The 53,303-nt window shown below is 65.4% G+C and carries 61 protein-coding genes (1 of these 61 running past the window's edge); 34 read left to right on the forward strand and 27 right to left on the reverse strand.

Going from position 1 to position 53,303, the window contains the following annotated elements:
* The 3 genes from VB672_RS00005 to mbfA form a co-directional block, all read right to left on the reverse strand.
* A partial coding sequence (locus VB672_RS00005) for a DUF4142 domain-containing protein (RefSeq protein ID WP_329782109.1) occupies nucleotides 1-381 on the reverse strand: 381 nt, incomplete at its 3' end.
* A gap of 284 nt (nucleotides 382-665) precedes the next feature.
* Nucleotides 666-1,580 carry a metallophosphoesterase family protein gene (locus VB672_RS00010; protein ID WP_329782110.1) on the reverse strand — a complete coding sequence of 305 codons (915 nt, stop codon included), beginning with the start codon at nucleotides 1,578-1,580 and terminating at the stop codon, nucleotides 666-668.
* A gap of 54 nt (nucleotides 1,581-1,634) precedes the next feature.
* Nucleotides 1,635-2,606: an iron exporter MbfA gene (mbfA, locus tag VB672_RS00015; protein WP_329782111.1), complete on the reverse strand. Its 972-nt coding sequence runs from the start codon at nucleotides 2,604-2,606 to the stop codon at nucleotides 1,635-1,637.
* Nucleotides 2,607-2,941: 335 nt separating this feature from the next.
* Here mbfA and VB672_RS00020 point away from each other — a divergent pair, with 335 nt between their 5' ends.
* Both VB672_RS00020 and VB672_RS00025 read left to right on the forward strand, forming a co-directional pair.
* A complete protein-coding gene (locus tag VB672_RS00020; RefSeq protein ID WP_329782112.1) occupies nucleotides 2,942-3,421 on the forward strand; it encodes an NUDIX domain-containing protein in 480 nt (159 codons plus the stop codon).
* Nucleotides 3,422-3,580: 159 nt separating this feature from the next.
* Complete coding sequence (locus tag VB672_RS00025) at nucleotides 3,581-4,090, forward strand: GNAT family N-acetyltransferase (RefSeq protein WP_329782113.1); 510 nt, start codon at nucleotides 3,581-3,583, stop codon at nucleotides 4,088-4,090.
* Here VB672_RS00025 and VB672_RS00030 read toward each other — a convergent pair whose 3' ends face one another.
* The 4 genes from VB672_RS00030 to VB672_RS00045 are packed head-to-tail and all read right to left on the reverse strand — an operon-like array spanning nucleotide 4,091 to nucleotide 10,937.
* Nucleotides 4,091-6,163, reverse strand: a complete 2,073-nt coding sequence (locus tag VB672_RS00030; protein ID WP_329782114.1) for a hypothetical protein — start codon at nucleotides 6,161-6,163, stop codon at nucleotides 4,091-4,093. It lies immediately after the preceding gene.
* Nucleotides 6,164-6,175: 12 nt separating this feature from the next.
* A complete protein-coding gene (locus VB672_RS00035) occupies nucleotides 6,176-8,980 on the reverse strand; it encodes a DUF4159 domain-containing protein (RefSeq protein ID WP_329782115.1) in 2,805 nt (934 codons plus the stop codon).
* Nucleotides 8,981-8,983: 3 nt separating this feature from the next.
* Complete coding sequence (locus tag VB672_RS00040) at nucleotides 8,984-9,910, reverse strand: DUF58 domain-containing protein (RefSeq protein ID WP_329782116.1); 927 nt, start codon at nucleotides 9,908-9,910, stop codon at nucleotides 8,984-8,986.
* Between the two features lie 10 nt (nucleotides 9,911-9,920).
* Complete coding sequence (locus tag VB672_RS00045) at nucleotides 9,921-10,937, reverse strand: AAA family ATPase (RefSeq protein WP_329782117.1); 1,017 nt, start codon at nucleotides 10,935-10,937, stop codon at nucleotides 9,921-9,923.
* A 200-nt stretch (nucleotides 10,938-11,137) separates the two neighbouring features.
* Here VB672_RS00045 and VB672_RS00050 point away from each other — a divergent pair, with 200 nt between their 5' ends.
* Genes VB672_RS00050 through VB672_RS00065 form a run of 4 tightly spaced genes read left to right on the forward strand, consistent with a single transcriptional unit; the run spans nucleotide 11,138 to nucleotide 13,873 of the window.
* Entirely contained in the window at nucleotides 11,138-11,737 is a 600-nt protein-coding gene (locus VB672_RS00050) for a DUF1285 domain-containing protein (RefSeq protein ID WP_329782118.1), read from the forward strand.
* Nucleotides 11,737-12,375, forward strand: a complete 639-nt coding sequence (locus VB672_RS00055) for a CoA pyrophosphatase (RefSeq protein WP_329782119.1) — start codon at nucleotides 11,737-11,739, stop codon at nucleotides 12,373-12,375. The genes VB672_RS00050 and VB672_RS00055 overlap by 1 nt, the downstream gene beginning before the upstream one ends.
* Entirely contained in the window at nucleotides 12,372-12,629 is a 258-nt protein-coding gene (locus VB672_RS00060) for a DUF6111 family protein (RefSeq protein WP_329782120.1), read from the forward strand. The genes VB672_RS00055 and VB672_RS00060 overlap by 4 nt, the downstream gene beginning before the upstream one ends.
* On the forward strand, nucleotides 12,626-13,873 hold the full coding sequence (locus tag VB672_RS00065; protein WP_329782121.1) for a CCA tRNA nucleotidyltransferase: 1,248 nt from the start codon (nucleotides 12,626-12,628) through the stop codon (nucleotides 13,871-13,873). The genes VB672_RS00060 and VB672_RS00065 overlap by 4 nt, the downstream gene beginning before the upstream one ends.
* On the opposite strand, the gene hemF is transcribed toward VB672_RS00065, so the two are convergent.
* Together hemF and VB672_RS00075 are read right to left on the reverse strand one after the other, a co-directional pair.
* Nucleotides 13,870-14,766 carry an oxygen-dependent coproporphyrinogen oxidase gene (hemF, locus tag VB672_RS00070; RefSeq protein ID WP_329782122.1) on the reverse strand — a complete coding sequence of 299 codons (897 nt, stop codon included), beginning with the start codon at nucleotides 14,764-14,766 and terminating at the stop codon, nucleotides 13,870-13,872. The two genes, VB672_RS00065 and hemF, sit on opposite strands and share 4 nt — an antisense overlap.
* 12 nt (nucleotides 14,767-14,778) lie before the next feature.
* On the reverse strand, nucleotides 14,779-15,258 hold the full coding sequence (locus tag VB672_RS00075) for a tRNA (cytidine(34)-2'-O)-methyltransferase (protein ID WP_329782123.1): 480 nt from the start codon (nucleotides 15,256-15,258) through the stop codon (nucleotides 14,779-14,781).
* A gap of 262 nt (nucleotides 15,259-15,520) precedes the next feature.
* Here VB672_RS00075 and petA point away from each other — a divergent pair, with 262 nt between their 5' ends.
* From petA to VB672_RS00095, 4 genes are all read left to right on the forward strand, one after another.
* Nucleotides 15,521-16,084, forward strand: coding sequence for a ubiquinol-cytochrome c reductase iron-sulfur subunit (gene petA, locus VB672_RS00080; protein ID WP_329782124.1), 564 nt, complete (start codon nucleotides 15,521-15,523; stop codon nucleotides 16,082-16,084).
* A 25-nt stretch (nucleotides 16,085-16,109) separates the two neighbouring features.
* Nucleotides 16,110-17,390: a cytochrome b gene (locus tag VB672_RS00085; RefSeq protein WP_329782125.1), complete on the forward strand. Its 1,281-nt coding sequence runs from the start codon at nucleotides 16,110-16,112 to the stop codon at nucleotides 17,388-17,390.
* 24 nt (nucleotides 17,391-17,414) lie between these two features.
* Nucleotides 17,415-18,299, forward strand: a complete 885-nt coding sequence (locus VB672_RS00090; RefSeq protein ID WP_329782126.1) for a cytochrome c1 — start codon at nucleotides 17,415-17,417, stop codon at nucleotides 18,297-18,299.
* Between the two features lie 76 nt (nucleotides 18,300-18,375).
* Complete coding sequence (locus VB672_RS00095) at nucleotides 18,376-18,984, forward strand: hypothetical protein (RefSeq protein WP_329782127.1); 609 nt, start codon at nucleotides 18,376-18,378, stop codon at nucleotides 18,982-18,984.
* On the opposite strand, the gene VB672_RS00100 is transcribed toward VB672_RS00095, so the two are convergent.
* The gene (locus tag VB672_RS00100) at nucleotides 18,985-19,485 is read right to left on the reverse strand and encodes a cupin domain-containing protein (RefSeq protein WP_329782128.1); all 501 of its coding nucleotides are present in this window, start codon (nucleotides 19,483-19,485) and stop codon (nucleotides 18,985-18,987) included. It abuts the gene before it with no gap.
* 170 nt (nucleotides 19,486-19,655) lie between these two features.
* Here VB672_RS00100 and VB672_RS00105 point away from each other — a divergent pair, with 170 nt between their 5' ends.
* The 3 genes from VB672_RS00105 (at nucleotide 19,656) to VB672_RS00115 (ending at nucleotide 21,740) form a co-directional block, all read left to right on the forward strand.
* Nucleotides 19,656-20,531: an S-methyl-5'-thioadenosine phosphorylase gene (locus VB672_RS00105; RefSeq protein WP_329782129.1), complete on the forward strand. Its 876-nt coding sequence runs from the start codon at nucleotides 19,656-19,658 to the stop codon at nucleotides 20,529-20,531.
* 75 nt (nucleotides 20,532-20,606) lie between these two features.
* Nucleotides 20,607-21,152 (forward strand): adenine phosphoribosyltransferase, encoded by a 546-nt coding sequence (locus tag VB672_RS00110; RefSeq protein ID WP_329782130.1) that lies wholly within the window; start codon nucleotides 20,607-20,609, stop codon nucleotides 21,150-21,152.
* Between the two features lie 12 nt (nucleotides 21,153-21,164).
* A complete protein-coding gene (locus VB672_RS00115) occupies nucleotides 21,165-21,740 on the forward strand; it encodes an HD domain-containing protein (RefSeq protein WP_329782131.1) in 576 nt (191 codons plus the stop codon).
* Here VB672_RS00115 and VB672_RS00120 read toward each other — a convergent pair.
* Both VB672_RS00120 and nfi read right to left on the reverse strand, forming a co-directional pair.
* A complete protein-coding gene (locus VB672_RS00120) occupies nucleotides 21,737-22,747 on the reverse strand; it encodes a MaoC family dehydratase (RefSeq protein ID WP_329782132.1) in 1,011 nt (336 codons plus the stop codon). The two genes, VB672_RS00115 and VB672_RS00120, sit on opposite strands and share 4 nt — an antisense overlap.
* Before the next feature lie 132 nt (nucleotides 22,748-22,879).
* On the reverse strand, nucleotides 22,880-23,548 hold the full coding sequence (gene nfi / locus VB672_RS00125; RefSeq protein ID WP_329782133.1) for a deoxyribonuclease V: 669 nt from the start codon (nucleotides 23,546-23,548) through the stop codon (nucleotides 22,880-22,882).
* A 214-nt stretch (nucleotides 23,549-23,762) separates the two neighbouring features.
* On the opposite strand from nfi, the gene VB672_RS00130 reads away from it, so the two are divergent.
* The gene (locus tag VB672_RS00130; RefSeq protein ID WP_329782134.1) at nucleotides 23,763-24,977 is read left to right on the forward strand and encodes a hypothetical protein; all 1,215 of its coding nucleotides are present in this window, start codon (nucleotides 23,763-23,765) and stop codon (nucleotides 24,975-24,977) included.
* A gap of 111 nt (nucleotides 24,978-25,088) precedes the next feature.
* Complete coding sequence (locus tag VB672_RS00135) at nucleotides 25,089-25,514, forward strand: group III truncated hemoglobin (protein WP_329782135.1); 426 nt, start codon at nucleotides 25,089-25,091, stop codon at nucleotides 25,512-25,514.
* Here VB672_RS00135 and VB672_RS00140 read toward each other — a convergent pair.
* From VB672_RS00140 to VB672_RS00170, 7 genes are all read right to left on the reverse strand, one after another.
* Nucleotides 25,511-25,663, reverse strand: coding sequence for a hypothetical protein (locus VB672_RS00140; protein ID WP_329782136.1), 153 nt, complete (start codon nucleotides 25,661-25,663; stop codon nucleotides 25,511-25,513). The genes VB672_RS00135 and VB672_RS00140 overlap by 4 nt on opposite strands.
* A 74-nt stretch (nucleotides 25,664-25,737) precedes the next feature.
* Nucleotides 25,738-26,835, reverse strand: a complete 1,098-nt coding sequence (ychF, locus tag VB672_RS00145; RefSeq protein ID WP_329782137.1) for a redox-regulated ATPase YchF — start codon at nucleotides 26,833-26,835, stop codon at nucleotides 25,738-25,740.
* A 47-nt stretch (nucleotides 26,836-26,882) separates the two neighbouring features.
* On the reverse strand, nucleotides 26,883-27,494 hold the full coding sequence (gene pth, locus VB672_RS00150; protein WP_329782138.1) for an aminoacyl-tRNA hydrolase: 612 nt from the start codon (nucleotides 27,492-27,494) through the stop codon (nucleotides 26,883-26,885).
* 87 nt (nucleotides 27,495-27,581) lie between these two features.
* Nucleotides 27,582-28,199: a 50S ribosomal protein L25/general stress protein Ctc gene (locus tag VB672_RS00155; protein ID WP_329782139.1), complete on the reverse strand. Its 618-nt coding sequence runs from the start codon at nucleotides 28,197-28,199 to the stop codon at nucleotides 27,582-27,584.
* A 159-nt stretch (nucleotides 28,200-28,358) separates the two neighbouring features.
* A complete protein-coding gene (locus VB672_RS00160) occupies nucleotides 28,359-29,291 on the reverse strand; it encodes a ribose-phosphate pyrophosphokinase (protein ID WP_329782140.1) in 933 nt (310 codons plus the stop codon).
* Between the two features lie 154 nt (nucleotides 29,292-29,445).
* Nucleotides 29,446-29,979 (reverse strand): hypothetical protein, encoded by a 534-nt coding sequence (locus VB672_RS00165; RefSeq protein WP_329782141.1) that lies wholly within the window; start codon nucleotides 29,977-29,979, stop codon nucleotides 29,446-29,448.
* Nucleotides 29,980-30,041: 62 nt separating this feature from the next.
* Nucleotides 30,042-31,202, reverse strand: coding sequence for a benzoate/H(+) symporter BenE family transporter (locus VB672_RS00170; protein ID WP_329782142.1), 1,161 nt, complete (start codon nucleotides 31,200-31,202; stop codon nucleotides 30,042-30,044).
* Nucleotides 31,203-31,312: 110 nt separating this feature from the next.
* Between VB672_RS00170 and uvrC the strand changes: the two genes are divergently transcribed.
* From uvrC to VB672_RS00220, 10 genes are all read left to right on the forward strand, one after another.
* Nucleotides 31,313-33,316 (forward strand): excinuclease ABC subunit UvrC, encoded by a 2,004-nt coding sequence (gene uvrC / locus VB672_RS00175; protein WP_329782143.1) that lies wholly within the window; start codon nucleotides 31,313-31,315, stop codon nucleotides 33,314-33,316.
* 94 nt (nucleotides 33,317-33,410) lie between these two features.
* Entirely contained in the window at nucleotides 33,411-34,025 is a 615-nt protein-coding gene (pgsA, locus tag VB672_RS00180; RefSeq protein WP_329782144.1) for a CDP-diacylglycerol--glycerol-3-phosphate 3-phosphatidyltransferase, read from the forward strand.
* 5 nt (nucleotides 34,026-34,030) lie between these two features.
* Nucleotides 34,031-34,282 carry a molybdopterin converting factor subunit 1 gene (moaD, locus tag VB672_RS00185; protein WP_329782145.1) on the forward strand — a complete coding sequence of 84 codons (252 nt, stop codon included), beginning with the start codon at nucleotides 34,031-34,033 and terminating at the stop codon, nucleotides 34,280-34,282.
* A 20-nt stretch (nucleotides 34,283-34,302) separates the two neighbouring features.
* Nucleotides 34,303-34,758: a molybdenum cofactor biosynthesis protein MoaE gene (locus VB672_RS00190; protein ID WP_329782146.1), complete on the forward strand. Its 456-nt coding sequence runs from the start codon at nucleotides 34,303-34,305 to the stop codon at nucleotides 34,756-34,758.
* Between the two features lie 65 nt (nucleotides 34,759-34,823).
* Nucleotides 34,824-35,078, forward strand: a complete 255-nt coding sequence (locus VB672_RS00195) for a hypothetical protein (protein ID WP_329782147.1) — start codon at nucleotides 34,824-34,826, stop codon at nucleotides 35,076-35,078.
* Nucleotides 35,079-35,577: 499 nt separating this feature from the next.
* Nucleotides 35,578-36,618, forward strand: a complete 1,041-nt coding sequence (locus VB672_RS00200) for an extensin-like domain-containing protein (protein WP_329782148.1) — start codon at nucleotides 35,578-35,580, stop codon at nucleotides 36,616-36,618.
* Nucleotides 36,619-36,700: 82 nt separating this feature from the next.
* Nucleotides 36,701-37,132, forward strand: coding sequence for a hypothetical protein (locus VB672_RS00205; RefSeq protein ID WP_329782149.1), 432 nt, complete (start codon nucleotides 36,701-36,703; stop codon nucleotides 37,130-37,132).
* A 113-nt stretch (nucleotides 37,133-37,245) separates the two neighbouring features.
* Entirely contained in the window at nucleotides 37,246-37,926 is a 681-nt protein-coding gene (locus VB672_RS00210) for a ribonuclease T2 family protein (RefSeq protein WP_442931890.1), read from the forward strand.
* Between the two features lie 88 nt (nucleotides 37,927-38,014).
* Nucleotides 38,015-38,863 carry a 23S rRNA (adenine(2030)-N(6))-methyltransferase RlmJ gene (locus VB672_RS00215; RefSeq protein ID WP_329782151.1) on the forward strand — a complete coding sequence of 283 codons (849 nt, stop codon included), beginning with the start codon at nucleotides 38,015-38,017 and terminating at the stop codon, nucleotides 38,861-38,863.
* A gap of 64 nt (nucleotides 38,864-38,927) precedes the next feature.
* Nucleotides 38,928-39,533, forward strand: a complete 606-nt coding sequence (locus tag VB672_RS00220) for a glutathione S-transferase family protein (protein WP_329782152.1) — start codon at nucleotides 38,928-38,930, stop codon at nucleotides 39,531-39,533.
* A 55-nt stretch (nucleotides 39,534-39,588) separates the two neighbouring features.
* Here the strand turns inward: VB672_RS00220 and VB672_RS00225 are convergent, their stop codons facing one another.
* Entirely contained in the window at nucleotides 39,589-40,245 is a 657-nt protein-coding gene (locus VB672_RS00225; protein ID WP_329782153.1) for an outer membrane protein, read from the reverse strand.
* 294 nt (nucleotides 40,246-40,539) lie between these two features.
* Here VB672_RS00225 and VB672_RS00230 point away from each other — a divergent pair, with 294 nt between their 5' ends.
* Nucleotides 40,540-41,295, forward strand: a complete 756-nt coding sequence (locus VB672_RS00230) for an SDR family oxidoreductase (protein ID WP_329782154.1) — start codon at nucleotides 40,540-40,542, stop codon at nucleotides 41,293-41,295.
* On the opposite strand, the gene pgeF is transcribed toward VB672_RS00230, so the two are convergent.
* From pgeF to lgt, 3 genes are read right to left on the reverse strand one after another with little or no spacing between them, the layout of a single operon-like run.
* On the reverse strand, nucleotides 41,285-42,052 hold the full coding sequence (gene pgeF, locus VB672_RS00235; RefSeq protein ID WP_329782155.1) for a peptidoglycan editing factor PgeF: 768 nt from the start codon (nucleotides 42,050-42,052) through the stop codon (nucleotides 41,285-41,287). The two genes, VB672_RS00230 and pgeF, sit on opposite strands and share 11 nt — an antisense overlap.
* A 9-nt stretch (nucleotides 42,053-42,061) precedes the next feature.
* Nucleotides 42,062-43,138 carry a class I SAM-dependent methyltransferase gene (locus VB672_RS00240; protein WP_329782156.1) on the reverse strand — a complete coding sequence of 359 codons (1,077 nt, stop codon included), beginning with the start codon at nucleotides 43,136-43,138 and terminating at the stop codon, nucleotides 42,062-42,064.
* On the reverse strand, nucleotides 43,135-43,992 hold the full coding sequence (lgt, locus tag VB672_RS00245; protein WP_329782157.1) for a prolipoprotein diacylglyceryl transferase: 858 nt from the start codon (nucleotides 43,990-43,992) through the stop codon (nucleotides 43,135-43,137). Before lgt ends, VB672_RS00240 begins: the two co-directional genes overlap by 4 nt.
* 137 nt (nucleotides 43,993-44,129) lie before the next feature.
* Between lgt and VB672_RS00250 the strand changes: the two genes are divergently transcribed.
* The 5 genes from VB672_RS00250 to VB672_RS00270 all read left to right on the forward strand — a co-directional run bounded on the left by VB672_RS00250 (nucleotide 44,130) and on the right by VB672_RS00270 (nucleotide 47,204).
* Nucleotides 44,130-44,408: an accessory factor UbiK family protein gene (locus tag VB672_RS00250; protein ID WP_329782158.1), complete on the forward strand. Its 279-nt coding sequence runs from the start codon at nucleotides 44,130-44,132 to the stop codon at nucleotides 44,406-44,408.
* 243 nt (nucleotides 44,409-44,651) lie between these two features.
* Nucleotides 44,652-45,152, forward strand: a complete 501-nt coding sequence (locus tag VB672_RS00255) for a YbjN domain-containing protein (RefSeq protein ID WP_173946152.1) — start codon at nucleotides 44,652-44,654, stop codon at nucleotides 45,150-45,152.
* 72 nt (nucleotides 45,153-45,224) lie between these two features.
* Entirely contained in the window at nucleotides 45,225-46,052 is an 828-nt protein-coding gene (gene proC / locus VB672_RS00260) for a pyrroline-5-carboxylate reductase (protein ID WP_329782159.1), read from the forward strand.
* 115 nt (nucleotides 46,053-46,167) lie between these two features.
* Entirely contained in the window at nucleotides 46,168-46,824 is a 657-nt protein-coding gene (locus tag VB672_RS00265; RefSeq protein WP_329782559.1) for a TetR/AcrR family transcriptional regulator, read from the forward strand.
* 20 nt (nucleotides 46,825-46,844) lie between these two features.
* Entirely contained in the window at nucleotides 46,845-47,204 is a 360-nt protein-coding gene (locus VB672_RS00270) for a tRNA-binding protein (protein WP_329782160.1), read from the forward strand.
* Nucleotides 47,205-47,233: 29 nt separating this feature from the next.
* Here VB672_RS00270 and VB672_RS00275 read toward each other — a convergent pair whose 3' ends face one another.
* The 3 genes from VB672_RS00275 to VB672_RS00285 are packed head-to-tail and all read right to left on the reverse strand — an operon-like array spanning nucleotide 47,234 to nucleotide 49,881.
* Nucleotides 47,234-48,601 (reverse strand): ATP-binding protein, encoded by a 1,368-nt coding sequence (locus VB672_RS00275; protein ID WP_329782161.1) that lies wholly within the window; start codon nucleotides 48,599-48,601, stop codon nucleotides 47,234-47,236.
* Nucleotides 48,598-49,314, reverse strand: a complete 717-nt coding sequence (locus VB672_RS00280; RefSeq protein ID WP_329782162.1) for a response regulator — start codon at nucleotides 49,312-49,314, stop codon at nucleotides 48,598-48,600. The genes VB672_RS00275 and VB672_RS00280 overlap by 4 nt, the downstream gene beginning before the upstream one ends.
* A gap of 33 nt (nucleotides 49,315-49,347) precedes the next feature.
* Nucleotides 49,348-49,881: a MarR family winged helix-turn-helix transcriptional regulator gene (locus tag VB672_RS00285; RefSeq protein ID WP_329782163.1), complete on the reverse strand. Its 534-nt coding sequence runs from the start codon at nucleotides 49,879-49,881 to the stop codon at nucleotides 49,348-49,350.
* Between the two features lie 162 nt (nucleotides 49,882-50,043).
* Between VB672_RS00285 and VB672_RS00290 the strand changes: the two genes are divergently transcribed.
* Nucleotides 50,044-50,931 carry a branched-chain amino acid aminotransferase gene (locus VB672_RS00290; protein WP_329782164.1) on the forward strand — a complete coding sequence of 296 codons (888 nt, stop codon included), beginning with the start codon at nucleotides 50,044-50,046 and terminating at the stop codon, nucleotides 50,929-50,931.
* Nucleotides 50,932-51,005: 74 nt separating this feature from the next.
* Here the strand turns inward: VB672_RS00290 and VB672_RS00295 are convergent, their stop codons facing one another.
* Complete coding sequence (locus VB672_RS00295; protein WP_329782165.1) at nucleotides 51,006-52,250, reverse strand: Y-family DNA polymerase; 1,245 nt, start codon at nucleotides 52,248-52,250, stop codon at nucleotides 51,006-51,008.
* Nucleotides 52,251-52,430: 180 nt separating this feature from the next.
* Between VB672_RS00295 and VB672_RS00300 the strand changes: the two genes are divergently transcribed.
* Both VB672_RS00300 and VB672_RS00305 read left to right on the forward strand, forming a co-directional pair.
* The gene (locus tag VB672_RS00300; RefSeq protein WP_329782166.1) at nucleotides 52,431-52,706 is read left to right on the forward strand and encodes a DUF3072 domain-containing protein; all 276 of its coding nucleotides are present in this window, start codon (nucleotides 52,431-52,433) and stop codon (nucleotides 52,704-52,706) included.
* A 235-nt stretch (nucleotides 52,707-52,941) separates the two neighbouring features.
* Nucleotides 52,942-53,303, forward strand: the start of a protein-coding gene (locus VB672_RS00305) for a Tim44 domain-containing protein (protein ID WP_329782167.1). The gene runs 673 nt beyond the window's last position; only the first 362 of its 1,035 coding nucleotides appear in the window; the start codon lies at nucleotides 52,942-52,944; its stop codon lies off the right edge, out of view.

Genomic DNA, 53,303 nt, shown 5'->3' on the forward strand with positions numbered 1-53,303 from the left:
CGCACCGGCCGTAGCGCCAGCCGTCGCGCCGACGCCGGCGCCGACCGCCGCACCGACCGGGCCGCCGACGATGGCGCCGATACCGGCACCGGCGAGCGTGCCGCCCAGGGAGCCGCCGATGAACTGGCCGGACGCGGTATAGACCGGGCGGCCGCCGTTCAGGGCCTGGCTGGTCATGCCGTGGTCACGGATCATGTTCTCGGCGTAGCGGCGCACGGCGGGATTGCGCGAGCGCTCGAGGGCGAGCTGGCTCGAAGCGATCTCGAAAGCATCCGATTGAGCCGCCATCATGCGGTAGGTCTGGCTGTCCATGATCTGGGCAGAGGCCGGGACGGCCGAAACGGATGCAAGCAAGGCCGCAAGGGGAAGATACTTCTTCATGAGACGAACTCCTGTGTACGGGATCGCAGGACACCGCGCGAAGCCCAACAGGCTTGCAACGTTCATGGGTGGCTGCTGCACCCCTTCAACGGCAAACGATCTAAGCGGTTCCAGAAAAGCGAGGTCCAATCCAGCACAAATTCCACAACGGCGGCCGAAGCTTAGCGGCTGTCATGCAGAAGCGCAGTAGAGGATTAACTTAAGACAACGGACAAGGCGGGATCGTCTTCATAGCCAGGCCCTCGCCCGGGCTTGATGCTTGAGCAGGAGCAAGGCAGGCCTCGTCAGGACTTCGCCTCGGGCTCGCGTATGCGCGCGAGGGAGAGCATGCCCATCCCACCGACCGTACCGTCAGGCTTCAGGCCTCGAAGCTCGGCGGTGAGGAAGAAGCCTGTTTCGTCCTGCCCGATATTGAAGAGATGGTAGCCGGCCTTGTGGGTGAGCGTCCCGCCCCGTGCCGAGGCCGAGGGCGCTCCGATGACGGGAATAGGACCGCGGGGGCCGTCGAGATGGGCGAGCGAGCCCACATGGTTGTGCCCGTGCAGCACGAGTTCCGCGCCGACCCGGCAGAGCATCTTCTCGAACCGGGACGCGTCGGTGAGATTGCGGCCCGCCTCCGCGCCGCCGACGTGCGGCGGGTGGTGGATCAGCACGATCCGGAAGCAGCCCGGAACGCGCCCCAGCTCGCCGAGGATCTGCTCGGCGGCCTTCATCTGCCGCGACCCCACCCGGCCCGAGGCGACGAAGGGCAGGGTCGGGATGGCTGAGGACAGGCCGACCATGGCGATCGGCCCATAGCGGCGCAGATAGGGGAACATGCCTTCACGGCCGTCATCGCCCCGGGTCCAGGGCGAGATCTCCCGCAGCAGCCCTTCGAGGGAGCCGCGCACATAGGCATCGTGATTGCCCGGCACGAAGGTGACACGGGATGGATCGCCCAGGCTTTCGAGAAAGACGCGTGACGTCTTCCATTCGTCCGGCAGGCCGATATTGCAGGTGTCGCCCGTGCAGGTGATGTGGTCGGGTTTCTGCGCATGGATGTCGGCGACGAGTTCCGCCAGGAGTTCCATGTCGTGAAGATCCTGCCGGCTGCTGTGCCAGTTGTACCAGCCGGTCAGGCGCTTGCTCAGAAGCTGCTTGAGGCGCGGCCGGGGAAGGGGTCCCACATGGGGATCGGTCAGATGAGCGATGCGGAACATGGCGGCCGGTTTGGTGCGACAGGAAGCGAGAGTTCGCGCGCAGGACCACTCACGTCAAGCGCTGCCGATGAAGATCCCGGCGAGAAGCACCAGAACGCCGCCAACGATGACCTGATAGGTGGCGCTCCAGAACGGCGTCTCCATGTAGCGCGTGCGGATCCACGAGATCGCGACCAGTTCCACCGCCACCACGAGCGCCGCGATGCTCGTCGCCAGAAGGAAGGCATTGGGCCAGGAATCGGGCACGAGATAGGGCAGGGTGTGGCCGATGCCGCCCGCGGCCGTCATGAGGCCGCAGACCAGCCCGCGCAGCCAGGGCGAACCGCGGCCGGTGATCTCGCCGTCGTCGGAGAGCGCTTCCGTCAGGCCCATGCTGATACCGGCGCCCACGGAGGCCGCGAGCCCGACGAGGAAGGTCTCCCAGTTGTTCTGGGTGGCGAAGGCCGCAGCGAACAGGGGCGCGAGGGTCGAGACCGAGCCGTCGATGAGCCCGGCGAGCCCCGGCTGCACGTATTGCAGCACGAAGAGGCGGCGGCGGGCGTGCTCCTCGGCGGCCTCGGCGTTCTCGTTCAGGTGGGCGGCGTGCAACTCGCCGGCCCTGCGCTCGTGGCCGCGCTCGACTTCGGCCAGCGTCGTGAACAATTCGCGCACGGACACGTCGAGTGTCTGCTGTGCGGCCTTTTCATAGAAGTTTGCCGCTTGCAGCTCCATCACCTCCGCCTCGCGACGCATGCGGTCGAGATCGAGATGGGGGCTCCACCACACGGCCCGGCGTTTCAGGAAGCCGCGCACGTCCTCCCGGCGGATAGGCGGGAGGTGCTCGCCGAAGCGGTCACGGTAGAAGCCGTAGAGGGAGTTGCGATGGGACCGCTCCTCCTCGGCCATGCCGTCGAAGATCTCGGAGGAGGCAGGGAAATCGCCACGGAGGCGGTCCGCGAAATGCTGGTAGATCCGCGAATCTTCCTCTTCGTTGGCGATGGCGAGCGCGATGACCTCGCGCTCGGAGAGTTCAGACAGAGACTTCATGGGCGCTCCTGTTTAGAAATATTCTAAACAGCGAAAGGGCCCGTCGCCAAGTCTGCCGTTCAGGCAGAGGCGGGATGGAAGCTCAGTACTGAGCGCCCGGGATCAGGGTCGAGTAGATCGAGCGGTCCTCGAGGTTAAGCGCCGGGGACCAGGAGAAGCGGGCGGAACGGTTGAGACGGGACAGGATCAGGGCGAGAAACATTGGAACACCTTTGGTTGGCCCTGTCTTAGACCTTCGTATAATGCGGGTCACGTGCCGAATTGCGGGAACAGCTATGCAATTGATGAATGACTACATTCATCCTCCGGTAATCTTGTTGTGATGGGGTGGGCCGATGTCCGACTCCCAGCCGCCCCGGTCGTCGCGCCTCATTTCCCGGGCTCTTCACACCTATTGGCGCTTCTCCCGCGGCATGACGCTCGGGGTCCGCGCCGTGGTCCTCGACGACCGGAACCAGGTCTTCCTCATCAGACACACCTACGTTCCCGGCTGGCACCTGCCGGGAGGCGGCGTCGAGACCGGCGAGACGGCCCTCGATGCCCTCGGGCGCGAGCTTCGGGAGGAGGCCTGCATCGCGATGGACGAGACGCCCGACCTGTTCGGCGTCTTCTTCAACAACAGGATCTCGCGCCGCGATCACGTGCTGGTCTATGTGATCCGGCGCTTCACGGTGCTCTCCGTCAAGCAGCCCGACCGGGAGATCGCCGAGGCGGGCTTCTTCCCTCTCGACCGGCTGCCCGAGGGCACGACCATGGCCACCCGCAACCGCCTGGCCGAAATCCTCGAGGGACGGCCCCTCTCCACGAACTGGTGAGAGAGCATTTGCGCCGCGTTCCCGACGCTGCTATGGCCTGGAACACCTGAGGATACGCCGAGCCCCATGAGCATCACCCGGATTCTGCGACGACGACACGGCTGAGATTCAGTCCAGACGCCCTTTCCGTTTCGTCCCTCGCGCGCTTTGAGTCCGTTCATGACCGAGCTCTCGCTCCAGATCCGCACCGAACAACCCATCGATTCCGAGGCCATCGAGCGCCTGCACGAGCGCGCCTTCGGCCCGGGCCGCTTCGCCCGCACCGCCTCCCGCCTGAGGGAAGGGGCGTCCCATCTGCTCGATCTGTCCTTCACGGCCATGGTCGGGACGCTCCTCGTCGGCTCGGTGCGCATGACGCCGGTGAAGGCCGGCACCGTGCCGGCCCTCATGCTGGGGCCGCTCACCGTGGAACCCGCCTTCGAGAGCCGCGGCATCGGGGCGGCCCTGATGCGCCGCTCGCTCGATGCCGCCAGGGCGAAGGGCCATACCCTGGTGCTGCTCGTGGGCGACGAGCCCTATTACAGCCGCTTCGGCTTCAAGCGCATCCCGCCGCAGCAATTGCAGCTTCCGGGCCCGGTCAATCCCGCCCGCTTCCTGGCCCTCGAACTGGTCGAGGGCGCCATGGCTGAGGCCAAGGGGCTGGTGAGCCCGCTGCCGCAGGAATCCTGATCAGGCCCGGCGGCGTCCCTCGATCAGCCAGGCGGCGAGCGTCGAGCCGATCAGCAGCACCAGGCCGACGAAGCCCAGCGCCATCGGGAAGACGGAGACGCCGCGCACGATGGCGCTGTCGCTGGGCTTGATCCCGATCCAGTCGCCGCCGGAAAAGCGCGTCCCGGAATGCACCGCGAGGATGCGCGGCACCGTGATGCCCTGATCGCCCGCGATGGCGACCCGCCGCACCGATCCGCCCGTCGCCTCGGCGATCGAACCCAAGGCCTCCGTGGTGCTGAACACGTCCATCAGCTCGCGCGGGTTCGCCGGGCCGATGCTGACGAAGGTGATGAGATCCCCCGAGCGGATCGTGTGCAGCCCGAGTTCGCGGCTGGCCACCTGAGCGGTGAAGAGGCCGGGACGCGTCTCGGTGAGCGGAACGCTGCTCTCGGCGCCGCTCGGCGCGATGAGGGTCGCGGCATCGGCGGTCTCCGCCATGGTCTGCCGCTCGATGCGGATGTCGCGCCCTTGCGCGCTGGCGCGCAGCGCTTCCTCTTCCAGGGCCGGTTCCTTCATGAGCCAGTGGGCGAGGCGGCGTAGCAGGTCGAGATGCGGTCCGCCGTCCTGGTAGCCGCGGGCCCAGAGCCACGCATGATCGGACAGGAGCAGCGCGACACGTCCCTTGTCCTCCCGACGCAGAACGAGGAGCGGCAGCTCGTTGGCCCCCGACATGAGCGTGTCGCCTGACTGCACCTGCGAGCCGATGATGCGCAGCCACTCGCCCCAGGCCGGGGGCGATTGCTCCGAGCCCGGCAAGTCGCGGGTGACGGGATGGCGGTCGCCGGTATTGGTGATCTGCGCCTTGTAGGGCTGCTCGACGATGCTGCCGTTGGGCTGGCCCGGAATGATCGGCGCGAGCCGCGTCTGGGCGAGGCTGCCGTAGCTTGCAAATTCGGGGCCTGCCGCCACGAGGATCGCGCCGCCCTCGCGCACATAGCGCACGATGTTCTCGAAATAGCTCGACGGCAGGATGCTCTGGTTCGCGTAGCGGTCGAAGATGATCAGGTCGAATTCCTTGATCTTCTGCTGGAACAGCTCGCGGGTCGGGAAGGCGATCAGCGAGAGCTCGTTGATCGGCGTTCCGTCCTGCTTCTCCGGCGGGCGCAGGATGGTGAAATGGACGAGGTCCACATTGGCGTCGGATTTGAGGAGATTGCGCCAGGTGCGCTCGCCCGCATGCGGCTCGCCGGAAACCAGCAGCACGCGCAGCTTCTCGCGGATGCCCTCGATCGGCACGACGGCGCGGTTGTTGGCCTGCGTCAGCTCGTTAGGCAGGCCCTCCACTTCGAGCTCGACCACGTTGGTGCCGCCATGCTCGATGCGCACGTCGAGGGAGAAGGGCGTGTCGGCCCGCACCTGCTGACGGGTGAGAACCTGTCCGTCCCGGCGCACGGTCACGAGGGCGGATCCCGTGCCGCCGCGTTCCATGATCTGCGCCCGGATGGTCTGGTCCTTGCCGACGATGCCGAAGCGGGGTGCCTCTAAAAGTTTGATCTGCCGGTCGCGCTCGTCGGGGCGGCCGGTGATGAGCGCGTGAAGCGGCGCCCGGAAGCCGAGGCCCTCCACGGAGGTCGGAATGTCGTGCACCACGCCGTCGGTAACGAAGACGACGCCGGCGAGCCGGTCCGGCGGCACGTCGGCCAATCCGTTCGACAGAGCGGCGAACAGACGCGTGCCGTCGTCCCCGTTGCCGTCATCCGCTTCGATGAAGCGGGGATCCACATCGGCGAGCGAGCCGAAGCGGCGCTCCAGCTCGGCGCGCACCTGATCGGTCATGGCGGAGCGGTCGCCCAGCGTCTGCGAGCTGGAGCGGTCGAGAACCACCGCCACGATGTCCTTCACCTTCTCCCGGTCCTCCTGCACGAGGGCCGGGTTGGCGAGAGCCAGCAGAACGAGCCCGAGCGCGACGGCTCTGAGGACGGCCACGGGTCCGCGGGAGATCAGCGCAAGGATCGCCAGCAGGGCGACGACCGCGCCCAGCGCCCAGAGGGCGTAAGTCGGGATGAGGGGGGAGAAGCTGACGGAAAGCAAAAGACCTCTCCCTTACTGCCCGAGGCGTTCGAGCAGGGCCGGCACGTGCACCTGATCGGCTTTGTAGTTCCCGGTCAGCGCATACATGACGATGTTGACGCCGCTGCGGTACGAGAATTCCCGCTGCCGCTGGTCGCTGCCGACGACCGGGTAGATCCATTCGCCCCGTGCGCCCACGGCCCAGGCGGCGGCGAGATCGTTCGACGTGATGATGATCGGCGAGACGCCGTCGCCCGAGCGGGCGGGGCGGCTCGCCTCGCCCTCAGGCGCCGGCGGCAGGGCCTCGACCCAGGTCTGTCCCGTGGCATAGCGGCCGGGGAAGGTGTCGAGGATGTAGAAGGTCTTGGTCAGGACGTGATCGGCAGGCACGGGCTCGAGCTCGGGGATGTCGAGGCTCGCCAGCATCCGGCGCAGGTACTGCCCCTCAGCGGTGGGAGCTCCATCGGGACGATTGCCGAAGGCGTCGCGGGTGTCGAAGATCACCGTGCCGCCGCCCTTCATGAAGGCGTCGAGGCGCCGGATCGCTGCCTCGGACGGCATGGGCCGCGAGGCTACGACGGGCCAGTAGATCAGGGGATAGAACGCGATCTCGTCCCGCGAGAGATCGATGCCGATGGGCTCGCCCGGCGACAATGCGGTCCGCTGGCTCAGCACCTGCGTCAGTCCGGTCAGTCCCGCCTTGCTCGTCTCGTCGACCTGCGGGTCTCCCGTGATGACATAGGCCAATCGTGTCACGAGTGCGGGATTGCTGCTCTCCATCGTCATGGACGAGCGGCGTTCCTGCGCGTTGGCGTCGGAGACCGGATTGAGAACAACCGCTGCCCCGAGCACGATGGCGGCCGCAGCCCCCGCACGGCGCAGGCGGCCGGTGAGGTTCGACAGGTGACCGCCGAGCCACAGGGACGCGAGGGTGTCGATCAGCAGAAGCACAAGGGCCAGCATGAAGAGCGGCATGCGCAGATCGATGGTCTGCGCGCCGGCGAGCGGCGCGATCCGCGCATTGAGCGGCGCGTAGTTGAGCGGGGCGAGCCGGTCGCCAGGCAGAAGCGCGTTCACGGCGAGGCTCGAATCCACCGGTCCATAGAAGCCCGGGGGGTGCTCCAGGGTCGCGCGCTCGGCGTAATTGCGCGCCACCGCACGGGCATTGGCCGGTGGCGAGGTGTAGATGCCGTAGCCGTCGAGGGTCAATCGTGGAGCCACGGTCTCGTTCTCCGCATTGCGCGCTTCCGCATTCGCATCGCTCGGCGCACCGGCAAGCGCCGTGGTCCTGCGCAGCATGTCGACGAAGAGGCCCGACAGGGGCAGGTTCGACCAGGTGGTGTCGGCGGTGACGTGGAAGAGCACGATCATGCCGTCACCGCGCTTGTCCGCTGTGACGATGGGCGTGCCGTCGGCGAGTGACGCCCAGGTTCGCGCCGGCAGGTCGCCGTCCGGCTCGGCGAGGATCTGGCGGCGGATGCCGATCTCTTCCGGCACCGCGAGGCCGAAATAGGGGCTTTCGCGCGTGAACGGTGCGAAGGTCTTCGGCGTGTCCCAGGACAGGGTGCCGCCGAGGCTGCGGCCGCCCCGGCGCAGGCGGACCGGCACGAGTTCGTCGTTGCCGGCGGCAAGCCTCGAACCGGCGAAACGCAGCAGCATGCCGCCCTGTTCGACGAAGGCCGTCACCTTGCCGAGGGTCTCCCGGTCGAGTCCGCCCACATCGGCCAGCACGAGAATGGACACCTGCTCGTCGATGAGCTGGTTCACCGCATCGGCCACGGCGCCGCGCCCGTTGCGGATCTCCGAATAGGGCGAGAGCGCCCGCTCGATGTAGTAGAGCGGCGAGAGAAGGGGCTGGGCCTGATCGGAGGTGCCGCCGAACACGAGGCCGACGCGGCGGCGTTTGCCGCGCTCGTCGAGAAGATGCACCGCTCCGGCGGAGCCTTCGCCCAGGATTTCGATGCGCGCGATGGCGTTGCGGATCTCGGTCGGCAGGTCGAAGGCGACAGTCGTTTCGGTGGCGTTCGGATCGAAGGAGAAGCGCATGTCGGCGAGCGGCAGGCTCTTCAGATCGAGCACGCGCACTGTGCCGGTATCGCGTCCGTTCGACTCGGGACGCACCAGCCTGACATTGAGCTGGCCGCTGGCATTCTCCACCCCGGCAACGGCCAGCGCAGGAGCGCGCTCCGCTTTCAGAACGGTGATCCGCTGCCCGTTCGCCATTTGCGCCAAGCCGTCGATGAAGCCCTGGCCGTCAACGCCGGCCACCCCGTCGCTGATCCAGACGATATTGGCCTCGGGCATGGTTTCCATGAACCGCCGGATGGAATCGAGATGGGCTTGGCGGTCCTGCAGGTGCGGCAGAGGCTTGAGGGACCGCAACCGCTCCAGGGCCGTTGCAGGACTGGCCGGCTCGATCGCCGCGGGAGCCTCCGCCGTTGCCACAAGGGCGACCGTGCGTCCGTCGCGTCCTGCCGCTTCGATGCGCTCGGCTGCAAGGTTCATGCGGTCGCGCCAGTCGTGTGCTGCGGCAAAGCCGTTGTCGAGCATGATCAGCAGCGGCGAGCGGTTGTTGTCCTCCGCGAGCGGATTCCAGATCGGACCGGCCGCCGCGAGGATGAGGAACGCGGCGAGCAGCAGGCGCAGCAGCAGGAGCCACCAGGGCGTGCGGGCCGGCGTTTCCTGCTCGGGCCGCAGATCGGCCAGGATCTTCAGGGGCGGAAAGTCCACGCGCCTGGGCTGCGGCGGCGTGATGCGCAGGAGCAGCCAGATCGCCGGCAGGGCCGCAAGCGCCGTCAGGACGAGCGGTACCGCGAAGGTGAGGGGAAGGCCCAGCATCGCTCAACGCCCTCCCACGCCGGTGCCGCGCGTGGTCGACACGAGCGTCATGATGCGCAAGGCCGCTTCGCTCGCGGGACGGTCGGTGCGATGGATCGTCAGTGTCCAGCCGCGGCGGCGGGCGAGCTCCTGAAGCGCCGCCCGGTGCTCCTCGATCCGCAGGCGGTAGGCCTGGCCCCAGGAGATCGCATCGCCGATCCGGAGCGAAAGGCCGTCCTCGAGATCGTGCAGGACCGCCTGCCCTTGGAAGGGGAAGGTCTCCTCGACGGGATCGACGATCATCACCAGATGCCCGCGCGCTCCGCGCGACGAGATGCCCTCGACCATGGCGGTGACGTCGCGCACGGGCGAGAGGAAATCGCTGATCAGGACGGCCTCGTGCTGGGGCGCGACGGGAGCCTGCGGCGGCAGGTCTTCCTCCAGCGAGGAGCGGTCCGTCACCAGGGTCTGGGCCATGGTTTCGGCAATGCGCCGGGTCGCCCGCGGCGGCATCAGGCCCAGCATGCCGACCCGCTCCCCGGATTCGACGAAGCAATCCGCGAGCGCAAGGCCCAGCACGACGGCGCGCTCGATCTTGGACGCCTGCGCCAGGTCCGAGACGTAGCCCATGGAGGCGGAGCGGTCGATCCAGAACCAGACGGTCTGGGCGGTTTCCCACTCGCGCTCGCGCACATAGAGCCGGTCGTCCCGGGCGGAGCGGCGCCAGTCGATGCGCTGCGCGGCTTCTCCGGCCACGAAGGGGCGGAACTGCCAGAAGGTCTCTCCCGTGCCGGCACGGCGGCGCCCGTGGATTCCGTGAGCGAGGTTTGCGGCGACGCGCCTCGCCTCGAGCACGAGATGCGGCATGCGGTCGGCCAGGGAGAGCGCGCTCTCGGTTTCACGGCGTCCCGGCGAACGGGCGCTTTCGGGGAGGACCCGGACACGGGCCATGGCGGAAATCCTAGCCTGCCAGCCGCGAGGTGAGCCGGCCGACGACGCTCTTGATCGTCTCTCCGTCGGCCCGGGCGGAGAAGGTCAGCGCCATGCGGTGCTTGAGCACCGGCTCGGCGAGCGCCACCACGTCGGCGATGGAGGGGGCGACCCGGCCCTCGATCAGCGCGCGGGCGCGCACCGCCAGCATCAGGGCCTGGCTCGCGCGGGGGCCTGGCCCCCACAGGATCCTGTCGGTCACGCCCTCGATCCCATTCCCTTCAGGCCGCGCCGAGCGCACGAGATCGAGGATCGCCTCGACTACGCTCTCGCCGACCGGCAGGCGGCGGACCAGCCGCTGGGCGTTCATCAGCGCCTCGGCATTCATGACCGCCTGCGGCTTGTGCTCGTCGGCGCCTGTCGTCTCGATCAGGATGCGCCGTTCGGCGTCGCGGGTCGGATAGCCCACGTCGATCTCGAGCAGGAAGCGGTCGAGCTGGGCCTCGGGGAGGGGATAGGTGCCTTCCTGCTCGATCGGGTTCTGGGTGGCGAGCACGTGGAAGGGCTGGGGCAGATCGTGCCGCTCGCCGCCCACGGAAACGTGATGCTCCTGCATGGCCTGGAGCAGGGCGGATTGGGTGCGCGGGCTTGCGCGGTTGATCTCGTCGGCCATCAGGAGCTGCGCGAAGACCGGGCCCTTTACGAAGCGGAAGGATCGGCGGCGGTCGGCGCCCTCGTCGAGAATTTCGGAGCCGAGGATGTCGGAGGGCATCAGGTCCGGGGTGAACTGGATGCGGCGGGCATCGAGCCCGAGCACGGTGCCCAGCGTTTCCACGAGCTTCGTCTTGGCGAGGCCGGGAACGCCGACGAGCAGGCCGTGGCCGCCGGCGAGAAGCGTAATGAGGGTGAGGTCGACCACGTCTTCCTGGCCGAAGATGACCGTGTGAATGGCCTCGCGGGCCCGGCCGACAGTCTCAAGGGTCGCCTCCGCGTTGCGGATGATCGCGTCGTCCAAGGCGGTGGGCGCTTGAGCAATGCTGGCCGTCATGAGGTCTCTCTCCCTCTCACTCGCAATTGCCCCCGGTAGCTAGTCTGCCTTCGATCCGTGTCGAGATGCAAGGGTCGTTGCGCCGCAGCATGGGAAGGAACGGAGTGGACGAGACAGCCGAGGACTCTATGCTCTAGGAAGTAACCATCGACGGCCGTTCGTCGATCCATAAAGTTCAAAATCCTGTTCACGCTTGCGTCATGACCGATTCCTCATCCCCCACTCCCGGGAACGCCCTGGCCCGCCTCACGGAGGCGCTCGGCTCCGATGCCAGGCGGAAAGGACCGCCGCCGGTCGAGCGCTGGAACCCGGCCTATTGCGGCGAGATCGACATGCGCATCGCGGCCGACGGGACGTGGCATTACATGGGCACGCCCATCAACCGGACCGCTCTCGTCAAATTGTTCTCGACTGTTCTGCGCAAGGATCCGGAGCGCTACGTGCTCGTGACGCCCGTCGAGAGGGTCGGGATCACGGTGGAGGACGCGCCATTCCTTGCGGTCGAGATGGCCGTGGAGGGCGATGGCAGCAGTCGCCAGATCGCCTTCCGGACCAATGTGGACGATCTCGTGCAGGTGGGGCCCGATCACCCCCTGCGTTTCGAGCAGGATGCGAATGGTGGGGTGAAGCCTTACGTGAAGGTTCGGGCAGATCTATGGGCGCTGGTGACGCGATCCCTGGCGCTGGATCTGATCGCCCTGGGCGAAGAAAGGGACGTGGAAGGCGTTGCCGCCTTCGGTGTCACGGCAGGTGACATGTTCTTCCACATCGCTTCGATCAGCGATTGGGGCTCGCCCTGATGCGTCTTGCACCCTGTGACGCGCCGGATTTCCTGACGCTGGCGACGGCGCGCCTGCGGCCCGAGCCGCCGCATCCGGAGGAGGCGCTGGCCAACCCGCGGGGCGACCACAGCCTCGACAACGTGCCCCTGATCCATCCCCTAACGCCGAAGCCGGCCGCGGTTCTCGTTCCGGTCGTCATGCGCGAGGAACCGATGCTGCTCCTGACCGAGCGCTCTGCGCATCTGCGCCAGCATTCGGGGCAGATCGCCTTTCCAGGCGGCCGGGTCGACCCGGAGGATGCCTCCGTCCTGGCGGCGGCCTGCCGCGAGGCGATGGAGGAAATCGGCCTCGACAGCCGCTACATCAGCCCGCTCGGCTATCTCGACGCGTACTTGTCCACCACCAATTATCTCGTCATGCCGGTGGTGGCGCGGGTGGCTCCGTCCTATACCCTCAACCTCAATCACGACGAGGTTGCGGATACCTTCGAGGTGCCGCTCAGCTTCCTCATGGATCCCGCCCGCCACGAGCTCCATTCCCGCGAATGGAAGGGGAGAGTGCGCCGCTACTATGCAATGCCCTACGAGGGGCGCTACATCTGGGGCGTGACGGCAGGCATCATCCGCAATCTTTACGAGAGGCTCTACGGTTCATGACGCGGGCAGTTGTTCAGGGATTGGTTCTGTTTCTTCTGCCGTTCGTCCTTTTCGCCGTGTATCTCGTCATCCGTCGCCGCAATCCTTTGATCTGGTCACATTGGAGCGATCAGTCGCTCTGGCTTGCCATAGCGGGCTTGAGCTTCGTGATCGTCTCGCTGGTCGCCACGGGCCTCTTGGCCGAACGCCAGACCGGCACCTACGTACCGACCCATGTGGAAAACGGACGCGTCGTTCCGGGACATTTCGAATGACGGAAGTCCTCGATCGACAGGCTCTGCTGAGCCTTCTTGAGCGCCCGGCGCTGCGCCGCCTCCTGGGGGCCTTCAACGACGATGCCGAGGAGACGCGCATCGTGGGCGGAGCCGTGCGCAACGCCCTTCTCGGGCGACCGGTGACCGAGGTGGATTGCACCACCACCATGTTGCCCGAAGTCATTGTCGAGCGCGCGAAGGCCGCCGGGTTCAAGGCAGTGCCGACCGGAATCGAGCACGGCACGATCACCGTGATCGTCGACGGCGAGCCCTACGAGATCACCACCCTACGTGAGGATGTGGAAACCGACGGGCGCCATGCTGTCGTGCATTTCGGCCGCGACTTCGCGCTCGATGCCAGACGGCGCGATTTCACCATCAATGCCCTTTCGCTGGGCCTCGACGGACGCCTCTACGACTATACCGACGGCGTGGCCGATCTGGCGGACCGGCGCGTCCGCTTCATCGGCGACGCGCATACCCGCATCCGCGAGGATTATTTGCGCATCATGCGCTTCTTCCGTTTCCACGCGGAATATGCGCAGGTCGATCCTGATCCGGAGGGGCTCGCCGCCGCGGGGGCCGAGCGGCAGGGCCTGGCGATCCTCTCGAAGGAGCGGATTCGGCATGAACTGCTCAAGCTGCTGGTGGCCCGGCGGGCGGAGGATACGATCCGCATCCTGGCCGATCACGGCTTCCTCCCGTGGCTCCTGGGGGGAGCTGCCGAATTCGGGCGCCTCAGCCGGGTGGCGGCTCATGATAAGGATGATCCGGACCCGATATGGCGCCTGGCGGCGCTCGCCGTCACGGTCGAGGAGGATGCCGACCGGCTGCGGGAGCGCCTGCGGCTCTCCAACGACGAGCACAGAAAGCTCGCCGCCTATGCCAGGCTCCTGAGCCTCCTCAAGACCTGGGCCTTGCCTTTGGATGCGATGGTCGTTCGCCGTCTTGCCGCCGACCACGATGTCGAGGCGCTCGGCACTGTCCTGGCCGCGACGGCCGGCGAGCCGTTCCCCATCGTCCATGCCGACGCCCGTGAGGCTCTCGACCGCCTGCGAAGCGGCGCCGAGCCGGTGCCGATCCTGCCTTTGCGCGGCGCCGATCTCGTCGAGGGCGGCGTTCCGAAGGGCCCCAGGATCGGCGAGTTGCTCGCCCAGGCCCGACAGGCTTGGCTGGCGGAGGGCTGCCTGACCGATGAGGCCTATGCGAAGGATTTGCTCAGACGGGTCCTGGAGCAGGCTTAGGGCCACCGCACCGTCGGCGGCATGGAGGAGAGGATCGACGCGATGTTGCCGCCGGTCTTCAGCCCGAAGATCGTGCCCCGGTCGTAGAGCAGGTTGAACTCCACGTAGCGCCCGCGCCGCACCTGCTGCTCGATGCGATCATCCTCCGTCCAGGCCTTGGTGACGTTGCGACGGACGATCTCGGGATAGACCTTAAGGAAGGCCTCGCCCACATGGCGAGTGAAGGCGAAGTCCTCGTCCGGGCTACCGGTCCAATGGTAGTCGTAGAAGATGCCGCCGATTCCGCGCGGTTCGTTGCGGTGCTTGAGGAAGAAGTACTCGTCGCACCATGTCTTGTACTTCTCGTAGGAGCCTTCCGGGGCATGGGTTCGGCAGGCCTCTTCCATGGCCTGGTGGAAGGCAACCGTATCGGGATCGTCCTGCGTGCGCCGCCGGTCGAGCACGGGGGTGAGGTCGGCTCCGCCGCCGAACCAGGGCTTCGTGGTCACCACGAAGCGGGTGTTCATGTGCACCGTTGGAACATTCGGGTTCCAGGGATGCGCGATCAGCGAGATGCCGCCGGCCCAGAAGCGCGGGTCCTGGTCCGAGCCCGGAATCTGGCCGCGGAACTCCGGGGCGAATTCTCCATGCACCGTCGAGACATGCACGCCCACCTTCTCGAAAACCCGGCCGCGCATCATGGACATGACGCCTCCGCCACCGGGAACGCCGCTATGGTCCTTCCGCTCCCAGGGCGTGCGCTCGAACCGGCCGGGCTCTGACGCTTCCCGGGGGAGGGGAGCCGTCACCTCGTCCTCGAGGGCCTCGAATGCGGCGCAGATCCGGTCGCGAAGCAGGGTAAACCAGATCGGAGCCTCGGTCTGCAGGCGCTCGACTGCATTCTTGTCGGTCATGATGGTATCGCTTCAGGTTTCAGGAGGAGCCGGATGGGGAAACGCGTTCGTCTGCCGCAGGGCCTCGCCGAGGATCATGGCGGCGGTCACCGCGACGTTGAGGGAACGCATGCCGGGCTGCATGGGAATGACGACCCTGGCGTCCGCCGCCTGATGGACCTCCTCCGGCACGCCGGCGGATTCGCGGCCGACCAGGATGATGTCGTCCGGCCGGTAGATGAAATCGGTGTAGGCGGCGGCGCCCTTCGTGGTCGTCAGGATCAGGCGGCTCCCACCCTCCTGCCGCCAGGCTTCGAAGGCGCGCCAGGAGATATGTCGCATGATCGTGACATGGTTGAGATAGTCCATGCCGGAGCGGCGCAGGTTGCGGTCGGACACGTCGAAGGCCGCAGGTTCGATGATCTCCACCGGAACACCGAGGCACGCGGCCAAACGCAGCATGGTGCCGGTGTTCTGCGGAATGTCCGGCTGGTAGATGGCAAGACGGGGCATGGATCCGTCATCGGGGGAACGGGCCCTGCCGTCAAGAGAGCGCTCATGGCCCGGCGGGCCGGCGGCATTTGCGCCACAGGCTGGAACAACTCCAATCCGGCTATGGACAGGCGGGCTTGGCCGTGCCAAAGAGCCACCGCGCGGCGACTCCCAGTCGCATTGCGCGCGCGTCGACGCGCATGCTTGTTCCATTTTGGACCTCGTGTGCCAAATGCCTTGGTTCCCAAGGAATTGCCGATGCGCGGTTCTCGTTTTTTGATCAATGCTGGAGAGCCAAGTGGCCGAGACCACCACTCATGTCGCTGAGCCGACACGGCGCGATTTCCTCTACATCGCCACGGGCGCAGCTGCCGTCGTCGGCGGAGCCACCCTGGTATGGCCCTTCGTCCAGTCCCTGGCGCCCGACGCGGCGACGGTGGCTGCCGGCGCCCCCGTCGAGGTCGACCTGACCCCCATCGCCGAAGGGCAGATCGTCAAGGTTTTCTGGCGCGGCAAGCTGATCTTCATCCGTCACCGGACGGCCGAGGAGATCAAGGCCGCCGAGGACGTCAACGTCGCCTCCCTGCGCGACCCGCAGCCCGACTCGGCTCGCGTGAAGGAGGGACATGCCCAATGGCTCATCGTGTACGGCAACTGCACCCATCTGGGCTGCGTGCCGCTCGGCCAGCAGGGTGAGTATCATGGCTGGTTCTGCCCCTGCCACGGCTCGGTGTTCGACACCTCCGGCCGCGTCCGCGGCGGTCCGGCGCCGATCAACCTGCCGATCCCGCCCTACACCTTCGCGTCCGACACGAAGATCGTGATCGGCCAAGAGGCCACGGCGTAACCCTCCGCGACGATCAGGCGATATCATGAGCGACCATCCCACAACTTACGTTCCCAAGAGCGCCTTCGGTAAGTGGTTCGAGAGCCGTTTGCCCATCGCAGGCCTCATTCACTCGTCCTTCATCGCGTTCCCGGTTCCGCGGAACCTGACCTATTTCTGGACCTTCGGCGCCATCCTGGTGTTCATGCTCGTCGCCCAGATCGTGACCGGCGTGTTCCTGGCGATGTACTACACCCCGAACGCCGGCATGGCGTTCCAGTCCGTCGAGCACATCATGCGCGACGTGAACTACGGCTGGCTGATCCGCTACCTGCACGCGAACGGCGCGTCGATGTTCTTCGTCGCCGTCTACATCCACATTTTCCGGAACTTCTACTACGGCTCCTACAAGGCACCCCGCGAGGTTCTGTACATCCTCGGCGTGATCATCTTCATCCTGATGATGGCCACCGCCTTCATGGGCTACGTGCTTCCCTGGGGCCAGATGAGCTTCTGGGGCGCCACCGTGATCACGAACCTCTTCTCGGCGATCCCGGTCGTCGGCGAGACCATCGTCAGCTACCTCTGGGGCGGCTACTCGGTGGGTAACCCGACCCTGAACCGCTTCTTCTCCCTGCACTACCTGCTGCCCTTCATGATCGCGGGCGTCGTGATCCTGCACATCTGGGCGCTGCACGTGCCGGGCCAGAACAACCCGACCGGCATTCCGATTAAGTCGGGCAAGGACGCGGTTCCGTTCACTCCCTATGCAACGATCAAGGACCTCTTCGCCGTCGTCGTGTTCATGATCTTCTTCGCCTACTGGGTGTTCTACATGCCCAACTACCTGGGCCATGCGGACAACTACATCCCGGCGAACCCGGCCGTGACGCCGGCGCACATCGTTCCGGAATGGTACTTCCTGCCGTTCTACGCGATTCTGCGCGCCATCCCCGACAAGCTCGGCGGCGTCATCGCCATGGGTGCGGCCATCGTGATCTGGGTCTTCATGCCCTGGCTTGACACCTCCAAGGTCCGCTCCACGGCCTACCGTCCGCTCTACAAGCAGTTCTTCTGGATCTTTGTGATCGTGTGCTTCCTGCTCGGCTGGCTGGGTTCCCGCCCGGCCGAGGGCTGGTACGTGATCGCGTCCCAGATCTGCACGGCCTACTACTTCGCCCACTTCCTGATCGTGCTGCCGGTGCTCGGCTTCGTCGAGCGTCCGCTGCCGCTGCCGAATTCGATCCTCGAATCCGTCATGGGCGTGCAGAAGGGCGGGGCTGGCATTCCGGCCGGCGCCAATGCCGAGCCGCAATCCAAGGGCTGATGCGAGGGTAGAGGAAACAGAACAATGATGAAGCGTACTCTTCTCATCGCAGCCGCCGTTCTCGGGCTTTCGGCTCCGGCCTTCGCGGCCGGCGAGACCCCGATCCCGCCGCAGCTCAAGTGGAGCTTCCAGGGTCCGTTCGGCACCTTCGACCGGGCTCAGCTCCAGCGCGGCTTCAAGGTCTACCGGGAGGTCTGCGCCTCCTGCCACGGCCTGAGCTACGTTGCTTTCCGCAACCTGTCGCAGCCCGGCGGCCCGGAATTCTCCGAGGCGCAGGTCCGTGCCCTGGCGGCGGAGTACAAGATCCAGGACGGCCCGAACGAGGCCGGCGACATGTTCGAGCGCCCCGGCCGTCCGGCGGACCATTTCCCGTCCCCGTTTCCGAACGAGAACGCCGCCGCGGCGGCGAACGGCGGCAAGGCCCCGCCGGACCTGTCCCTGATGCCCAAGGCCCGCACCTACGAGCGCGGCTTCCCCTGGTTCATCACCGACGTGTTCCGCCAGTACTCGGAGAACGGCGCGGATTATCTCGTGGCGCTGCTCAACGGTTACCATGAGGCTCCGCAGGGCTTCACGGTCCCCGAGGGTGGTCATTACAACCACTACTATCCGGGCCACATCATTGCGATGCCGAAGCCGCTCAGCGACGGCCAGGTCGAGTATCCGAAGAACGAGGCCGGCCAACCCCAGGTGCCGGAGACGGTCGACCAATACGCCCGCGATTTGACGGCCTTCCTCACTTGGACGGCGGAACCGCACCTCGAGGCCCGCAAGCGCCTCGGCTTCCAGGTCATCCTGTTCCTTCTGGTGCTCTCGGGCCTGCTCTACTTCACCAAGAAGAAGGTCTGGGCCCGGGTGGGCGGCGAGGTCGAAGGCCACGCCACGCCTCCGATGACGCACAACCCGTAAACGTCAATGGCCCCGGTTTCCGGGGCCTTTTTCTTTTCAGGTGACTTTGCTCGAGGAGGCCTCTAAGCCGGCCGTCATGCTGCAGACCATCGCCGACGACATCTGGGGCAAGGAGTGCCTTGCCTACCATGTTCAACCCAGCCTGGAGCCTGAGACCCGGGACGCCTTCGAGGAGGTGCAGCGGGCCTTCGCCGGGCACTGGCCGGAGCCCCTGCATGTCGGACCCAAGCATGGTCTGCACGTCACCATCTATCCCCTGGTGACGGTGAAGGGCGGCTTCGACAAGGACGCCTACTGGCAGACCATTGCCGAGCCAAGCCAGAAGCTCCTGGAGGAGCTCTGCACGGGACGCCGGACCCTGGAGCTGCGCTTCTCCCGCCTCAAGGTCACCGACACGGCCATCATCGCGACGGCCACCGAGGAAACCGGCTTGATCGAAGCCATCCGGGAGAGGATCGTCCGCGAGATCCCGCCCCCGCCGGGGGCGAGCCCGATCATCTACGATCTGATCCACTCGACCCTGGCGCGCTACCGGACGAAGGCCTCCGTTCCCGACGTCGTGGTCGAGCGGATCGAGCGCCTGCCGGTTTCCATCACGGCTCCGGTGCGGCAGATCAGGCTCGTGCGCGAGACGCTGTTCCCCTGCCTCGTGACGGATGAGATCGCGGCCATTCCCTTGCGCTAATCATTCGGGCCGGCGCGGCCTGCCGTCATGAGGCCCGAGCGGGCGTACGGGTGCATCGTCCCACCAGTCCGTGCGGAGAGCTCGCAATTCCGGATTGACCGGATAGACGATCCGGTTCTCGTCCTTGTTCGCTTCGCCGACCACCAGAAGCCGAACCGGTTCGTCGGTGTTGTTGAGGAAGCTGTGCGCGATCCCGGTTCCCGCCGGGAAGCCGACGCCGTCGCCGGGTGCGAGGCGGAAGAGTTCTCCGTCGATCCACACGTCCGGCGTGCCTTCGATGACGTAGACGAATTCCTCCTCGGCGCTTTCCGCGTGCGGAAACGACGTGCGGCGGCCCGGCGGCAGCAGCTCGTGGTGAATGCCGAGCTTCGTGAGGCCCAGGGCCGCGGAGAAGGGCGAATTGATGCTCCGCAGCTCGTTAGTGCCGCGAAAGACCGCGGTGCCGTCGATCTGGAGTTCCCGGTAGTGCCGAATGAAGGAGGGACGTTTGGCCTCGGACATGGACGATCTGCCTCTTGATGGGTGAGCCAGGGGTCAAACGAGCATAGCCGCCACGTAGGAATTCTGTCGACCGGCAATCCCGAGGTTTCGAGCGCCGGGCTTGGGAAAGGCCTCGCCATCGGCTATGAGACAGCACTGAGATCCGGGGTCTTTCAACAGGCGGGAACAGGATGGCGAAGGCGGTTCTAGGCATCATCGGCGGATCGGGAGTCTACGACCTGCCGGGGCTCGAGGACATGCGCGAGGAGCGGATCGCTTCCCCCTGGGGCGAGCCCTCGGACGTGCTGCGCATCGGGCGCATCGGCGCGACCGAGATCGCCTTCCTGCCCCGCCATGGGCGAGGCCATCGCCTGTCCCCGTCCGACATCAACTATCGGGCCAATATCGACGTGATGAAGCGGGCCGGCGTCACCGATCTGATCTCGGTCTCGGCCTGCGGTTCGTTCAAGGACGAGTTCTATCCTGGCTTCTTTGTGCTGGTGGACCAGTACGTGGACCGCACGCACAAGCGTGAGGGCTCGTTCTTCGGCCGGGGCTGCGTCGCCCATGTGCCCATGGCCCATCCGGTCGGCCCGGTGCTGCGCCAGCGCATCGCCGATGCGGCAGTGGCCGAGAAGATCCCATTCACCCTGGGCGGAACTCTGGTGTGCATCGAAGGCCCGCAATTCTCAACTTATGCGGAGTCGATGACTTACAAGCGTCTCGGTTACGACGTGATCGGCATGACGGCCATGCCCGAGGCCAAGCTCGCCCGCGAGGCGGAGATCACCTATGCGACCGTCGCCATGGTGACCGATTACGATTGCTGGCACCCGGAGCACGACAATGTGGACGTGGCCTCCGTCGTCGCCGTCGCGCACCAGAACGCCGCGAAGGTGTCCCGCCTGATCGCGCACGTGGCGAGGGATTTCCCGGCCGAGCACGAGCCGTGCCCGGCAGGCTCCGACCGGGCGCTCGACGGCGCCATCATGACGGCTCCCTCGGCCCGCGATCCGGAGCTTCTGAAAAAGTTGGATGCGGTGGCCGGGCGGGTGCTAAACCCTTGAGCGCGTGATACGCGGGTTTCTTGCGCGCACGGCGTTCGCGGACCCATTTTTCAATATCCAGGCAGGCTTGACCCCATGGACCAGCGTCTCCTCACCGACCTGAAGGCCGCGATCCGCTCGATCCCGGACTACCCGAAGCCCGGCATCGTGTTCCGGGACATCACGACCCTGTTGGGCGATGCGCGCGCCTTCCGTCGCTCCGTGGACGAGCTCGTCCATCCCTTCGCGGGCGGGCGCGTCGACAAGGTTGCGGGCATCGAGGCGCGCGGCTTCATCCTCGGCGGCGCCATCGCGCATCAGCTCTCCTCGGGCTTCGTGCCGATCCGCAAGAAGGGCAAGCTGCCCCACGAGACGGTGCGCATCGCCTATTCGCTCGAATACGGGGTCGACGAGATGGAGATCCACACAGACGCCATCGGCCAGGGCGAGTGGGTGATCCTCGTGGACGACCTCATCGCCACCGGCGGTACGGCGGTCGCGGCGACCCAGCTCCTGCGCCAGATGGGCGCCAACATCGTGGCCGCCTGCTTCATCATCGACCTGCCCGATCTCGGCGGCGCCTCGAGGCTGCGCGATCTCGGCGTCGAGGTGCGCAGCCTCGTGAGCTTCGAGGGACATTGAGGAGCATCATTGATGTCGGGCGACCGACTTTCCGGAGCGCTGGACTTCCTGCGCGAAGCGGAGAGGCTCAAGAGCACCCTGCGCAGCGGCTACACGTCCACGGGCCGGCCTGAGAGCACGGCCGAGCATACGTGGCGTCTGTGCCTCATGGCGCTGGTGTTCTCGGAGGAGTTCGGGGATATCGATCCCTTACGCCTCATCAAGCTCTGCATCGTCCATGATCTCGGCGAGGCCTTGAGCGGCGACATTCCCGCCGTGCTGCAGACGGAGGGTTTCGACAAATCCGCCCGGGAGAGGGCCGATCTGGAGGTGCTGACCAAAGCCCTTCATCCGACGAAGCGAGCCGAGATCCTGGCCCTGTGGGAGGAATACGAGGCCGCCTCGTCGCCCGAGGCCGTCCTCGCCAAAGGGCTCGACAAGCTGGAGACGATCCTCCAGCACAATCAGGGGCAAAACCCTGCGGATTTCGACTATGCCTTCAATCTCGACTACGGGCGCAAGCAGACATCGGCGCATCCGTTCCTCGCCGAGATCCGCGCCCTGCTGGACGAGGAGACCCGCGAGCGGGCCGAAGGCTCGAAGGGTTAGGCCCGCCTTTCCCAGAAAACCATCCCGTCGAAGGCGAACACCTCTTCCCCATGCTGGTTCGTGCCGGTGTTGTGGTGGAACACCAGGCCCCAGCCGGGGCGGGATGCGGACGCGCGCTTGGCCGTGACGGTGGAGCGGTAGGTGATCGTATCGCCCGCGTAGACGGGCTTGAGCCATTTCAGGTTGGAGAAGCCCGGGGAGGGGCCGAGCCGGGCGGGCCGTTGGCCATGGCTCAGCGCGTAGGCGCGGATCCGGTCGCGGTGGCCGACCATGTGCTTCATCCATACGCTCGCCGTATGCCACCCGGAGGCGCAGAGCGCGCCGAACAGGCTGTCCTTGGCAGCCTCCGCATCCACATGGAAGCGCTGCGGATCGAACTGGCGGGCGAAGCCGACGATATCCTCCGGCGTGAAGGTGTAGGAGCCCAGCTCCTCGGTCTCGCCGATGACGAGATCCTCGAAGAAGGGGTTGGCCGAGATCGGCGGAATCTCCCGCTGCGGCGCGGAGCCGGGCAGGGCGCCCGCCGCAGCCGTCTGGACGTTGCCGTCACCGCCTTTGAACGGCTCCGCATCCTTGGTGGCGAACATGATCCAGTTGGTCTGGCTCAGGACCGTCTCGTCGCCCTGGTTCATCATGTCGAAGTGGAATCGGACCAGACCGAGGGAGGGCCTGCTCTTGGAGATGCGGCTTTCCAGAACGCTCATTCGCGAGCGCAGGGTGTCGCCGGGCCGCACGGGCTTCAGCCATTTCACCTCCTCGATGCCCGGGGATCCCATGGAGGAGGAATCCAGGATCAGTCCGTCGGCGAGGAGGCGCATGTTCAGGCTGCAGCTATGCCAGCCGGAGGCGATCAGGGTGCCGATGAAGCTGTCCTTGGCGGCGACCTCGTCCACGTGGAAGGGCTGCGGGTCGTATTCCCGCGCGAAGGCCAGGATGTCGTCCTTCGACACGGTGAGCGGGCCGAGGGTCTGGGTCAGGCCCGGAGGAAGATCTTCGAACGTGCGCATGAGCAATCCCTTGTCGGGGTTGCCCTAGCACAACGAGCCACGCGAGGGGAGATCCGCCGCCGCAAGCGTGGTCTGACATCCGGGCGGTCCTCGAACCGCTCCACGGGAGTGCTTTCAGATCGCCGATCCGGCTCAGGGCGAAAACTGGCCGGCCGCGTTGTGCGCGAGCCGGATCGGCTCGGGCAGGCGGTATTTCGGGGAACAGCGCAGGACGAGTTCGGCGGCTGTCGGAATGTCGGCCAAGTGGCCGGGCGAGATGAACATGGGATTCTTGGCCGTGCGGGTGCGGAGCGCCACGCCGATGGTTTCCTTGCGGTCGGTAAGGGGAGCGGCGGAACCCTTCTCCTCGCCGAGATCCTTGTAGCGTCCGCACAGGAGCGTCTTGCCGCAGCCGATGGTGGGGCGCTGCAGCCACAGGCCCATATGGCTGGCGATGCCGATGCGGCGGGGATGGGCGATGCCCATGCCGTCGAAGAGGAAGACGTCCGGCTCGGATTTCAGCTTCTCGAACGCCTCCTCGAGCACGGGACCCTCGCGAAAGCTCAGGAGTCCCGGAACGTAAGGAAAGGGTGTCGGGCGCTGCGCCAGCACGGTTTCCACCGGCAGGAAGCCCGGATAGGTGACCACCACGATGGCGGCCTGCGACTGCTCGTTCTTCACGCTCACGTCGACGCCGGCCACGAGTTGAACCCTGTCGAGATCGAGGGGGCGGTCGGATACCACCTCCTGCCTGAGCTCCTGCTGAAGGGCCACGGCTTCAGTGGGAGTAAGATTCCAATCGTGCCGATGATGAAGCTTCATGAGGGTTCATTGATGATGACAAGGCTTCAACGCTCAAGGTTCAAGAACGATCCTCGCGTTGTGTGCGGGCGGCCCTGGCGGGATCGTTGCTTTACGGCCAAGCCTATGACGGCACTACGGAAAACCCCTTAGGGGCTTGATCTGAATATGCCCGCCCCCGTAATCGGGCTATCTCCTCGGCCATCCAAGAACGATCTTCCCCAACGAGGATGTCATGCGTACCGAATCTGTCGCGAAATGCGCTGCGCCGCGCGAGCCAAGACCAAGCCATCTGCCATCCATCGGGCGTGCCGCCGCGGGTCTCATGTCCCTCGGCGCCGGTGCCGTTTGGACACTGCCGGCCCAAGCCCATGTGAAGTGGTTCGCGCCCTATATCGTCGATGCCGCCCCGCAGCCGATTTCCGCGACCCTGACCAATCAATGGTTCTGGACCGGCATCGGCCTGGTGCTGGCCTTCTTCCTGGCGGCTCTCGCCGTTGAACGCATGGCGTTGGGCCGCGCTATTCAGGTGGGCCTCGACCGGATCAGCACCCCCCTCTGGAGCCGTTCGGACGATTTCATGAGCTCGTCCATCGGGGGGTTCTTCGTCGCCATCTTCGCCGTCGGCGGCATCTATCTCACCCCCGACCTCAAGACGGATTCGGAGCTGATCTCGTGGGCGCAGCTCCTGATCGCCATGTGCGTGTTCTCGCGCCGGACCATGCCGATTGCCGCTGCCGGCATCATTGCCCTGTGGGTGGTGGCGCTGCGGGAATACGACCTGTTCCACCTGCTCGACTATCTGGCGCTCGGTGTCGCCGTCGCGGCTTATCTGGTGATGGCGTCGTCGAACGATGAGAAGTGGCGCGCCCGCCGATTCCTGGCCCTGCGCTGGGGCATCGCGATCGCCCTCATGTGGTCGAGCCTGGAAAAGTTCGCTTATCCGAACTGGTTCTATCCCCTCGTCGAGGAGAAGCCCTTCCTGACTTTCGGCATGCCGCGGGACGTGTTCATCCCGATGGCCGGCGTGGCGGAGTTCACCCTCGGCTTCGGCCTGCTCTGGACCCCGCTGGTGCGCCGTCTCTCGGCCGTGTCCCTGCTGCTGATCTTCTTCACCGCGGTTTATCCGTTCGGTCGCATCGACCTCGTCGGTCACGCCCTGATCATGGCGGCCCTGTTCCTGGTCGCCGCCGATCCCTGCCGTGAAGCCCGGGCGATCACCGTCAAGGTGCCGAACGCCCTGCCGCGCTTCGGCAATCTCGCTTCGGTCCCGGCGGGACTGGCCGTCGCCCTCGTGGTGCTGGTGAGCGGCTATTGGGGCCTGCATGGGGTGTTCTATGGCGCCGAATATGAGGCAGGCCGGCAGATCGAACTGACGACACATTCCCACAGCAAGGAATATCCCCACGGGCCGCAGGCGAAGCCTCAAGTCGACCACGGCCACCATTGACGACAAGCCGGGCCGATGGAACAGGCCCGGCTTGATCTGTCGCAAGGAATGCCCGAATGGGATGGGTGCATGATGCTCCCGTCCCTTTTGGTTTGAGAGGAGATCCCCGCGTTGGCCCATTCAGCCGCCACAGGCCGCAGCATCCCGATCATCAGCCCGGCCGAAGGCGTGTCGGAGGAACTGATCCGGCAGCTCGTGGAAACCTTCTACGACCGGGTGATCCGCGACCCGGAACTCGGGCCGATCTTCCACGCCAAGCTCTCCGGCCGCTGGAGCCGGCACCTGGCGCTCATGGTGGATTTCTGGTCCTCGATCGCGCTGAGAACCGGCCGCTACCAGGGAAAGCCCCAGGCCGCCCATTTCGGCCTCGATCTCACGCCGGAGCTGTTCACCCGCTGGCTGTCACTGTTCGAAAAGACGGCTCAGGAGATTTGTGAGCCGGATGTGGCAAACTTCTTCGTCGACCGGGCACGGCGCATCGCGGAAAGCCTGCAGATCGGTCTCGGGATCGGACCGAAGGCGCTGCGGCTTCCTTAACGCTCCCACCATTCGAGGTTGTCGTCGCCGCGCTTCGGGAGCAGGGACGAGATGCCGATCATCAGAAAGCCGCAGGCCACGAGCACGCCGACGAAGAATTCGGCATTGCCGAGCCCGGGAGAAACGAAGCTGTCAAAAAAAGCCTGCATGGGGCACACCCTCCATGCAGGCTTTGTCGCAGAATGGCCCTGAACGGAGGAAAAAGCCCGCGTTCAGGAAATTGTCAGGTATTGAACCGGAAGTGCATCACGTCGCCGTCCTGCACGGTGTAGTCCTTGCCTTCCAGGCGCAGCTTGCCCGCATCGCGAGCGCCGGCCTCGCCCTTGAGGGATGTGTAATCGGCATAGGCGATGGTTTCGGCGCGGATGAAGCCCTTCTCGAAATCCGTATGGATGACGCCTGCGGCCGCGGGAGCCTTGGTGCCCCTGGTGATCGTCCAGGCGCGGGCCTCCTTCGGGCCGACGGTGAAGTAGGTGATCAGGCCGAGCAGGTCGTAGCCGGCGCGGATCACCCGGTTGAGGCCGGGCTCCTCAAGGCCCACGGCCTCGAGATAGTCCCGCTGCTCCTCGGGCGGAAGAACCGCGATCTCGCTCTCGATCTTGGCCGAGACGACCACGGCCTTGGCGCCTTCTTCCCTGGCGCGCTCGAAGACGCGGGCCGAGAATTCATTGCCTTTGTCGGCGGAGGCTTCCTCCACGTTGCAGACGTAGAGAACGGGCTTGGACGAGAGGAGGCCGAGCATCTGGAACAGGCGCTCCTCCTCGGGCTTGCGCTCCACCAGGCGGGCAGGCTTGCCGTCACGCAGCAACGGCAGACAGCGGTTCACGAGGTCGAGGGTTTCCTTCGCCTCCTTGTCGTTGCCCTTGGCCTTCTTCTCAAGCGCCGTGACGCGCTTCTCCAGGCTGTCGAGATCGGCCAGCATCAGCTCGGTTTCGATGGTCTCGATATCGGCGACCGGGTCGATCTTGCCCTCGACATGGGTGATGTCGGTATCCTCGAAGCAGCGCACCACATGGGCGATAGCATCGACCTCGCGGATATTGGCAAGGAACTGGTTGCCGAGACCCTCGCCCCGGGACGCACCGCGCACGAGGCCCGCGATGTCCACGAAGGTGAGGCGCGTCGGGATGATCTGCGCCGAGCTGGCGATGCCCGCGAGCCGGTCGAGCCGCTCGTCCGGCACCGCCACGTCGCCCACGTTGGGCTCGATGGTGCAGAACGGATAATTGGCAGCCTGCGCGGCAGCGGTCTGCGTCAGCGCATTGAAGAGGGTGGACTTGCCCACGTTCGGCAGGCCGACGATGCCCATCTTGAAGCCCATGGCCTCACTCCTTCCATTGCCGGCTGATGCCGGCGTGATTTCTCAAATTACGTGGCCTTTTCCCCAGGCCGCTTCACGTCCGTCCAGCCTCTCGCCTCCATGGCGAGGTGGACCTTGTTCTGAAAACTTCCGTCCTCGCCCTTGGCGAGGAGGGCAGCGTTGTCCGCGATGATCCTGCACAGGTCGTCGACCCAGGCCTCTTCGCTTTTGCCGAAATCGCCCAGCACATGGTTCTGCACGAGCGCCTTGTGGCCGGGATGCCCGATGCCGAGGCGAACGCGGCGATACTCGTTGCCGCAATGGGCCGAGATCGAGCGCAGGCCATTGTGGCCGGCATTGCCGCCCCCGATCTTCAGGCGCAGCTTGGCGGGCGGGAGATCGAGCTCGTCGTAGAAGACCGTCACGTCGTGGAGCGGGATCTTGAAGAAGTTCTGCGCTTCCCCGACCGCCTGGCCGGACAGGTTCATGTAGGTCTGGGGCTTGATCAGCAGGACCTTCTCGCCGCCGATCACCGCGTCGGCCGCTTCCGCATGGAAGCGCTTGCGCCAGGGACCGGCATTGTGTGCGCGTGCGATCTCGTCCACGGCCATGAAACCGATGTTGTGGCGGTTCCTGGCGTAGCGGGATCCGGGATTGCCCAGGCCGACGAAGAGACGCATCGCGTGGTCCTGCTCATAAGAAACGCTCCGGCCTTGCGGTCGGAGCGTTGAAGCCGATCGATGGGCTCGAACGCCCGATCAAACCCCTTAGGCTGCAGCAGTGCCTTCGGCGGCGGCAGGAGCCGTGTCCGTTTCCGTGAGGCCGGTCGGAGCCACGACGGTAACCAGGGTGACGTTCTCGGTGGAGGTCGCCTTGGCGCCGTTCGGCAGCTTGATGTCGTTCAGGTGGACCGAGGAGCCGATGTCGAGACCCTCGACCGAAGCCTCGATGTAATCCGGGATGGCGTCGGACGGAACGAGCAGTTCCACCGTGTGCTCGACGATCTGGAGCGTGCCGCCGCGCTTCACGCCGGGGCTCTTCTCCTGGCCGACTACGTGGACCGGAACAACGACCTTGATCGCCTGGCCCTGCGCGAGGCGCAGGAAGTCGACATGGACGGGGAAGTCACGGACCGGGTCGAGCTGGTAGTCGCGCGGAATGGCCCGGATGGTCTGGCCGTCCACGTCGATCTCGAAGATCGTGGTCAGGAAGTGACCGGCGAAGATCAGCTGCTTGGTCTGGTTGAAGTCGAGGGCGATCGCCTGGGCCGGCTGGCCGGCTCCGTAGATGACGGCGGGAACTTGGCCTTGGCGACGAACGGCCCGGGCGGCCCCCTTGCCGGCCCGGTCGCGCGCCACGGCCTTGATCTGCTTTACTTCGCTCATGGTCGTGGTCCTTAAAATGGGAGTTAAAAACCGATGGCCGCCCAGGGTTCTCGAAAAACCTATTGGCGGCCATGAGGTTAGCGCCCGTGCCTCCAAGGGTGTCGAGCGGGCGCGAGGCGGCTTATAGCGGCAGCCGCTCCGAAATGCAAGAAACGCCAGTTAATCGAACAGGCTCGACACCGAGCTTTCCGTGGCCGTGCGGCCGATGGCCTCGCCCATGAGCTGGGCGATGGAGATGACCCGGATGTTGTGGGCGACCTTCACGGCTTCCGTCGGCATGATCGAATCGGTGATGACGAGTTCCTTCAGCCGTGAGCCCGCTATGCGGGCCACCGCGCCGCCGGAAAGGACCCCGTGGGTGATGTAGGCGTAGACCTCCTTGGCCCCGTTGGCCAGGAGGGCGTCGGCAGCGTTCACCAGGGTGCCGCCGGAATCGACGATGTCGTCGACGAGGATGCAGGAACGGCCGGACACGTCGCCGATGATGTTCATCACCTCGGATTCGCCGGGGCGCTCCCGGCGCTTGTCGACGATGGCGAGTTGGGCATCGATGCGCTTGGCGAGGGCGCGGGCGCGCACCACGCCGCCTACGTCGGGCGAGACCACCATGCGGTTGCCGCCGTCGAGATGGTCCTTGATGTCGCGCGCCAGCGTCGGGGCGGAGAACAGGTTGTCGGTGGGAATGTCGAAGAAGCCCTGGATCTGGCCGGCGTGGAGATCGAGCGTCAGCACGCGGTCCACGCCCGCATGGGTGATCAGGTTGGCCACGAGCTTGGCCGAGATCGGCGCGCGCGATGCGGACTTCCGGTCCTGCCGGGCATAGCCGAAATAGGGGATTACCGCCGTGATGCGGCGGGCCGAGGCCCTGCGCAGCGCATCCGTGATGATCAGAAGCTCCATGAGGTGGTCGTTCGTCGGGAACGAGGTCGACTGGATGATGAACACATCCTCACCGCGCACGTTCTCTTGAATCTCGACGAAGACTTCCATGTCCGCGAAGCGCCGCACCTGGGCCTTGGCCAACGGAACATTGAGATAGGCGGAGATGGCCTCCGCCAGCGGACGATTGGAATTTCCCGCAACGAGCTTCATGCAAGCAACTTTGGCTTCGAGTAATCGATAACCCCCGCTGCGCAATGCCATAATCCCTGCACGGCCGGGCGCAAGGCTCTTAGCAGCGATATGAAACCGTCACAATAGTTGGACACCTTTCAATCCGCTGCAAGTTTGGCGTGTCGCCATGCAATCACTGCATCGCAATGGGGGATTCATCGCCGGAGACCTCCGCCGTTTGAATGGGTGCCTCGGGTGCAGCTGGCGTTTCGGACGGGGTCTCGGATTTCGCGGCCGTCAGGAACTCGGCGATTTCGTCCATGCTGGCCTGGGCCAGTTTCGCGAGCGCCGCCTTGTCGAGATCCGACACGGAGGAGGCCGGAGCGGGGCTCGATCCGGCAAGGCGCTTGGCCCGGCGCTTCTGGGAATCGAACACGTCCCAGACATAGGCCACCTTGGTTTCCCCACCCTCGGTCGAGGTCGACAAATAGCCGCGGACCCGGTAGCGCGCCTGAGCACTGGCGCCGACGAGATCGACCTTACGGTCGGTGGCGGCGCTGGTCAGCTCGTCGACGAGGGCAGTGCGGATGGGAGCTGGGGCGCCGTCGATGCTCTCCAGGGCGACCGGTATGCCCTCCGGCGATCCGCCGAGCGAGCCCTGGCAAGCTCCAAGAGCCGCCGTCAGGACTACAGCGGCAAGCCGCCCCGCATGCTTCATCCCGGCCATGAGGGCCCCCGTTCTTGTTCTTCGTAACGAAGTCTTAAGCTTAACGGAGGCTGTCGTCCAGATCAGGCGTGCTTGCGCAGCCGGAGGGCAAGTGCATCGAGCCCGAGGGCAAGGAGGCCTGCCGTCAGGCCCCAGAAGGCGGAGCCGATGCCGAAAAGCGTCAGGCCGGAGGCCGTGACGGCCAGGGTCAGGACGGCCGGAAAGATCTTCGAGCCTTCGGACAGGGCGGAGCTCAAGGCTCCCGCGAAGGCGCCCATGAGGGCAAGTCCCGCGACTGTCCGGATAAGCTCGGGAGGCAGGGTGGCGATCAGGCCGATCAGGGCCGCGCTGAACGCCGCGATGACCACATAGCACAGGGTATAGAACGGCCCGACCATCCAGCGCTTCGCCGGATCGGGGTGGGTATCCGGTCCGGTGCAGATCGCGGCCGAGATCGCCGCAAGATTGCTCGTATGCGCGCCGGAAAAGGCCGTGATGATGGAGGCGAGGCCGGAAACGGCCAGGATGGGGCGTGACGGGGGAGTGTAACCGGAGGCCCGCAGAACCGCGAAACCGGGCAGGTTCTGGGATGCCATCGTGACGAGGAAGAGCGGAATCCCCAACCCGATCAGGACCGTCGGCTCCCAGGCCGGCCTGATGAACGTGAGGGAGGATAGGCTCAGATCGGAGGCAAGAGGTTGAGCGAGGCCGCCCCCGAAGGCGAGCGCCAGGCCGACAAGCAGAACGGCCAGCACCGCGAACGCTGCATTGTAAAGGCGAACGACAAGGAAAAGTCCGACCAGGGGCAAAACGAGGCCAGGGGCCGCTTGAGCACTCTCGAACACCGCCATGACGAAGCGGATGAGAATGCCTGCCAGCATGGCTGCGGCGATTGGCGTGGGAATGCGCTCGATCAGCCGCCCGAATGGCTTGATGAAGGCCGCCAGCACGATCAGCGTGCCGGCCAGAATGAACGCGCCCACGGCCGCATGGATCGAGATGCCGCTGGAGGCGGCGATCAATGCGGCACCGGGCGTCGACCACGCGGCAACCACGGGAATGCGGTAGCGAGCGCTGAGGATCCCGCTGATGGCTGCCGTCGCCAGGCACAGGGACGCCACCCAGGACGTGGTCTGGGCCGCATCGGCGCCCACCGCCTGGGCGGCCGCGATGATGATGGCGATCGTGCTGCCGAACCCCACCAGGGCCGCGACGACGGCTGATGTGACGATCGACAGGCGCATGACCGGCTCCGCTGACATTCCAGAGCTGAGCCGTTTAGACCGAACCGAAGGGCTGCGCCAGTTCGTCGGCGGCACTTTCCTCGCGACTCCCGAGCCCTTAAATCTCTCCCATGAGTCGCAATACCACCAACGACGTCCCGCCGGACATTCTTGACAATGAGGAAGACGACGAGTCCGTCGCCGTCGAGAGCGGCTCGGACGTCGAGTTCGATCTGGAGGTCAATCCGGATTCGGTCCAGCGCGGCACCGAGGTCATCCGGCAGTTCTGGACGACGCTTCCCAATGCCCCCGGCGTCTACCGCATGCTCGATGCGAAGGGCGACGTGCTCTATGTCGGCAAGGCGAAGAGCCTGAAGAACCGGGTCGGCTCCTACGCGCGCGGACAGGCGCATTCGAACCGCATCGCCCGGATGATCGGCCAAACCGCCTCGATGGAATTCGTCACCACGGCGACGGAGACCGAGGCGCTGCTGCTCGAGGCCAATCTCATCAAGCAGCTGAAACCCCGCTACAACGTGCTCCTGCGGGACGACAAGTCGCTGCCCTACATCCTGCTCACCGCCGATCACGAGGCGCCGCAACTCGTGAAGCATCGCGGGGCCAGGAAGCGGAAGGGCGATTATTACGGCCCCTTCGCGAGTGTCTGGGCCGTGAACCGCACCATCAACGCGCTGCAGCGCGCATTCCTCCTGCGCTCCTGCAACGACAGTTATTACGAGAACCGGACGCGGCCCTGCCTGCTGTTCCAGATCAAACGCTGCTCGGGTCCCTGCACGAATGAGATCTCGTCCGAGGATTACGCCGAGCTGGTCTCCGAGGCACGTGCGTTCCTGTCGGGCAAGTCGAACGCCGTGAAGCAGCGCATCACGGACGAGATGCAAGCCGCGGCCGAAGAGCTCGAGTTCGAGCGCGCCGCGCGCTGCCGCGACCGCTTGGCGGCGTTGTCGGCCATCCAGGGCGTGCAGGGCATCAACACCCAGTCGGTTGAGGAGGCGGACGTCTTCGCCCTCGACGAGCAGGCGGGCCAGTTCTGCGTCGAGGTGTTCTTCTTCCGCAACTGGCAGAACTGGGGCAACCGCGCCTATTTCCCGAAGGCCGACAAGTCCATGAGCCGGGAAGAGGTCTTAAGCTCGTTCATGGCGCAGTTCTATGACGACAAGCCCGCTCCCCGCCTGATCCTGCTGTCGCACGAGATCGAGGACGCCGAACTCATGGCGGCGGCGCTCTCGACCCGAACCGAGGCCCGGGTGGAGATCCATGCGCCGCAGCGCGGCGAGCGGCGCCAGCTCATCGAATACGCCCTGCGCAACGCCCGCGAGGCGCTCGGCCGCCGCCTCGCCGACACCTCGTCGCAGCAGAAGCTCCTCGTGTCCCTGGGACAGGCTTTCGGATTGCCGAAACCGCCCAAGCGCGTGGAGGTCTACGACAACTCGCACATCATGGGCACCAATGCGGTCGGCGCCATGGTGGTGGCGGGTGCCAACGGCTTCATGAAGCAGCACTACCGCACCTTCAACATGAAGTCCGAAGACCTGAAGCCCGGGGACGATTACGGCATGATGCGCGAGATGCTGCAGCGCCGCTTCGCCCGGCTCGTGAAGGAGGAGCCGAGAGGCCAGGAGGCAAACGGACAATCGGACGACGATTCCTTTCCCGCCTGGCCCGATCTCGTCCTGATCGACGGCGGCAAGGGCCAGCTCGAGGCGGCCCGTCAGGCCCTGGCCGAAGTGGGCGTGAGCGAGGACGACGTGGCCCTGATCGGCATCGCCAAGGGGCGCGACCGGGATGCCGGTCGCGAAACCTTCTTCAAGCCGGGCCAGCCGCCCTTCAAGATGCCGCCCCGGGATCCGGCGCTCTATTTCGTCCAGCGCCTGCGCGACGAGGCCCACCGATTCGCCATCGGGGCACATCGCGCCAAACGCAAGCGGGAGCTGGTGAAGAACCCGCTCGACGAGATCCCCGGCATCGGTCCGACCCGCAAGCGGGCGCTCCTGCACCATTTCGGAACCGTCAAGGCGATCCAGCGGGCCGCCCTGGGGGACCTGATGAGGGCGCCTGGCGTCAACGCCGCCACGGCCCGGGCGGTCTACGACTTCTTCCACGAGCGGGGCTGAGCATGGAGGAGCAGGACGCCCTCACATTGCCGTGTTCGCCGGTTGGCCGCAGTGTGCAACTGAAGGTCATCCGATTGACGGACGGACCATCCTCATGCTTCCTGCCTTTGTGATGAAGACTGTTTCCTCCTTGGGCCGCTCGAAGGCGTTCAACCTTGCGAATCTGCTGACCTATGGTCGGCTCGCAGCGGTGCCGGCCGTGGTCGGTCTCCTGTTCTGGCCCGAGGACCATTGGTCCCGCTGGTTCGCGCTGGCGGTTTTCGCGATCGCCGCCATCACCGATTATCTCGACGGCTATGTGGCCCGCACCTTCGCCCAGCAATCGGCCCTGGGGCGCATGCTCGACCCCATCGCCGACAAGCTTCTCGTGGCCGCGACCCTGCTCATGCTGGTGGCCGACGGTACGATTCATGGATGGGCCCTGTGGGCCGCCATTGTCATTCTCTGCCGCGAGATCCTGGTCTCGGGCCTGCGCGAGTTCCTGGCCGAGCTGAAGGTCAGCGTGCCCGTCAGCCGGGTCGCCAAGTGGAAGACGACGCTGCAGCTCGTGGCCGTGGGCTTCCTGATTGCGGGGCCGGCGGGCGAGACGGTGCTGCCCAACAATACCCTCATCGGCACGATCCTCCTGTGGATCGCCGCCATCCTGACGATCTACACCGGCTGGGACTACTTCAAGAACGGCATCCATCACCTCATGGACGAGGGCTAGAGGCGATGAAGCTCGTCTATTTTGCCTGGGTGCGCGAACGGGTCGGCAGGACGGACGAGCAGGTCGCTCTGCCGGAGGGCATCGATACGGTTGCCGATCTAGTGCGCTGGCTCAAGGGCAGGGGCGAGGAATACGAATATGCCTTCGAGAACGAAGGAATCGTCCGCGCCGCCATCGACCATGTCCACGTGAAGCCGGAGGCCCGGATCGCAGGGGCGGGCGAAATCGCCTTCTTCCCGCCGATGACAGGCGGCTAGCTCCTTCAGGGGGTGAACCCATGGCTGCAACCATCCGCATCCAGGCCGAGCCGTTCGATGCCGCTGCCGAAACCGCGGCCCTGACCCGGGGAAGGGCGGATATCGGGGCAGTCGTCGCCTTCACGGGCCTGTGCCGGGACGAGGGCGGACGGCTCGAAACCCTTGAGCTCGAGCATTACCCTGGCATGGCGGAGGCCGAGATCGGCCGCATCGCCGCGCAGGCGCAAAGCCGCTGGCCGCTTCTCGGCCTCACAATCCTCCACCGCTTCGGCCGGATCAGACCGGGTGAGGAGATCGTGCTCGTCCTCACGGCCAGCGCCCACCGCCAAGCTGCCTTCGAGGCGGCCTCCTTCCTGATGGATTACCTGAAGACCCAGGCGCCGTTCTGGAAGCGCGAGCATCTCAAGGATGGAACGGCCGGCGCCTGGATCGACGCCAAGGAGGCCGACGACCGTGCGGCGGACCGATGGCGCTGATCGGCGCTTGACGCGGTCTCACGACAGGATGAGCATCATCAGCGAATGACACGCGGAGACGTCTCATGCGCAGCGTCGTTGTCCTTCTCAGCCTGATCGCAGCAGTCCCTGTCTTGGCCCATGAGGTGCCGATGGCTCAGACGGCTCAGGCTCCCGCCCACAATCCACTCGATTGCTATTGCCGCGCCCAGGGCAGGATGTTCGCTCCCGGGGAGAAGGTCTGTCTCAAGACCGCCGAGGGTCCCAAGCTGGCGCAGTGCCAGATGGAGATCAACGTGATGTCCTGGAGCATCACGGAAGTGCCCTGTCCCGACACATGAAAAACGCTGCCGAAGCGGCAGCGTTGAAGCCGGAAAATCTCTATTCGGCTGGCCTCATGGGCACCGGCTTAGAGAAGGCCGGTGAAGATGGCGCAGATGAAGGAGAAGGAAACGCAGACGGCGGCAATGTTGAGCTTGGAGGCCCAGTCCAGATGCGATGTCAGGTTCATTGGAGCCCCTCTCTCTGAAGGGGTTCGCCCCCTATCTGAATGGAGAGGCAAGCTAACAAACCTGCGAGATCGTGAGAAGGGCCTCCGCCGGCGGCGAGGAGCCAAGCGACTCGTGATGTAATCGTTAACAAAAAGTTAACCCCTTGTTCCCACGGGCAGAATTCTTCCGCTACTTTCGTCGAAAAAAGTTCCTGCTCAATTCTGTCGCACCCAGGTTCAACCGGATGATTGTAGAGAAGCGCTCCTGAGGTGGGCCGAATCGAGCTGTTTCTCGACGACTTCGACCGCCGTTGACGGGATGTTTACGTCCATGGGCCAGTCTTCCGTCCATGCGTCGTGGGTTAGTTGCGTTTTTTGCCCTATCGCTTATCGGGCTTGGGCTTACCGGTTGCGGGCTGTTCCGGTTCGAGCAGCGCGAGCCTTGGCGTGCCCAGGCCGAGGAAGCCTGCCTTTCGCAGCGCCTCGTGCAGCCGTCCGCCTATATGGCTCTCAGTTCCAAGATCGATGGGCCGGGCGTCTGCGGCATGGATTATCCGTTCAAGGTCTCGGCCTTCAACAACGGAGCCGTCGGACTGAAATCGAAGGTGACGCTGGCCTGCCCGATCATTCCGCGGATCGACACCTGGCTCGACGAGATCGTAAGACCGGCCGCCGAGATGTATTTCGGCGTGCCCTTGGCCGACATCAAAGCCGGGTCCTATTCCTGCCGCCCGCGCAACAACCAGCGGGGTGCCAAGCTCTCGGAACATTCCTTCGGCAACGCGCTCGACGTGATGGGCTTCGTCCTGGCCGACGGACGGGAGATCTCGGTGGTCAAGGGCTGGCGGGGAGGGGATGCCACCGAGCAGGAATTCCTGCGCGAGGCCTTCGTCGGCGCCTGTCGCTACTTCACCACGGTGCTGGGTCCGGGCTCCGACGCCTTCCACTACGATCACTTCCACATCGACCTGGCGCGGCACGATCCCCGTGGCGAGCGGCGCATCTGCAAGCCGATCCTGAAATTCGCCCCGCGCATCGATCCCGAACGCAGCCGCGAGGTTCTCCAGAGCGCGGCAGCCGCCGGCGATCTCGCCCCCGCCGATCTGGAGCAGGACATCCCGGAGGGGGAAGCCTACATTCCGCCGGCGCCTCCGCCGCCGTCGCCCACCCTGTCCGCTCCGGTCCCTCCGGCGCCTCGCTATTCCGCAGGGGGAGGAAACGCCGCCGATTTGCCGGGGCCAGGCGCCGCGCGGGGGGGCCTCTCCCCATCCTATTCCCAGGCACCGCTTCCGCCCGCAGGCCGCCCGCCGGAGCAGACCTATGCCCCGCCTAGGCAACAGGGGCGCTCCGCAGGCCAGCCGCTGATGCTCAACAGCCACGCCATCTATTAAAGCGTAAGCGGATCTTGACCTTCTCGGATGCGGCCCACATGGTCGGGTGTGACATAGTCTAACGACCTGGCGGAGCATTCGAATGAAGTGGCTGGCGGCTTTCATCTCCTGCATGCTGTTGAGCGCGCCCGCGCTTGCGCGCGAGATCAATCCCGCGGAGCGGCGGGAAGAGCCTTTCGACGCCTCGCTGCCGGCCTGCGCCGACCCTTCGGTGCTTCAGGACATCAGCTCACGATTCGCCAGCAAGGAGGGCCGGTTCTGGAATTCCGACCTCAAGCTGATCGGCTTCGAGCGGGTCCGGGAAGTCGCGTGGCGTCCCTGGGGGCTCGACTACATCCCCCGCCGCTTCTGCACGGGCACCGTGGTTGTGTCCGACGGCTACAAGCGCAGGATCAACTTCTCGATCCGTGAGGATCTCGGCTTCATCGGCATCGGCTGGAACACGGAGGCCTGCGTCGACGGTCTCGACCGCCATTATGCCTTCGCTCCGCATTGCAAGCAGGCGGCTCCTTGATCCTACGCCGCTGGCTGGCGCATCGTGCGGACCCAACGGGCCACGCTGGTGAAAAGTGGCCCCGGTCTTTCGTTCCCACCGATGCGCCGGCCAAGAGAAAAAGCACTGGATGGATCCCGAGAGTGGTCCCTGCTCTTGGGTCCAGTGCTTTAGCCTTCGCGGGCGCCTGCCTGTTCTCGATCCTTCCCGCCGCGGCTCAGGGCCCTCGGGAGGAGAGAGGCGCCCCGATGGGGCAGTTCGACTTCTACGTGCTGGCGCTGTCCTGGTCTCCCGGCTTCTGCGAGAACAGCGGCAGCCGGAGCCGGCAGTGCGACACCGGCAGCGGTCTCGGCTTCGTGACCCATGGCCTGTGGCCCCAGCGGGAGCAGGGCTATCCCAGCTTCTGCGAGCCGAATGGGCGCTTCGTCCCGCAGGCGGCCATGGCCGACGCCAAGGGACTCTTTCCTGACGACAATCTCGCCCGCTATCAATGGCGCAAGCACGGGACCTGCACGGGCGAAAGCCCGAGTGGCTATTTCCGTGCGGTCCGGCAGGCCCGGGACCTCGTGCGCGTTCCCGACGGGTTCACTGGCCTGAACAGCCGGTCCAAGGTGCTGCCGAGCGAGATCGAACGCGCCTTCATGAATGCCAATCCGGGCTTGCGCTCCGACATGATTTCGGTTTCCTGCGGACGGCGCATCTTCCAGGAGGTGCGCATTTGCCTTGCCAAGGATCTGCGCGGTTTCCGCCAATGCGCAGAAGTCGACCGCGACGGATGCCGCGCGGGCGAAATCACCGTGCCGGCGGTGAAATAGCGCATCGAGCGACGCGCCCGAGGGAAAAGAGCATCGAACCGGGGTCGAAAGTGGAACTCGCTGCCGTTCCGGATGCTATAGGACGACCATGAATTATCGCCATGCCTTTCACGCCGGCAATTTTGCCGACGTCATGAAACACGCTCTCCTGGTGCGCATCCTCGTCTATCTGCAGCGCAAGGAGACACCCCTGCGCGTCATCGACACCCATGCGGGGATCGGTCTCTACGATCTCGCCGGCGACGAGGCCGGACGGACGGGCGAGTGGGTCGATGGGATCGGGCGCCTGGACCAGGCCTTTTCGTCCGAAATCGAGGACATCCTCGCTCCTTACCGCAGCGTGATCGCCGACGTGCGGGCGCGGCATGGGAACACCGCCTATCCCGGGTCGCCCGCCATCGTGCGCGAGCTTTTGCGGCGGCAGGACCGGGGCGTGTTCGTGGAACTGCATCCGGCCGACCACGCGGTGCTGAACGATGCCTTCAACGAGGTCACGAATCTCAAAGTGATGCATCTCGACGGCTGGACGGCGCTCCATGCCCTGATCCCGCCGAAGGAAAAGCGTGGTCTCGTGCTCATCGATCCGCCCTACGAGAAGCCTAACGAACTGGACCGGCTTGGGACGGAGCTGCTGGCCGCCCTGAAGAAATGGCCGACCGGCGTTTATGCCGGCTGGTATCCGATCAAGGATGTCGGCTCCGTCGATGCGGTGGCGGCACGCCTGCATGAGGAAAGCCCGCGCCCCGGCCTTCGTCTCGAACTCCTTGTGGACGACCCGCGCGATCCCTCACGGCTCAACGGCAGCGGCCTCTTCGTGATCAATCCACCCTGGTCCCTGAAGGAAGAGGCGGAAAGGCTGCTCCCGGCTCTCGCCGAGCGCCTGTCGCGCAGCGGCTATGGCGCCTATCGCTGTGAAGCCTTCGGGCCTCCTGCTTAAAACCAATTGCCGCTTGCGCTCCGAGCGTCCATGACTCCTGCCATTGTTTCAAAAGGAGTCACCCATGCTCGTCCTCCGCTCCTCGCCCGCATCGCCCTTCGGTCGGAAGGTCAAGCTCTCGGCCGCGATCCTCGGGCTGTCCGATCGCATCAAGATCGTCGATGCCGATACCCTGAACCCTGAGGATTCCATCCGGCAGCAGAACCCCCTGGGCAAGATTCCCACGCTCATCCTGGAGAACGGGGACGTCCTCTACGATTCCCGCGTGATCGTGGATTATCTCGATCATCTCGCCGGGGGCGGGCGCATCATCCCGAACGGCCCGGAGCGGTTCACCGCCCTGCGCGACCAAGCGCTCGCCGACGGGATCATGGACGCGGCGCTGCTGCAGGTTTACGAGGGCCGCTTCCGGCCCGAAGACAGGCACGAGCCGAAATGGGTCGGCCATCAGGCCGACAAGGTGCGGCGCGGTCTCGATCATGCGGAGGCCCATCTCTCGGAAGCAGGCCAGCCTCTCCAGATCGGCCAAATCGCTCTCGCCTGTGCCCTGGGCTATCTCGACCTGCGCTTCGGCGGCCGCTGGCGCGAGAGCTATCCCAAGCTCGTCGCCTGGCTAGCGGATTTCGAATCCCGGGTTCCGGCCTACGCCAAGACCAGGGTGACGCCGTAAAACAAAAGGCCCGGGTTTAACCCGGGCCTTTCGTTCATCGCGAGAGCGATGGATCTTAGTAGGTGCCGAAGCGGAAGTTCAGACCAGCGCGAACCACGCCGAAGTCGGTCTCGCCGGTGTTGAAGGTCGTGCCAGCGAAGGTGAAGTCTTCCTCCTCGAGGTTGACGTACAGACCTTCGATCTTGGCCGACAGGTTGTTGGTGAAGGCGTACTCGAGACCACCGCCGACGGTCCAGCCGTTGCGGTTGTCCGTGAAGGCGAAACCACCGGTGGCGTAGATGAGAGCGCGGTCGAAGGCCACACCAGCGCGAGCGCGCACGGTGCCGAACCAATCGTCGTTGTCGTTCTCATAGATGCCGAGCGGACCGAAGTCGTAGTTGACGCCGCCGAAGTCGGCGTACTGGATGTCGCCTTCGAGACCGACCACGAACGAGCCGATCTGGTAGTTGTAGCCGATCTGACCGCCGCCGACGAAGCCGCCGTCATTGTCACGGTCGCCGATGATCGTGGTGTCTTCGAACACGAGGTCGCCGTCACCGCTGTCGTTCCAGCCGTAGCCGGCGTTCACACCGACGTAGAAGCCGGTCCAGGTGAAGACCGGAACCGCAGCAACGATCGGAGCCGGGGGAGCGGAGCGGACCGGAAGGTCAGCAGCGGAAGCAGCACCGGCAAAGCCGAAGAGAGCGACGCTGGCGAGAAGAATCTTCTTCATGGTTTCTCTTTCCTAATCGATGTCATGCGGGCTCAGCCCTAAGTCCGACGGGCCAAGCCAAGCACTGTCCGTTTATAGAGCGACAACCGGTCGAGGGCTGTGACCTGACAACCACAGCAGCGGAAGACTACCGTGGCAGGATTGTGGCGGCAATGTGCGAGTTTCCCCTTGCGTCATCGCTGGAGTCCATAACGTACAGCTTGACCGTTGGTTCGACGACCCAGCGAAAAAATGTCATTTTCTTGTCAACTGCACTGACTTGCCGTGATGTGCTTACATTTCAAGAGGTTGATCATGAACAAAGCCGCTCTCGTGACCGGCGGTGCCCAACGCATCGGACGGAGAATCGTCGAACGGCTTGCCGGGGAAGGCTACGCGGTCGCGATCCATTGCCGCCGTTCCACCGGCGAAGCGGAAACCATGGCGGCCGGCATCCGGGAGCAGGGTGGTCGCGCCGTCGTCGTGCGAGCAGATCTTGCAGATGGCGGTGCCGTCGAGCGGCTTGTTCCGGAGGCGGTTGGGGCGCTGGGACCTCTGACGCTCCTCGTGAATAACGCATCCGAGTTCGAGCCCGACGAGGTCGAAACGCTCTTGCAGGATCGCTGGGACCGGCATTTCGCCGTCAATCTGCGCGCGCCGACCTTCCTGGCCCGCGATTTCGCCCATCAACTGCCCGCCGATGGACGCGGATGCATCGTCAACATCGTCGATCAGCGCGTTTGGAAGCTGACGCCGCAATTCTTTTCCTACACGCTGACTAAGGCGGCTTTGTTCTCTGCGACGCAGACCATGGCGCAGGCACTGGCGCCGCGTATCCGTGTCAATGCCATCGGTCCCGGTCCCACCCTGTCGAATGTCCGCCAGGGCGACGAGGATTTCGCCAAGCAGAGCGAGGCGGTGCTGCTGGGGCGCGGCGGAACGCCGGACGAGATCGCCGATGCGGTGCTCTACCTCGCGCAAGCCCGCAGCGTCACCGGCCAGATGATCGCCGTCGACGGCGGCCAGCATCTCGCCTGGGAGACGCCGGACGTGGCCGGCATCAGGGAGTGAGCGCGATCGCCGAGATCAGACGGCCGTAATCCGGCTCCTGGCGATGGGTCGTGCGGCGGTAGCTGAAGAACCGATCCTCGTCCGAATAGGTGCAAAGCCCGAGATCCTCGAAGGCCCCGATGCCGGCAGCTTTCAGCCGCGCGCCGATAAAGCCGGGAAGATCGAACATGGCGTGGCCCGACCTCTCGGCATCCGTCAAGAAGCGCTCGTATCCGGGCGCCTCCTCGGTGAAGCGCTCGATGAAGTCCGGGCCGACCTCATAGGCCTTCTGGCTGATCGTCGGGCCGAGCACGGCGACGATCCTTTCACGCCTGGCGCCGAGGCGCTCCATGGCTGCGAGGGTGGATTCGAGCACGCCGGTTACGGCCCCGCGCCAGCCCGCGTGGGCGGCCCCGATCACCCGTGCGTCTTCATCCGCAAACAGGACCGGCCCGCAATCCGCCGTGGTGATGCCCAGCGCAAGGCCCGGTGTCGCCGTCACCATGGCGTCCGCCTTGGGGCGATCTCCACGCCAGGGGCCTTCCACGATGACCGCGTCCGGCGAATGGACCTGATAGACGCTGATCATGGAATCGGGCGCCACACCGACGGCCTCGGCCATGCGGCGGCGGTTCTCCTGCACCTTGGCGGGATCGTCCGACGAGCCGATCCCGCCGTTGAGGGAGGCGTAGATCCCGTTCGACACACCCCCCTGGCGGGTGAAGAAGGCATGGCGGATATGCGGCTGGGACACGAGGGCGGGCGCTTGGATGAACATGGCTCGATCTCAGGAAGAGGGGGACAGGGCGGGCAGTCCGGGGACGGCGTCGATCCTCTCATGTGTAACGGCCAAAACCTTAAACAGGTCACCCATGCCGGTCGGGCCACACTCCGTCAAGCGCTCCAAGGCCCGGTCGATATCGGCGGCCTGCGCGGGCGTGGCGCGCGCCTTCAGGGCGGATGCGCGGGTCTCGATTCCGAGCGCCTGGAGGAAGGCGCCCTGGGTGCTGAGGCCATGAACGCGGGCGTTCCCCGAAGCGGCCGCCTGAGCGAGGCGGTGGAAATCCACATGGGTCGTGAGATCCGCCTCCCCGGGCTCAACCAGGGGATCGACGGGTCTGTGCCCCTTGAGGGCCTGCAGCGTGTCCCCGAAGGCCGGGCCCCAATAGCCGTAATCGAGGATCAGGGCGGCTCCCGTATCGCGGGCCACCCGCCGGGCGACCTCGTCCACGACATCGATGGAGGCGCCGGGCCATTCGAGGACGTCGCCGGGCTTCAAGGGGTTGCCGAGCGCAGGCTCCGGCTCCGGGCGCAGGCCGAAGATCAGGTGCTCGCCCTCAAGACCAACCAGGCGCTCGCACCAGCCGCGCTCGGTGCCCACGAACTGGCGCACCGGCAGGGCATCGAAGAACTCGTTGGCGACGAGAAAGGTCGGGCCGGGAGGCACTTCCCCGATATAGTCGTGCCATTGCAGCGAGAATCCCGACGAAGCGAGGGCGGCCTGCTGCTTCTGTCTCAGCGCCGGGCTGGTCTCGACCAGATGGACCGTGGCGGCTCCCTTGAAATCCGGCAGGAGCCGGGTCGCCCGCATCAGATCGGCCATCAGCGTGCCGCGGCCCGGCCCCAGCTCGACGAGTCGGCAGGGCGCGGGCCGCCCCATCCCGTTCCAGACCTCCATCATCCACAGACCGATCAGCTCGCCGAACATCTGGCTGATCTCGGGAGCCGTGGTGAAGTCGCCGGCGGATCCCAAGGGGTCTCGGGTGGCGTAGTAGTGCCTCAGGCAAAGGCTCATGTAGCGCTCGACCGTGATCGGCCCTTCGAGGGCGATCGTCTCGCGTAGGGTATCCCTGAGCGGCTTCACGCGGCCTCGATCGCGGTGCGGGGACGGGTATAGCCCCGCACGGCCATGACGATGAAGCCGGCGCCGACCAGCGCCATGGGGACCGAGAGAAGCATGCCCATGGTGATGCCGCCGCTCAACGCCTGCACCGACGACCCGAAGAGAAAGCCCAGCTGCGCATCGGGCTCGCGGAAGAACTCAGCCGAGATGCGGGCCACCGCATAGCCCAGCACGAAGATGCCGCCGAGAAGCCCCGGTCGGCGGAAGCCGAAGCGGCGGGCCGCGATAACCATGATGATGAACAGGATCAGTCCTTCGCCAAAGGCTTCATAGAGCTGGCTCGGGTGCCGAGGTTCCGGGCCCGCATGGGGAAAGACCACCGCATAGGGAAAATCGGGGGCCGGTCGGCCCCAGAGCTCGCCGTTGATGAAGTTGGCGATGCGGCCGAAGAACAGGCCGATAGGCGTGACCACCGCCGCCATGTCGAGCATGGCGAGCGGGTTCAGCCCGCGAGAGCGGGCAAAGAGCACGATGGCAAGCACCGCTCCGAGGAAGCCGCCGTGGAAGGACATGCCGCCCCGCCAGATGGCGAAGATCTCCAGCGGATGGGAGAGATAGGAGGCGAGATTATAGAACAGCACGTAGCCGACGCGTCCGCCCAGCACGACGCCCAGCGCCACCCAGACGATCAGGTCGTCCACATCCGTCGGCTTGGGCTGTTTCAAGCCGCCCCAGAGATCGGCCTTGGCCGCGAGGCGCTTGGCATAGAACCAGCCGCCCAGGAGGCCGGCCACATAGGCCAGGGCATACCAGCGGATCGCGAAGGGACCGATGGAGATCGCCACGGGATCGATGATGGGAAAGGAGAGAGGCATAGGCGGCCCTTGATCGAACGGGTTGCCATTGGACCCGCAGGGCACGGATCGTCAACCCTGTTGCAGTTTAAGGCGAATGCGCCCATGTGTGGCGTTCCAGGGCCTGAAGGCTCGTCGAACGCTGTGGATTTGAACCCATGACCCAATCGTCCAACCGGATCTTCGATGAACTCGCCCGCTTCGCCACCGATGCCGCGGGCGCCGCGCAGGGCGTCCGGCGAGAGGTCGAGACCGTGGTCCGCAGCCAGTTCGAGCGCCTGATCAAGGACATGGACGTTGCCACGCGGGAGGAGGTCGAAGTTCTGCGCGAGATGGTCGTTGCTACTCGGGAGGAGAACGAACGGCTTGAGGCCCGGGTGAAGGAGCTCGAGGCGAAGCTGGCTTCAACTGCCGGCGTGAACCCAGCGACACCTTGATCCGAGCGGGAATCCGGTCTGCGCTCGACGCGGGTCTCCCGTTGTGGACAGATGAATCCAGCGCATTGTGGCGAAGACCGAAATCTAAGACTGTCGATTCACAAGCTGATTCGAGGCGGCGACAGCAGGATCTCCGAATAACAAAGCTATTCTGAGTACTTCTTTCGAACAGCGCCGGGATCAACGCAATGGTATTGCCTGATATGTTTACCATGTTCAGGCAAATGAGCGTCCAGGATCGACATGTCGCAGATTCATCTTGAAATCGATCGCTCGGAACATCCTCTCGATGTGGTCGAACGCCTCGCTTCCCTGCGGCACTGGATCTTCGACCGGGCCGAAGCGGACGAGATGTCCATCTCCGTGGCAGGCCGCTGGGCGGATTACGATGTCGCTTTTACCTGGATTGAGGACGTGGAGGCCATGCATATGGCCTGTGCCTTCGATCTCAAGGTGCCCGAGCGGCGGCGGCAGGAGGTGCTCCAGCTTATCGCCTCCGTCAACGAGCAGCTCTGGGTCGGGCATTTCGATTTGTGGAGCACGGAAAACGTAGTGATGTTCCGCCACGCGCTGCTGCTGGCGGGCGGAGCCGATCCCACGGATGGGCAATGCGAGACGATGCTGCGGGTCGCGGTGGAGGCCTGCGAGCGGTATTTCCAGGCGTTCCAGTTCGTCATTTGGGCCGGCAAGTCCGCCCGCGAGGCTCTCGACTCCGTCCTGTTCGAAACCGAAGGCGAAGCCTGAACCTGCCTCGACAGGGCAGGGCGGGCGTGAATAGAGTGCGGTCTTCCCCATTCATTCCGTCAGGTTAAGCCCATGCCGTCGAACGCCTCGCATCTGCCGTCTTCCCTCATTCTCGTCGGCGCCGGCAAAATGGGCGGCTCCATGCTGGAGGGCTGGCTCAAGGTCGGCATGAAGCCCGAGGGCGTCACCGTTCTCGAACCGCGCCCGTCCGAGGAGATGACGCAGTTCTGCCGGACCAAGGGCATTTCCTTGAATCCCCCTGATCCTGCCGCGGCGGACGTGCTGGTCCTGGCGATCAAGCCGCAGATGCTCGACGAGGCTGCCCCCGCGCTGAACGGCTGTCTCGGGCCGCAGACTCTCGTCATCTCCATCCTTGCCGGCAAGACCATCGGCGATCTGCGCGCCAGGCTTCCTGGCGCCGGAGCAATCGTGCGCGCCATGCCCAACCTTCCTGCCAGCATCGGGCGCGGGGCGACAGGAGCCGCCACCAACGACAAGGTGAACGAGACGCAGCGCCTGATGGCCGATGCGCTGTTGAGCAGCAACGGCATCGTCGAGTGGCTGCCGTCCGAAGACCTGATCGACGCGGTCACGGCCGTGTCGGGATCGGGCCCGGCCTATGTGTTCCATCTGGTGGAATGCCTGGCCGAGGCCGGAACGGCCGCCGGACTTCCGCCGGATTTGGCGCAGCGCCTTGCCCGGGCCACGGTCACGGGAGCCGGGGAACTCCTGTTCCAGAGCGACCTGCCGCCGGCAACGCTCCGGCAGAACGTCACCTCGCCGGGCGGCACCACGGCAGCCGCCCTCGACGTCCTCATGCGGGATCCGAACGGGATGAAGGCGCTCATGCGCGAGGCCGTGGCGGCTGCCAAGCGCCGGGCGGAGGAACTCGCCGGTTGAGCCTTGGGCTTGGTTCGATCCGCCCCTAGATAAGCGTCAACGGCATATTTTCAGGAGATCGATCGTGACCGCTGACGTTCCCACGGATAAGCGCAAGGCCATCGTCGAGGCCCTCATGGATCTCGCCGCGCAACGCCCTTGGCATGAGATCGAGATCACCGACGTGGCGAAGGCTGCAAACGTCTCGCTGGCCGAGTTCCGCGATCTCTTCCCCTCGAAGGGCGCCGTGCTCGGCGCGCTCTCCCGCCAGATCGACCGGCAGGTGCTGGAGGGAACGACCGAGGATCTGGCGGGAGAACCTGCGCGCGAACGCATCTTCGACGTGCTGATGCGCCGCTTCGATGCCCTGCAGCCCTACAAGCAGGCGCTGCGGCGGATCACGCAGGATCTGCAGTACGATCCCGTGTCCCTTGCGGCTCTCAATCAGGTGTCTCTCAACTCCCAACGCTTCATGCTGGCGGCGGCCGGCATCAACACGGAAGGACCGCTTGGAAAGCTGAAGCTCCAGGGTGCGGTTCTCGTCTATGCCAACACCATGCGCACATGGCTCGACGACGACGACCCGACCCTCGCCAAGACCATGGCGCGGCTCGACCGGGAGTTGCGGCGCGGCGAGCGCGTTCTGGAAGGCGCCGAGGATCTGCGCCGCCTGAGCGCGCCCTTGCGTGCGGTCGGGCGGGCCTTGATGCAGGGGCGCCGATCGACGCGCACCGAGACGCGCCGCACTGGTGAGGGCAACGGCGACGCGCAAAATCCCGCTGCAGCGATCTGAATCGGATCATGGGGGCAGACATGGATCAGGTGAGTTCGGCCGCGCCGCAGATCACGTTCGACGATTTTCAGAAGGTCGACATCCGGGTCGGCCGCGTCGTCGCCGTCGAGCCGTTCCCGCAGGCGCGCAAACCGGCTTTCAAGCTCACCATCGACTTCGGCCCCGGGATCGGTACCAAGCGGTCCTCGGCGCAGATCACCGTCAATCATTCGCCGGACGACCTCGTCGGGTCGCTCGTGATGGCGGTGGTGAATTTTCCGCCGCGCCAGATCGGCCCGTTCATGTCGGAGGTCCTGACGCTCGGCGTGCCTGACGCCAACGGCGATGTCATGCTGATCCGTCCGGATCGCGATGTGCCCGTGGGTGGAAGACTCTACTAGTGTCGACACGGATCTCGTCTCGACGGTGCTTACGCCGGAAGCCGCACCGTCGCACGAAGCCCGCCGAGCGGGCTCTCGCCCAGCACGATGTCACCGCCATGGGAGCGGGCAACGTCGCGGGCGATGGCGAGGCCGAGTCCTGATCCACCTTCATCCTGGTTACGCGCTTCGTCCAGGCGCACGAAGGGCTTGAAGACCTCCTCGCGCATGTCGGCCGGAATGCCCGGACCGTCATCGTCGACGTGCAGAACGAGCCAGCGCGTTTCATGGTTGGCGCTGATCTCGATCCGGTCGCCATGCCGCGCCGCATTGCCGACCAGGTTGAATAGGAGGCGACGGAAGGCGTCGGGCCGCACCGTGATCATCGGGTCGCCGACGATGTCGAGTTCCGTCACATGGCCCTGCCGCTCGGCGTCCGATTGTACCTCTTCGAGGAGCTGCCGCAGATCCGTTGCGACCGCCTGCTCCCCTGCATCGCCGCCTTCGCCCCGCGCGAAGGCCAGATAACCCTCGAGCATGCGGCTCATCTCGTCCACGTCGCGCTTGAGATCCTCGACTTCCGGTGACTGGCCGAGGAACACGAGCGAGAGCTTGAAGCGTGTGAGGATCGTGCGCAGATCGTGGCTGACGCCGTTCAGCATGGTCGTGCGCTGTTCGATGTTGCGCTCGATGCGCCGCTTCATTTCCAGGAAGGCGTGGCCGGCCTGGCGTACCTCGCGCGCGCCCCGCGGACGGAACTCGATCTCCCGGCCCTTTCCGAGCGCTTCGGCCGCTTCGGCCAGCCGCAGAATCGGCCTGATCTGATTGCGCAGGAACAGGATGGCGATGCCGAGCAGCACGAAGGACGAGCCGCCCATCCACACGAGGAAGATGTGCGAATTCGAGGCATAGGCCTGGCTGCGGCGTGCCAGAACGCGCATGACGTCGTTCCGATCAAGCTTGATGCGCACTTCCACATAGCTCGAACGGCCGACCGTATCGACCCAGTACGGGCGGTCGATCTGGCGCCGCAGCTCGTCGGTCAAGGTCTCATCGAGAATGTCGAAGAAGGGCTTCGGGCCAGGCGGCGGCAGGTCGGTGTTGCGTAAGATGTCCACATCGAGCTGCAGGCGTTCCGATGCGATGCGGGAGAGCGTGCTCGTATCCTTGTCTTGCGGATAGCTCTCGTAGATGTCGATGAGCGCCGCGATATCGGCTGTCACCGCCGAGGACAGGCGACGCGTGACAAGCTGATAATGCCGCTCCATGAACACGTAGGCGACGACGGACTGCAGCAGGATGACGGGCGCGATGATGATGATGAGCGCGCGGGCGTAAAGCCCTTTCGGCAGGAAGCGGCCGAACCAGCGCGCCACGTGGTCGAGGGGAGAATAGCGCAGAGTCGCTCCGATCTTCATCGATCGATCACGAGGCGATAGCCGATGCCGCGCACGGTCTGAAGGAAGATGGGATTGGCGGGATCGGTTTCGATCTTGCGCCGCAGCCGGTTGATCTGGACGTCCACCGTGCGCTCGTTGGCGGCAAGGCCGTTGCCGGCGAGCGCCTCCCGCGGGACGTTGTCGCCTGCATGGCTGCCGAGGATCGTCAGGATCTCGCGCTCGCGCTCGGTGATGCGCACCATCTCATCTCCGCGCCGCAGTTCGCCGCGGTCGAAACGGTACGAGAAGGGGCCGAAATGGATAACCTCCGGCACGTCGGCGTTCGGCGCACCCGGAACGGGCAGGGCGCGTTTGAGAATGTTGCCGAGGCGCAGCAGCAGCTCGCGCGGCTCAAAGGGCTTGGGCAGATAATCGTCCGCGCCGATTTCCAGGCCCGTCACCCGGTCGGACGCGTCGGCCCGCGCGGTGAGCATCAGGATCGGCACCTGCGAGTGCTCGCGCAGGCTGCGGGCATATTCGAACCCGGTTTCCCCCGGCATCATCACGTCGAGCACGAGGGCATCGAAGACGAAATTCCCAGATTTCGCCCGCGCTTCGGCCGCGCTGGCTGCGGCGGTGACCCGGTAGCCGTTCTCGGTCAGGAAGCGGGCCAAGAGGTCGCGCAGCCGTCGGTCGTCGTCCACCACGAGGACGTGCGGGGCATGGTCGGGAATGTCGATGCGTGCGTCCATTAGGCGTCAAGCTACTTTGTCGGGCCCTGCTTATCAGGTTTTCCTGGGCCCGAATACGAACTGCTTCACATGGGCGCTGTCGTCCGGATCGATGAGGCGCAGGAGATAGCGGGTGACCGTTTCCTTCGCCTCGGGCTCCATCTCCGACAGGGCGCGCATGATGCGGCGGGTCTGCAGCTTGGCGAGTTTCAAGGCCAAATCGTGGCCCTTGGGGGTGGCGAAGAGCAGCCGCTGGCGTCGGTCCGAAGTACCCATCCGGCTCTCGATGAAATCCTTCTCGATGAGCTCCTTCAGGACCCGGTTGAGGCTCTGCTTCGTGATCCGCAAGATATCCAGGAGTTCCGCAATCGTCAGGCCCGGCTGGCGGCTGACGAAGTGGAGGACCCGGTGATGAGCCCGCCCGAAGCCGTATTCGTCCAGGATCCTGTCGGGATCGCTGACGAAGTCGCGATAGGCGAAGAAGAACAACTCGATGAGGTCATAGGCCGGCTGCTCGGTCAGGATATCGTGACCTGCATCCTTGCCGGGTTGCTGAGACTTCAAAGCCGGAATTGCGTCTGGCACCATCCTGTTCCCAATTTTTATGTCAGCCTTGTTGACATATCTCAGGACGATTGTTACTCGTCAAGCCGCTTCCGCGAAATGAATGAAATTGAAATCGACGGTAAGCAAGCCGGAAATTACGCAGCCCCGGTTGCCACAAAAGGTCTGTCTTCAAGGAGAAACACGATGCCCGCGACCCCCTTCGATCAACGTGATGGATGGATCTGGTACGACGGGCAGATCGTACCCTGGAAGGATGCCCAGCTCCATGTCCTGTCGCACGGGCTTCATTACGGCTCCTCCGTGTTCGAAGGCGAGCGCGCCTATGGCGGGGAGATCTTCAAGTCGACCGAGCATTCCGAGCGCCTGAAGAAATCGGCCCAGATCCTCGATTTCGAGATCCCTTACACGGTGGCCGAGATCGATGCGGCCAAGCGCCTCGTGCTGGAGAAGAACGGGCAGAAGGACGCCTATCTGCGCCCGGTCGCCTGGCGCGGATCGGAGATGATGGGCGTCGCCGCGCAGGACAACAAGATCCATCTCGCCATCGCGTCCTGGGAATGGCCGAGCTATTTCGACCCCGCCCAGAAGATGAAGGGAATCCGCATCGACATGGCGGAATACCGCCGTCCCGATCCAGCCACGGCTCCGTCGGCCGCGAAGGCCGCGGGTCTCTACATGATCTGCACCATCTCCAAGCACAAGGCGGAGCGGAAGGGCTATGCCGATGCGCTCATGCTCGATTGGCAGGGCCGCGTGGCCGAATGCACGGGCGCCAACGTGTTCTTCATCCGCGACGGCGTCGTGCACACGCCGATCGCCGACTGCTTCCTTGACGGCATCACCCGCCGCACGGTGATCGATCTCGCCAAGCGCCGCGGCTTCGAGGTGGCGGAGCGCCGGATCATGCCGGACGAGCTGTCGAGCTTCAACGAGTGCTTCATCACCGGAACGGCCGCGGAGGTCACACCGGTGTCCGAGATCGGCCCCTACCGCTTCCAGCCCGGCAACATGACCAGGGTGCTAATGGAAGATTACTCGGCCGAGGTGCAGCCCAAGAGCAAGGCGGCTTGAGGCATTCCCGCTATTTGCCTCTGTCTGCGTGATGCCCGGCCCTGTGCCGGGCATCTGCACATCGGACGCCACCTTCAAAAATCCTCCGCATCGGGAATGCGGTTGAAGGCGATCTTCGCCCCCGCATAGCCGCCGGGGATCGTCACCCAGGGGCCCCAATGCAGGAGTGCCCTTCGATGGGTGACGTTGAGCTGATCGGCGATGACGGAGAGATACTCCATGCGGCGCTTGAGCTGCGCCTCCGGCGTATGATCGAACAGGTCTTCCTCGATGTCGGCCAAGGGCACCAGATCGTGCAGGGCGACGTGCACGCTGCGGCTGCGATGCATCTCCTCCCGCTCGGCATGGAGGAAGAGCCGGCTCAAGCACGCCAGCAGGGACGGGTCGTCCCAGGTCGGCCGGAAATGTTCTTCGCCGTACCACCCGGCGCTGTGCCTGTCGGTGAGCCACAGGGCGAGCGCCCGGGCCGAGAATCCGGCGCGGCGCATCCGGGCCGAGGCCTTGGCCAGGAGAACGCGGGCGGCCGCATAGGCACCGTTCAGGGAGCGCCAGTCCGCCGGCAGGACACGCCCATGGCCGAACATGCGCCGGCGGGCCTCGGGGCGTTCGACCGTGTAGCCTTGCAGCCCCATCCAGAGCCGCTCCCCCTCGACGCTGCCCCAGAGGCGGCGCAGCTCCTTCGGCTGCAGCCGAAGGAGCGCGGCCATGTCGCGGACGCCCGCCCGGGCCAGGCGCGCCGCGTTGCCCCGGGCGATGCCGGGAACATCGGTCAGCTCCAGGGAGAGCAGGCGGCCGGGCAGGTCGTCCGGGTGAAGCGCCACGAGGCCATCGGGCTTTTCCATCTCGGCTGCGATCTTGGCCAGGAGGTCGTTGGGCCCAAGACCCACCGAGCAGGTGAGGGTGGGACCGATGTCGCGGGCAATGGCGTCCTTGACGCGCTGTCCGATCCTGAGCGCCTGCGGCCACTCGGCGGGCAGGAGGGCGCAGAGCATCTCGTCGATGGAGCAGACCGCCTTCACCGGAACGACTGTCTCGATCGCCCGAATGATGTCCTTGTGCAAATCCACATAGAATTCGTGCCGCGCCGTCACGAGAACGAGGCCGGGGCATTGCTTTCGGGCCTCTCGCACGAAGGCGCCGCGCCTGAGGCCAAGTGCTTTCGCCTCCCGGCTGACAGCGATGAGGCCCGTATGCTCCGAATCGACCGGGATCACCCCGACTGGCTTGCCGCGCAGATGCGGCTGGAGGTGCTGCTCGGCGCTGGCGAAGAAGGAATCGAAGTCGACATAGAGCCGTTCGAGACCACTCGGTTTGCGCATCGCCATTCCTTTGCATCGTCGCTGGAACGAAGCAAGAACACAGGCTTGTGGGCGAGTCGAGGGCCGGATCTGTGGATAACGGGGAATAATCAGCGGGAGTAATCCGCCTTTCCTTGAGGAACCAATGATCTGCAAGGGTGTTCTCGTTACAGAACAAAGAGAGAACAATAGGAGTCTCGCATGTCATCACATGGTAAAGCGACGGGGCGCTCTGGCGTTAACCATAAAGCTTCCGCAGAGGCAGCTAACCCGAAGGCCAGCCCTGATCCTTCCGACAACCAGATCAAGGACCCGGACGAGTGGGTCTCCGGCGACGAGCCGATGACCGGCGCCCAGGCGTCCTATCTCAAGACCCTGTCCGAGCAGGCACATGATCCAAAGGCCTTCGATCCCGATCTCGACAAGGCCGAGGCCTCGAAGCGGATCGATGAGTTGAAACGCAAGCAGAGGCATTGATGCTCGCGCGTCCATATTAGGGCCGTCCCCAGACTTGATCCGGGGACGGCCATCTCGCTCTTGCGAGGCTGCTTTCGGATCGGGCTCACCGGCACGAGGCCGGGGACAATGGGAAGGGCAGGGTGCGCCGAAAGGCTTGGTCGAAATCGGACCGCGTGACCCTTCCGCAACCCTTGAGGCATCACCACATTATCCCCGTGGGGGCATTGTGCTCCAATGGGATGAAACGAAGACGATGATGACATTTGCTTCTCGCCGCAGCCGGGTGATGGTTGCCCTGGCGGCCGCCCTGGTCCTCGCCGGTAGTGCGGCAGAGGCCCGCGTCGGGCGGGGAAGCGGCAGCTTCGGATCGCGTGGCGCACGCACCTACACGGCGCCGCCGGCGACCCGAACGGCTCCTGAGGCAGCGGCCCCGATCCAGCGCTCGCAGATCCCGAACCAGGGCCCGAACATGACCCGTCCGGGCACACCGGCTCCGAACGTGGCGCAGCCGCGTCGCTTCGGCTTCGGCACGGGACTGATGGCCGGTCTCTTCGGCGCGGGCCTGCTCGGCATGCTGTTCGGCCAAGGCTTCTTCGGTGGCCTCGGCGGTCTCGC

Source organism: Microvirga sp. CF3016 (assembly GCF_036314085.1).
Taxonomy (GTDB): Bacteria; Pseudomonadota; Alphaproteobacteria; order Rhizobiales; family Beijerinckiaceae; genus Microvirga.

What these genes read in the sequence shown, in the direction of transcription:
- VB672_RS00010 (WP_329782110.1), bottom strand. Translation starts at nt 1,580, where the DNA reads ATGTTCCGCATCGCTCATCTGACCGATCCCCATGTGGGACCCCTTCCC.
- mbfA (WP_329782111.1), bottom strand. Translation starts at nt 2,606, where the DNA reads ATGAAGTCTCTGTCTGAACTCTCCGAGCGCGAGGTCATCGCGCTCGCC.
- VB672_RS00020 (WP_329782112.1), top strand. Translation starts at nt 2,942, where the DNA reads ATGTCCGACTCCCAGCCGCCCCGGTCGTCGCGCCTCATTTCCCGGGCT.
- VB672_RS00025 (WP_329782113.1), top strand. Translation starts at nt 3,581, where the DNA reads ATGACCGAGCTCTCGCTCCAGATCCGCACCGAACAACCCATCGATTCC.
- VB672_RS00035 (WP_329782115.1), bottom strand. Translation starts at nt 8,980, where the DNA reads ATGCTGGGCCTTCCCCTCACCTTCGCGGTACCGCTCGTCCTGACGGCG.
- VB672_RS00040 (WP_329782116.1), bottom strand. Translation starts at nt 9,910, where the DNA reads ATGGCCCGTGTCCGGGTCCTCCCCGAAAGCGCCCGTTCGCCGGGACGC.
- VB672_RS00045 (WP_329782117.1), bottom strand. Translation starts at nt 10,937, where the DNA reads ATGACGGCCAGCATTGCTCAAGCGCCCACCGCCTTGGACGACGCGATC.
- VB672_RS00050 (WP_329782118.1), top strand. Translation starts at nt 11,138, where the DNA reads ATGACCGATTCCTCATCCCCCACTCCCGGGAACGCCCTGGCCCGCCTC.
- VB672_RS00055 (WP_329782119.1), top strand. Translation starts at nt 11,737, where the DNA reads ATGCGTCTTGCACCCTGTGACGCGCCGGATTTCCTGACGCTGGCGACG.
- VB672_RS00060 (WP_329782120.1), top strand. Translation starts at nt 12,372, where the DNA reads ATGACGCGGGCAGTTGTTCAGGGATTGGTTCTGTTTCTTCTGCCGTTC.
- VB672_RS00065 (WP_329782121.1), top strand. Translation starts at nt 12,626, where the DNA reads ATGACGGAAGTCCTCGATCGACAGGCTCTGCTGAGCCTTCTTGAGCGC.
- hemF (WP_329782122.1), bottom strand. Translation starts at nt 14,766, where the DNA reads ATGACCGACAAGAATGCAGTCGAGCGCCTGCAGACCGAGGCTCCGATC.
- VB672_RS00075 (WP_329782123.1), bottom strand. Translation starts at nt 15,258, where the DNA reads ATGCCCCGTCTTGCCATCTACCAGCCGGACATTCCGCAGAACACCGGC.
- petA (WP_329782124.1), top strand. Translation starts at nt 15,521, where the DNA reads ATGCTGGAGAGCCAAGTGGCCGAGACCACCACTCATGTCGCTGAGCCG.
- VB672_RS00085 (WP_329782125.1), top strand. Translation starts at nt 16,110, where the DNA reads ATGAGCGACCATCCCACAACTTACGTTCCCAAGAGCGCCTTCGGTAAG.
- VB672_RS00090 (WP_329782126.1), top strand. Translation starts at nt 17,415, where the DNA reads ATGATGAAGCGTACTCTTCTCATCGCAGCCGCCGTTCTCGGGCTTTCG.
- VB672_RS00095 (WP_329782127.1), top strand. Translation starts at nt 18,376, where the DNA reads ATGCTGCAGACCATCGCCGACGACATCTGGGGCAAGGAGTGCCTTGCC.
- VB672_RS00100 (WP_329782128.1), bottom strand. Translation starts at nt 19,485, where the DNA reads ATGTCCGAGGCCAAACGTCCCTCCTTCATTCGGCACTACCGGGAACTC.
- VB672_RS00105 (WP_329782129.1), top strand. Translation starts at nt 19,656, where the DNA reads ATGGCGAAGGCGGTTCTAGGCATCATCGGCGGATCGGGAGTCTACGAC.
- VB672_RS00110 (WP_329782130.1), top strand. Translation starts at nt 20,607, where the DNA reads ATGGACCAGCGTCTCCTCACCGACCTGAAGGCCGCGATCCGCTCGATC.
- VB672_RS00115 (WP_329782131.1), top strand. Translation starts at nt 21,165, where the DNA reads ATGTCGGGCGACCGACTTTCCGGAGCGCTGGACTTCCTGCGCGAAGCG.
- VB672_RS00120 (WP_329782132.1), bottom strand. Translation starts at nt 22,747, where the DNA reads ATGCGCACGTTCGAAGATCTTCCTCCGGGCCTGACCCAGACCCTCGGC.
- nfi (WP_329782133.1), bottom strand. Translation starts at nt 23,548, where the DNA reads ATGAAGCTTCATCATCGGCACGATTGGAATCTTACTCCCACTGAAGCC.
- VB672_RS00130 (WP_329782134.1), top strand. Translation starts at nt 23,763, where the DNA reads ATGCGTACCGAATCTGTCGCGAAATGCGCTGCGCCGCGCGAGCCAAGA.
- VB672_RS00140 (WP_329782136.1), bottom strand. Translation starts at nt 25,663, where the DNA reads ATGCAGGCTTTTTTTGACAGCTTCGTTTCTCCCGGGCTCGGCAATGCC.
- ychF (WP_329782137.1), bottom strand. Translation starts at nt 26,835, where the DNA reads ATGGGCTTCAAGATGGGCATCGTCGGCCTGCCGAACGTGGGCAAGTCC.
- pth (WP_329782138.1), bottom strand. Translation starts at nt 27,494, where the DNA reads ATGCGTCTCTTCGTCGGCCTGGGCAATCCCGGATCCCGCTACGCCAGG.
- VB672_RS00155 (WP_329782139.1), bottom strand. Translation starts at nt 28,199, where the DNA reads ATGAGCGAAGTAAAGCAGATCAAGGCCGTGGCGCGCGACCGGGCCGGC.
- VB672_RS00160 (WP_329782140.1), bottom strand. Translation starts at nt 29,291, where the DNA reads ATGAAGCTCGTTGCGGGAAATTCCAATCGTCCGCTGGCGGAGGCCATC.
- VB672_RS00165 (WP_329782141.1), bottom strand. Translation starts at nt 29,979, where the DNA reads ATGGCCGGGATGAAGCATGCGGGGCGGCTTGCCGCTGTAGTCCTGACG.
- VB672_RS00170 (WP_329782142.1), bottom strand. Translation starts at nt 31,202, where the DNA reads ATGCGCCTGTCGATCGTCACATCAGCCGTCGTCGCGGCCCTGGTGGGG.
- uvrC (WP_329782143.1), top strand. Translation starts at nt 31,313, where the DNA reads ATGAGTCGCAATACCACCAACGACGTCCCGCCGGACATTCTTGACAAT.
- pgsA (WP_329782144.1), top strand. Translation starts at nt 33,411, where the DNA reads ATGCTTCCTGCCTTTGTGATGAAGACTGTTTCCTCCTTGGGCCGCTCG.
- moaD (WP_329782145.1), top strand. Translation starts at nt 34,031, where the DNA reads ATGAAGCTCGTCTATTTTGCCTGGGTGCGCGAACGGGTCGGCAGGACG.
- VB672_RS00190 (WP_329782146.1), top strand. Translation starts at nt 34,303, where the DNA reads ATGGCTGCAACCATCCGCATCCAGGCCGAGCCGTTCGATGCCGCTGCC.
- VB672_RS00195 (WP_329782147.1), top strand. Translation starts at nt 34,824, where the DNA reads ATGCGCAGCGTCGTTGTCCTTCTCAGCCTGATCGCAGCAGTCCCTGTC.
- VB672_RS00200 (WP_329782148.1), top strand. Translation starts at nt 35,578, where the DNA reads ATGCGTCGTGGGTTAGTTGCGTTTTTTGCCCTATCGCTTATCGGGCTT.
- VB672_RS00205 (WP_329782149.1), top strand. Translation starts at nt 36,701, where the DNA reads ATGAAGTGGCTGGCGGCTTTCATCTCCTGCATGCTGTTGAGCGCGCCC.
- VB672_RS00215 (WP_329782151.1), top strand. Translation starts at nt 38,015, where the DNA reads ATGAATTATCGCCATGCCTTTCACGCCGGCAATTTTGCCGACGTCATG.
- VB672_RS00220 (WP_329782152.1), top strand. Translation starts at nt 38,928, where the DNA reads ATGCTCGTCCTCCGCTCCTCGCCCGCATCGCCCTTCGGTCGGAAGGTC.
- VB672_RS00225 (WP_329782153.1), bottom strand. Translation starts at nt 40,245, where the DNA reads ATGAAGAAGATTCTTCTCGCCAGCGTCGCTCTCTTCGGCTTTGCCGGT.
- VB672_RS00230 (WP_329782154.1), top strand. Translation starts at nt 40,540, where the DNA reads ATGAACAAAGCCGCTCTCGTGACCGGCGGTGCCCAACGCATCGGACGG.
- pgeF (WP_329782155.1), bottom strand. Translation starts at nt 42,052, where the DNA reads ATGTTCATCCAAGCGCCCGCCCTCGTGTCCCAGCCGCATATCCGCCAT.
- lgt (WP_329782157.1), bottom strand. Translation starts at nt 43,992, where the DNA reads ATGCCTCTCTCCTTTCCCATCATCGATCCCGTGGCGATCTCCATCGGT.
- VB672_RS00250 (WP_329782158.1), top strand. Translation starts at nt 44,130, where the DNA reads ATGACCCAATCGTCCAACCGGATCTTCGATGAACTCGCCCGCTTCGCC.
- VB672_RS00255 (WP_173946152.1), top strand. Translation starts at nt 44,652, where the DNA reads ATGTCGCAGATTCATCTTGAAATCGATCGCTCGGAACATCCTCTCGAT.
- proC (WP_329782159.1), top strand. Translation starts at nt 45,225, where the DNA reads ATGCCGTCGAACGCCTCGCATCTGCCGTCTTCCCTCATTCTCGTCGGC.
- VB672_RS00265 (WP_329782559.1), top strand. Translation starts at nt 46,168, where the DNA reads ATGGATCTCGCCGCGCAACGCCCTTGGCATGAGATCGAGATCACCGAC.
- VB672_RS00270 (WP_329782160.1), top strand. Translation starts at nt 46,845, where the DNA reads ATGGATCAGGTGAGTTCGGCCGCGCCGCAGATCACGTTCGACGATTTT.
- VB672_RS00275 (WP_329782161.1), bottom strand. Translation starts at nt 48,601, where the DNA reads ATGAAGATCGGAGCGACTCTGCGCTATTCTCCCCTCGACCACGTGGCG.
- VB672_RS00280 (WP_329782162.1), bottom strand. Translation starts at nt 49,314, where the DNA reads ATGGACGCACGCATCGACATTCCCGACCATGCCCCGCACGTCCTCGTG.
- VB672_RS00285 (WP_329782163.1), bottom strand. Translation starts at nt 49,881, where the DNA reads ATGGTGCCAGACGCAATTCCGGCTTTGAAGTCTCAGCAACCCGGCAAG.
- VB672_RS00290 (WP_329782164.1), top strand. Translation starts at nt 50,044, where the DNA reads ATGCCCGCGACCCCCTTCGATCAACGTGATGGATGGATCTGGTACGAC.
- VB672_RS00295 (WP_329782165.1), bottom strand. Translation starts at nt 52,250, where the DNA reads ATGCGCAAACCGAGTGGTCTCGAACGGCTCTATGTCGACTTCGATTCC.
- VB672_RS00300 (WP_329782166.1), top strand. Translation starts at nt 52,431, where the DNA reads ATGTCATCACATGGTAAAGCGACGGGGCGCTCTGGCGTTAACCATAAA.